Below are 43,947 nucleotides of genomic sequence, written 5' to 3' on the forward strand. Positions count from 1 at the left end.
AGGAGGCACAGGGACACGCCACCGCCGACCTCCGCGCCCTCATCGGCAAGCGCGTGCGCGCCCGCAGAACCGCGGTGCTCTGCAGCCACCGGCCGGTGATCCCCGAGATCCTGCGCGAAATCGCCCTCGCCACCGCGACTCCGTTCGGCCCTTATCTCGACGAAGCGTCGGCGTTGCCCACTGGCGGCTTCGCCGTGGTGCATCTCTCGGCCGAGCACCCCGGCTCCGGCATCGTCGCGGTAGAGACTCACTCGCCGCTGGCATAGGGCCCGCCCCCAGCACGCCGAGGCACCCGCGTTCACCGAGCGTTCACCGAGCGGATGGTGAGAGGACACGACGTCTCCGTACTCTCGCTCGCGGGCTGCACCAGGCCCGTTCTGTTTTCCACGCTTTCCTACCCGAAAGGGATACTTGTGAGATTCTCGCGTCTCGGCCAGGCGGCCGTCGTCGCCGCCGTCGCAGCGATCACGCTGACCTCCTGCGCTGCCAACGAGGCACCGGCCGCAGGCGGCAGCTCCGGCTCCGCTACCACCTCCACGCTCTCGGGCACCATCACCGGCATCGGCTCCTCCGCTCAGGGCACCGCGCAGACCACCTGGGCCGCCGCGTTCCAGACCGTGAACCCGGACGTCACCATCAACTACGACCCCCAGGGCTCGGGAGCTGGTCGCACCAGCTTCATCGACGGCGCCGCGGACTATGCCGGCTCCGACTCCGCTCTCAAGAACGAGGAGCTCGCGGGCACCTTCGCCGCCTGCACCCCGGACAGCAAGCCGATCGACCTGCCGGTGTACATCTCGCCGATTGCGGTCATCTTCAACGTGGAGGGCGTCGACGAACTCAAGCTTGACGCGGCCACCATCGCCGGCATCTTCAAGGGCACCATCACCACGTGGGATGCCCCGGAGATCAAGGCCCTGAACCCCGACGCCACCCTCCCCAGCGCGAACATCACTTCGGTGCACCGCTCGGACGACTCGGGGACGACGCAGAACTTCACTGACTACCTCGCGGCCACCGCGAGCGGTGTCTGGGATGCTCCTGCCGCGCAGACCTTCCCCTACCAGAGCGGTGACGGCGCCAAGGGCACTTCGGGTGTCGTCGACGCGGTCAAGAACGGCACCAACACGATCGGTTATGCCGACGAATCCGGCGCCAAGGGCATGGACATGGCCCAGCTCAAGGTCGGCGACGCGTTCTCGACCATTTCGGCCGACGGAGCGGCGGCTGTCGTCGCTGCCTCGCCGATCGCCGAGGGCCGCGAGGCGAACGACCTCGCGATCAAGATCGACCGCACCGGCACTGAGGCGGGCGCCTGGCCCCTGGTTCTGGTCAGCTACCTGATCGTTTGCCAGGAGTACTCGGACGCGAAGAAGGGCGAGGTCATCAAGCAGTTTGCCTCGTACATCGCGAGCGAGAAGGGCCAGGAGGCCGCCGCCGCTCAGGCCGGCTCCGCGCCGCTGAGTTCTGATCTCTCCGCCACCGTCGCTACCGCGATCGAGTCGATCAAGTAGTCCCACCGGCAGGGCCCGTCTCGCAGCACCGTCTGCGGGACGGGCCCTGCATGTACAGGGGCTCGACTCCCCCGAAGTGCCTTCGAGCCCTAGCATCTCCCCTGTGCGCACCGCCGATTCCGGGTGCACCGCCGAACCGCCTCGTCTGAAGAGAGTCCCCTGGAATGGCAACTGAGACCGTCGTCCGCCCGAAGGCGAAGGTGCGTGTCGGAGATCGGGTCTTCTCGATCTCGACCGTCGCCGCCGGCTCCCTCATCCTCCTCGTCCTCGCTGCCGTCGCGATCTTCCTCATCGCGCAATCGATCCCCGCGTTCACCGCACCGGCCGGCAGCCTCCCCGGCGACGCCACGAGCTTCTGGGCCTACGTCGGCCCCCTGGTATTCGGCACGATCTGGTCGGCGGTCATCGCTCTGGTGATCGCCCTACCGCTCTCGATCGCGATCGCCCTCTTCATCTCGCACTACGCGCCGCGCCGCATCGCCATCGCGCTGGGCTACGTCGTCGACCTGCTGGCCGCTGTGCCCTCGGTTGTCTTCGGCCTCTGGGGCGCGACCGTGCTCGCGCCGATGGTGCAGCCGTTCTACCTCTTCCTCAACGTGAACATCGGCTGGTTCCCGCTCTTCGGTGGCCAGGCCTCGGGCACGGGAAAGACGATCCTTACCGCTTCCGTCGTACTGGCGGTGATGGTCATCCCGATCATCACGGCGGTCTGCCGCGAGATCTTCCTCCAGGCTCCGCGCCTGCACGAGGAGGCTGCTCTGGCGCTCGGCGCCACCCGCTGGGAGATGATCCGCATGGCCGTCCTCCCCTTCGGCGCCCCCGGAATCGTTTCGGCCGCGATGCTCGGCCTTGGCCGCGCCCTGGGCGAGACGCTCGCCGTCGCGATGGTGCTTTCGCCCGCGACGGTCGTCTCCTTCCTCCTGCTTACCTCGCAGAATTCGAACACCATCGCCGCGAACATCGCCCTGCAATTCCCCGAGGCCAGCGGTGTTGGAGTGAACGTGCTCGTCGCCTCGGGCCTGATCCTCTTCGTCATCACCCTCGTCGTGAACTCGGTCGCACGGTTCATCGTCAACCGCCGCAAGGCCTTCTCGGGAGCCAACTGATGTCCGCCGCCACGTCGACCATGCCCCTTTCGCTCGAAACCGGGAAACTGCCCAAGGGCGCCCCCTGGATGCTGCTCGTCGGCAGTTGGGTCGTTTTCGCCGCGGTCTTCCTGGTGCTCCAAGCCGCTGGCATGATGAACGACTTCAGCCTCGTCGGCGCGATCTTCTGGGGCACCATCCTGTTCGACATCGCGATCTACGTCGTCTCACGCCTGGTGGAGGGCGGCCGCAAGGCGGTCGACCGCCTGGTGACCTCACTGGTCGCCACGGCGTTCATCATCGCGCTACTGCCGCTGATCTCGCTGCTCTACACGGTCGTCTCCAACGGCTTCGCCCGCTTCGATCCGCTGTTCTTCTCCGCCTCGATGCGCAACGTCATCGATGCCGGTGGCGGCGCCCTGCACGCGATCATCGGCACGCTCGAAATCACCGCGATGGCTGCGCTGATCTCGGTGCCGATCGGACTGCTCACGTCGATCTACCTGGTCGAGTACGGCCGCGGCCACCTTGCCCGCGCGATCACGTTCTTCGTCGACGTGATGACGGGCATCCCCTCGATTGTCGCCGGCCTTTTCGCCTACGCACTCTTCTCCCTGATCCTTGGACCGGGCGTGCGGATGGGCTTCGCCGGTTCGATCGCTCTGGCCGTGCTCATGATCCCCGTGGTCGTCCGCTCGTCGGAGGAAATGCTCAAGCTGGTGCCGAACGAGCTGCGCGAAGCGTCCTATGCACTGGGCGTGCCGAAGTGGCTGACGATCGTCAAGATCGTGCTGCCGACCTCGGTCGCCGGCATCACCACGGGCATCACCCTGGCGATCGCCCGCGTCATAGGCGAGACCGCTCCGCTGCTTATCGTTGCGGGCTTCACCGCCTCAATGAACTACGACCTGTTCAGCGAGCGAATGATGACGCTGCCGGTATTCGTCTACACGCAGTACGCGAACCAGGGCCCCGACGCGGAGGCGTTCCTCAACAGAGCGTGGACCGGCGCTCTGGTGCTCATCCTCATCGTCATGGCGCTGAACCTCGCTGCCCGATTGATCGCGAAGATCTTCGCCCCCAAGCTCGGCCGCTGACCCCCACCCCTCGGCTCTGGCCGAAATCCCCGAAGGAAGCAATGTCTAAGCGCATCGAGGTCAACGACCTCAACGTCTACTACAGCCAATTTCTCGCGGTGGAGGGCGTCTCGCTCGCTATCGAGCCGCGCACCGTCACGGCATTTATCGGCCCCTCCGGCTGCGGCAAGTCGACCTTCCTCCGCACCCTCAACCGCATGCACGAGGTCATTCCCGGGGCACACGTCGAGGGCGAGGTGCTGATCGACGGCAACAACCTCTACGCACCGGGCGTCGACCCGGTCCAGGTTCGTCGTCAGGTGGGCATGGTGTTCCAGCGCCCCAACCCGTTCCCGACGATGTCCATCCGCGACAATGTGCTCGCCGGGGTCAAGCTCAACAACCGCCGCATCTCGAAGTCGGACGCTGACGCCCTCGTCGAGCGCTCACTCCAGGGCGCGAACCTCTGGAACGAGGTGAAGGACCGCCTCGACAAGCCCGGCTCGGGTCTCTCTGGTGGTCAGCAGCAGCGCCTGTGCATCGCCCGCGCGATCGCGGTCTCGCCGGACGTCCTGCTGATGGATGAGCCCTGCTCTGCCCTCGATCCGATCTCGACGCTCGCGATCGAAGACCTCATCGAGGAGCTGAAAAACGATTACACGATCGTCATCGTGACCCACAACATGCAACAGGCCTCGCGCGTCTCGGACCGCACCGCGTTCTTCAACATCGCGGGCACCGGCAAGCCGGGCAAGCTCATCGAGTACGACGACACGGCGACGATGTTCTCGCGCCCGTCCGTCCAGGCGACCGAAGACTACGTATCGGGCCGCTTCGGCTGATCCCGGCCAGAAAACGACGAGAGCCGTACCCCCTCGGGAGTGCGGCTCTCGTCGTTGCGAGCCGGATCATGCCGTGTCGATGGCCAGAATCGGTTCGGTCGTCGGAGTGGCCGAGCCACCCGCCGCCTCAACGGTCACGGCGACCACCGAGCCCTCGGCCATCGTGCCCTCGAGCGGAGCCACGGTGCTGCCCTCTCCGCCGTCGAAGGTGCCTGCCGCCACCGGGCCCGAGGAGCCGATGTACCAGAGCTCGTAAGTTTTGTCCTCGGGCAGCGGTGCCAGGTCGTCCACGACGAGAGCGGAACGACCGAGCGAACTCGACCAGATCAGCGTCGCCGTTTCGCCGGTGGCGACCGTGCCCGTCGTTTCCCGCGCATCGGGCGCGCTGCGGATTCGATCGAGCGCCGTCTGCTGCTGCGTGTGACCGGCCACCGGCGAGAGCAGCGGCGGGAGCGTCACTCCGCCGACAACGATTACCGCGGCGGCAGCCGCCGCAGACAAGTACACAGCGGGGCGGGTGAACCAGCGGCTCTGCGCCCGGTTGGCGGCGCTGCTGCGGCCGTCGGGGCGCGTCGCCTGGTTCGGTGTGGGCGCGACAGGGCGCAGACGGGGCGCGGCGGACGCCCCCTCCTCGTCGTCGTGCTCCTTACCAGGCAACTGCGGCGTGGTCGCGATGACAGCCATCAGGTCGATCTTGAGTCCGGGTGAGGGTTCGACAGCGGGTGCATCGGCGATGAGCGCCTCCACCACCTCGGAGAACGCATCGGCCTCGCCGCGCGCCTCCGGGTGCGTGGATAGGAACTGCCGATAGCGTTCCTGCTCCTCGGGCGTCAGGATGCCCAGTGCGTGACCCGCTGCGAGATCGCGCGGATCGTCTCTCCCGTCAGGGAGTCGCATGTCATTCATAGGGCCACCCCCATCTCTTCTCGAAGTCGGATCATTCCGTCGCGCAAACGCGTCTTGACGGTTCCCACGGGGCACTGCAGGATCCCCGCGATCTCGCTATGCGAATAACCGCCGTAGTAAGCCAGCTGCAGCGCCTGTCGCTGCAAGTGAGTCAAGCGGCCCATGGCGACCGCGACCTTCTCGTGTTCGAGGGACACCTCCGCCTGTTCGGAGACCTGGTCGTAGTCGCGACCGAGATCTCGTATTCCGATGCGCATGTCCCTGTCACGGCCCGCCTGGGCCGCGCGAACCCTGTCGATAGCCCTGCGGTGTGCCATCGTGAGGATCCAGGTCGTCGCGCTTCCTTTATTCGGAGCGAAACGCCCGGCGGTTTGCCAGATCTCGAGGAAGACCTCCTGGGTCACCTCCTCAGACTGCGATCGGTCGACGAGTACGCGGGTGATCAGGCCCAACGTGCGCGCCGCCATCTGGTCGTACAACTCGGAGAAAGCGGTGTGCTCACCAGCCGCGATGCGCTCGAGCAGCGCCGCGGGATCCGTTGTGGTGTCGTCCGTCATGAACCCTGCCTCGCCCGCGCCCGGGCAGAACGATGTCGCGTCATCCAGAAGGCTGTCACGGCGAGGCCCGCTACGACGACCGACACCTCGAGAGGGTGCGTGACGAATCGGATGTCGAGGTCCACTGGACCGATATCGACAAGCGCCGACGCTCGGAGCCTAGGGGCGAGCCAGAGCGAGACGACGGCAACGCCGGCCGCCGTGAGCCCCGCGTAGCTGCGCGGGCGCACGAGCACCCAGACGCCGGCCGCGACGTCGAGTGCGGCCAGCGTCCGCATGACCGCGCCCTGGGACACAGACACTCCGGCTGCGAACTGCGCGCCCTCGGCCGAATCGACGCCACCCGCGGCGAGAAGGTATAGCGCGGCAATAAGGAGCAGGCCTGCCCCCGCCCAGACGCGTGCTCCGATCCGGAACGCTCTGCTGTTCTTCATCCCGGTATCGCCTGTCTGTAGGGACTCTGGTGAGGATCGACTCCTCCTTGGCCCCTCGCCTCGCGCACCGGGCCACGATGCGAGCAGAGAAGGGGCCGAACCGCAGGAACGCCTCTCGGCGCGAGGCCGCTCGAAGCGGCTATAAGTGGAGCCCGGGGTTACTGCGATCCGACCTCGATCAGTCTAACAAACGCCTTGCACCTGCTCGCGAGTGGCGTTTGTTACTCGTGGACTGGAGAGATTTTTACTCGAGGGAGTCGCTGCGCCAGAGCCGCGCGCAGCTCACCAGCTCCGCTGCCGTCGTCGAGAGCCGCAGGGCTCGCGTGGTCAACTCGCTCGCGCGCCCGGCGTTCGTGAGCTCAACGTCGTCGGCAACCGAGGCGGCTCCGGAGGCACTCACCCGGCAGAACGCGGCTGCCCGATCGAGCGCGACCGCGAAGTCGCCGTCGAAGACACCGCGAAGGATCCGGTCGGCCAGCTCGATGATTTCGGCCGGACCCGTCGGGGTGCTCGCACCGGCGACGACCGGGTCGATCGTCGCCGACAACTCGACTCCGCGCTGATAGAGGAAGCTCGTGCTGTCCGGGTCTTGGCGGATGATGAGCCGCAGCAAATAGAGGCGCCACAGCGCACCCGGGAGGCTCGCTGCGTTCGAGCGCGCCCACAGCTCTGCGAGCGCATCAATGCCGTTGTGATCGGTGTACTCGACCAACCGGTCGATGATCACGGGGTCAGGGTCGCTGCGGACGCGGCTGAGTAGGGCGATCGCCGTTTCGTGAGCGACACGGCTGATCTGGGCCGGATCCTCTCCTCCCTGGAACGCCTCGAAGACGTGGGAGGGGAACTTGGTCGGCTTGTGGAAGCCGTCGGTCATGGGGCCGCCTTCCGCGGTCGTGCACACGCTCGCTCTCGCGCTCGCATGTCAGTCGGTTCGAGGAGGGTAACGCGTGCTCCTGCGCCACTATGCCCTGTGGCCCTCCGCTGTGGCGCTACCCTAGACCCCGCGGGCCTCTAGCTCAGTTGGCAGAGCAGCGGACTTTTAATCCGCGGGTCGTCGGTTCGAGCCCGACGGGGCCCACGATCACACTGGATAACGGGAACGACTAGGCCTCCACCCGCACAAATCCCGCGAGATCGGACGGAGGAGCGCCGTGGAGCGACCGGGATGGTCCAACAAGCAATTGCGTCGGCTAGGTGAACACATCCGCGACGGAACTCAGCCTTCCAAAGACCTGCCCGCATATGACGAGGTCATGCTCTGGTTCAACGACCTGGCGACATTCGTGCAGCGAGAGACACGCGCCTTGAATTGGGAGCCGCTGCTCGGAACCCTTCGCCCCAACATCACCTCGCGTCCGAAGACGATCGACACGCTGAGACAGAAGTTGCAGCGAGATCACAACACCCCTCTCCCTTCGGTCCAGGACGTTGCTGGCGTCCGGTTCGAGGCGGAAATGTCCCTGGACGAGCAGGACGCGGTGGTCCACGCGATCGCGGCTCGTTTCGAGGTTCCACCTGAGAAGATCAAGGATCTCCGCGGAGACGGCGATGCGCACAGCGGCTACCGCGCCGTTCACCTCTGGCTGAACCTGAGCGGTCTCGGTCGAGTCGAGGTCCAGGTGCGAACTCATCTGCAGGGGATGTGGGCCAACGTCTACGAGGCGTTCGCGGACATCGCCGGGCGCGAAATCCGCTACGGGGTGATCCCCAGCGATCCCGTTCTGGCCCGCGATGTCGAGCGAATGCAGAAGATCTCGACTACGGGAATCGCGGAGATGGAGAAGAGGCGCAACGGGTTGTTCAAGGTCGACCTACGCCTCGACGACCTCGAGCAGCGGCGTCTCCCCGTAAACGACCTGGAGAGCCAACATCTCCGGGCCCTTCGGCCGTCCGTAGATGAGGCGCGAGCGCGCATCGCGGAAGACGAGGCGGAGATCCGCAGGGATTTTGCGGATCTTGAAGCTACCCTGAGGCAACCACTGAGCACACGAGCGGAGTAAAAATCGCATGTCAGGATTTCTGATCGAGTACAACCGGCGATCATCGGACTGGCGGCTCACCGAGTACACGGGTGAAGATGGCCCTCGCGATGCGATGATCAACCGTCTGCGTCTCGAGCGCGAGCGGACCGATGGGGACTGGGAAATCGCCGCCCTTGCGAGCGACTCGCTCGACAGCCTGCAGGAGACCCACAGCCGCTACTTCAGAGGTAAAGAGTTGGCGAGCGCCTAGCAGCCACGACCACGACCACGACGAAGGGGACCAGCTTCTGCTGGTTCCCTTCGTCGGTCCTAGCCGTCAAGAGTCGGGCGGCGCCTCTCACGCGTGTTGGCCTCTCTAACCGGGCGGGAGTACCTAGAACGGACCTGCACTCCACCCGGGCAAAACCACTGATCCTTGGATGATCCCGCGCCTCCCGGCCGACTCACGAGTGCGCTTCGCGTCGGGCGCATACGGGTACGCGGTCCGCACGGCCTTGCATGGGAGGCGGCGGCAGCCCGTCGATGACGCAGGACGTCTACGTGGGGCGCAAGGCGACCGGCTCGAAAGCAGCCGACGCGCTCGATCGAACCATCGAGTAGACCCCGCATCTACCCCGCAGAATGCCCGCCATCGGGAGCAATTGGGCGCGATGTCGCGGCATGAGCCTGTCCCGAGATCGTGCGGCCTCGAGACCGGCAGGCACCACGCGGAACCTCACTCCGACCACTCCGCTGTCGTCGGTTCGAGCCCGACGGAGCCCACCGCTCCCACCGAACCCCGACGCTCGGCTACTCGGCGAGCTGTGCGGCTCGCTCGAAGGCGCGGAGGAGATGGTCGCGTTTGCCCGCCTGGTTCATGGAGCGCTGACTCGGGTGCCATGAGTTGATGACCGTCGGCCCATGAGAGATGGAGGGCGCAATGTGCTTCGCCCATCCCTCGGTCGGTTGAGCGCCAGAGGTGACCACGACGCGAAGATCAGGCAACAACGGCAGAAGGCGTTGTAGCTCCAGCGCGCCCTGCTGAATTTCCGAAGCATTCGGCGCCCGAACCGAGCCCAAGTACCAGGGGACGATGTTCCACAGCAACGTGTGCTCATGAAGCCCCGCCTCAGTGCGGAGCGTCCACGCCGTGGCAGCGGTCGCATCATTGTTGTCGACCGAGACAAAGCCGGAACCGGCTCCGTCGTCCGCCCTCGGACTGGGGGATTCGAGCAGAACAAGCGCGCGGGCATGGATGCCCGCCTCAGCGGAATCAAAGTTGGGCACCGCGACGTCTGGATCCTTTCGGGCACGCCGGGCAAGCAGCCCTTCTCGCCAAGCGCGTAGCGGCACGCTGGACTGCTGGCGATCAAGCATCGACCTTCGCTCGGCACGCGTCTTGGAATCAGCAAGGCCGCGGGGCGCACTCAGGAATATGGCTAGACGCTACTCCCCATCTGTGGACCCCAAGTCACGGCATATCGACCGTTAATAAGATGTGCAAGGACGTCGCGCACAGCCTGAAACGGCGCAAGTGCGACGGACCCCGCCGACAACCGAGTCTCAGCAGATCGGCAGAGCGACACTACCCCGCCATCATTCGTGGCAGAGCGACCACACCGCGTCGGGATAGTCGCGAGGCCTCTCACCGACGAGGAGGCGCCAGCGGCCGCCGTGGTGATCGACGAGGCGACCGGTGACTACCTCGGAGAGCCAGTCGGAGTCGATCCGGTACCAGCGGACGAGGCGGACGGTGGTGGCAGAGTGCGGGGGGCGACTCGACATCGGGGGTTCCTTCGCGACGGCGGGAGGGAGCGCGGGGGCAAGGGCGGCATTCGGCTGGCGAACGGGCGCCGGCCCGAGCCGGCGTGACACCGGTTGTCGGCGGGCCTGGGGTGGGCGGTATCCGGATAACCGGATGCTGGAACTCTAGACGGCGCGGCCGCCGCTGTCTGTCCCGGGAACCGACACGTGAAAATGACGACACTCAGGAAAGCGCCTTTGGCCTCCCCGCCCACGTGCCTCAATGGAGGGGCGCGGGCGGGGCCGAGCGCGTGACACCGGTGACGGCGACCACGAAGCTCAACGACGAACGCCGGGTGGCTCTTTGAATTAACCGAAACGGCCTGAAATTCTCTTGAGATTGATCAAAATCCTCCGTGAGTATGGAAAGTTAACTCTTGCTACTCAAGAACGATTTTCGACACAGACTGAAAATTAGCACAGATGTGGGGTTCATTATGAGCGTCAGTGTGAAAGCTCGTGTATTCGGAGGAGTTCTCGGCTGCTGCCTCTTATCAGCCGAGTTCCTTCCCGTGTCTTCGGCGAGGGCCGACGATTCTTCTTGCGACTATTCGATGTCGACGCTCGAGTACTCATGCTCGGGCAGCGAGGCGGTGAGACAGCCAAAGGATGTCATAGGAGCGAGGATCTACAGCAAGAAGGGTTTCCAGGGTCGCGAATTGACGATCTGGGTACCAGGATTCTGCCCGAAAGACAATCGCGTGGACTGGCTTCTGGCCCTCGGCGATGAATTGCGCGCACAGGTGAGTTCTGTTCAATCCTGGTCGGACTGCTGGGTGTGGCTCTATCGAAAAGATGGGTCGCGCGAAGGGCCGTACCGCTCCGACGTCCCCGATGTAGGGAGCAACATAGATGAACAGGCCATTGTGGTGGGGCTGAGTTGATGATGAAGTGTCTTTTCCGTGCAACCCTTGCTGTCACCCTGGCTATCCCGGTGATGGTGACAGGCGCCACATCCGCGAGCGCCGACGATCGACCAACCGTCACTCAGCTCCTTGAACTCTGTAACAAGGGAACCCCGGACTCTTGCGTCTTCCATCCGCGCCGGGTGGAGATCTTCGACAGCCCTCCGCAATTGGCGGGTTCGAGCACCAACTGCTCCCCCTATAACGCCACGCGGGTAATTCGCTACGACGCACTCAGCGGGACGACGAACACATGGGGCGTCGAAGTGAATGCGAGAACGAAGCTCGGCGAAGCATTCGAGGTCGGGGTCTCGGCTACTGTCCAGCATCAGTGGCTCTGGACTGACACCAGGGGGGACGAGATCCGTCAGGACATCGGCCCCCGCGGAGCCGTGAACATCTGGGCCGCTAAGCAATCGACTCGGGTGGCGGGCACCTGGGAGATTCACTTTGGCTCGCGTTATTTCGGGCACTACATCTGGTACGTCGACGGCTCCGTTACCGGGCAAGTCGTCGGGCAGGGCTGGGAATTCCGGACCGAGCAAGTGCCGGCCGACTGCTGAATCCGGATCGCACGGTCTTGAGGAGGCGCGGACTCAGAACCGCTGACCGGCTGTGGTGCACCACTGTGCCACGACTCCTTAAGAAGAGGACCACCTGCCGAAATAAGACTGCGTGCCCGGAGGGGGGCGCGGCCCTAAATTGATGCTCAGCCGTGTCGCGCCCCGCCAGGAGAAACTTCAATCGTGGCTGTTGCTGCCGTTGCCGCGTCCGGTCGAGGACTGCAAGCGGTCGATGTGTTCGGAGGCCTGCGCCTTGGTGAGGTCGGCGGGGAGCGTCTCGCCCGCCTCGCGGGCAAGGGTGTCGAGGTAACTGCGCTGCGGGCCGGTCATCGGCTCGTCTCCGGTCACCCAGTCGGAGGGATCCTTGCTGGCACTGGTGTCACTACCGTCATCAGCACGGGCGCCGAGAACATCGCCCTCGGTCTTGACATCGGGATCGGTGGTGTTGTCATCGCTCATGCTCCGACGCTACGCCCGACCACCGACACTGACGAGGGCTTGCGGAGCAGTCTCCTGCAGCCCGCTTCAGGAGCCGAGCAGCGCGTGCGCGATGGTGAAGATCACCAGGCCAGCCAGCGAGCCGACGACGGTGCCGTTGATCCGGATGAACTGGAGATCCTTGCCGACCTGCAACTCGAGCTTCTCGGAGGTCTCTCGCGGGTCCCAGCGGTGAATAGTGTCGCCGATGATGCTGGCGATGTCCGTGCGGTACCGGTCGACGAGGTTGGCTGCGACCGATCCGATCCAGGAGTCGACGGTCGCCGCAAGGCCCGCGTCGGTCGAGAGGCGGCGGCCGAGATCGACCACGATCGACTCGATGCTGCCGCGCAGCGGACTCTCCGGGTCATCCATCGCGACCAGGAGTGAGGCCTTGGTCGCCTCCCAGGCGTCGCCCGCGAGTTCGCGCACGCGCGGGCTGTCGAAGGCGCGGTTCTTGATCTCCTCGACGCGGGCGATCAGGTCGGGATCGGTGCCGAGATCCTGCGCAAGAGTGGCGAGGTAGCCATCGATCGCGACCCGGAACGGGTGCCCCTGGTCGTCGCGCACAGCCGCGACGAAGACGAGCGCCTCGTGGTACAGCCGCTCGTCGACCGCTCGACTGACCGCTGAAGGCAGCCAGCTCGGCAACCGTCCGCTGACCATTCGCGTGAAGCTCTGCGGGTTCGCGGCGAGCCAGGTCTCGGCCTGCTCGACCAGTGTGTCGACGAGGCGGCGGTGATGTCCGGCCTCGACCACGCTGCCCACCAGCGAACCCAGCGGCGGACCCCACTGCGGATCGAGGAGGTGGCGCCGCGCCAGCGCCTCGATCACGCGCTGCACATCCGAATCGTCAAGCAGTGCGATCGCCGAGCGCACGGCCGCCGCACTCTCGCCGCCCACCCGGTGTGCGTTCTCAGGTTCGGCGAGCCAGAGGCCGGCGCGACGGGCGATCCCGAAGGAGTCGAGCTTCTCGCGGACGATGGCGCCGCGGAGGAAGTTCTCCTCGACAAACTGCGAGAGACTAGCCCCGATCTCGTCCTTCTTGGTCGGGATGATCGCTGTGTGCGGGATCGGCAAGCCCAGCGGCCGCCGAAACAGCGCCGTCACCGCGAACCAGTCGGCGAGCGCGCCGACCATGCCACCCTCGCTCGCAGCGCGCACCCACTGAAGCCCGGGGTAGCGCTCCTGCAGCGCGAACGAGATCGCGAACACGATCGCCATCACAACGAGCAGGCCCGTCGCGAGCCGCTTCATCCGGACGAGGGCAACGCGCTTTGCCTCATCGTCTCGCCCGACTGCCACCAGGGTCGTCATGACGCGGTGGGGAACCCCTCGTGACGGATACCCCACGCGACAGTCCATTCCTCACCCGGCTCCAGCCAGCGCAAACCCTGCCCGCTGGTAAGAGCGCCGGCCGGAGCGGTCATCGGCTCGACCGCGATCGCGGTCTTCATCTCGTCGCCGTCGGGAAAGATCCGGGTGATGAAGACCTGGATGAAGTTGTACGAGGCGTCGGCCCAGAGAAGCACGCTGCGGCCGTCGGCGGCGCGGAGTCCGTGCACGCTCTCGCCGTCGACCATCCGCACGTCGGCCCAAGCGTCGTCGAGTTCGAGGTCACCGATGCGGCGGCCACCGCGTAGGTCCCAGTCAGTGCCGTCGACCGGGCTCTGACCGGTGGGATTGAGGCGCTCGTCGACCTCGATGTGCACGGCAGCGTCCACGGTGATTTCGAGTTCATCGGTGGGGATGTCGCCGATGGCCAGGAAGGGATGCGTGCCGACCGCGACCGGAGCCTCGTCCGCTCCGACATTGACGACGCGGTGTACGACCCTCAGTCCGTCGGCCTGCAGCTCATAGCGGACCGAGGTCTCGAGGTGGAACGGATAGCCCGTCTGCGGCACGACCGGCGCCGCGAGTTCGACGAAGGAGGGGCCATGGTCGACCAGGCGGTAGGGGGTGCTGACCAGCAACCCGTGTATGGCGTTGTGGTATTTCGGCTCGGTGATGGCGAGCTGGAGCGTCTCGCCGCGGTGCTGCCAGCGGCCATCCTTCACCCGGTTGGGCCAGGGGATGAGCACGATTCCCGAGCCGAACGGCGGGACGGTGCTCTCGGGGTAGGAGGCGGTGATCTCGACTCCATCGACCGAGAGGTGACGCAGGCCTGCTGCCACCTCCGTCACGACGGCGTGGAGGTTGCGTCCGTCTGCGCTGAGGTCGAGCGAGAACTGGCGCCCGGTGGCGGGGGCGGGGGTGAAGTCGGCCATCCCTCAATCCTAGGGAGTGGCCCGCTCACCCAGCGTGCCGCAGCGGGTGACGGCGAGGCCCGACTCCTCCAGGCGGGTGACGAACTCGTCGTCGGCTGCGGCCCCGGTGAGGAGTCGGTCGAACTCGTCGGCGCTGGCGATCCGGCCGAGATCGACGACGCCGAGCTTGCGCGAGTCGGCGACGACGATTCGGTGCGCCGCCGCGTGCAGCATTCGGCGCTTGAGGGTCGCCTCGGGAAGGTTCACGTTCGTCACACCCGCCTCGGGGTGCACGCCGGTGCAGCCGATGAAGGCCACGTCGGCGCGCAGTCGCTCCAGCATCTCGGAGGCGAGCGGCTCGACGAGCGAGTGCTGTAGCGGGCGGAGGGTGCCGCCGGTGACCACCACGGTGAAGCGCGGAATCGCCGGTTCGAGGGCCAGGGCCGTCGACAGGCCGTTCGTGATGACGGTGACGCCGGTCAGCTCCGCCCTCGCGACAAGGGCGTGCGCGATGGCGAGCGGCGTCGTGCCGACATCAAGGATGACGCTCTGGCCGGACGAGACGGAGGCGGCGGCTTCCCGCCCGATCGCGGCCTTCTCGTCGGAGGCGGCGCTCAAGCCTTCCTCGAGCGAGCGCTCGCCGGGACGCTGCACAACGGGAATCGCGCCGCCGCGCACGCGCTGCACGGCTCCTTCGCTGGCGAGGACGGCGAGGTCGGAGCGGACCGTCACCACGGAGACGCCGAGCCGGTCAGCGAGTTCCGTCACGGCGACGAAGCCTGAGCGCTCGGCGAGCAGGCGGATGCGTAGGCGCCGCTCGGGCGCCGAGTTCGCCTCCTGGTCGCTGTCCGCCCTCATTCGGCTATGGTCGTGCGTCGAACAGAACTTGTCAAAGAGAAACCCGGGTTTTCTTTTCGAAGGGAGAGTCTTAGTCTTGCTCCTGCCATGAACGAAGCGATCCCCCTCTCCGCCGGCGTCATCAAGCGCCCGCACATGCTGGCCGACGGCCGCGAACTCGTCTACTACGACGACGCCGACACGACGCTCCCCGCCGAACGCTCAGCAGATGCTCGCGACCTCGATCCCCGCCCCGCGACCGCGCGCATGCGCCTAGACGTTCTCAGCGGCGACTGGGTATCGATCGCGGCCTCCCGGCAGAACCGCGTGGTCTTGCCGCCCGCTGAACTCGACCCGCTGGCTCCGGCCTCGCCGACCAACCCGTCCGAGGTGCCCAGCCGCTACGACGTCGCCGTCTTCGAGAATCGCTCCCCCTCCTTCGGACCGCTGCTCGACGACGCGGACGCGCCCGGCTCCCTGGACGATCTGCGAACCCTCGGCCTCGGCCGCACACTGACCAGCGTCGGTCGCTGCGAGGTCGTCTGCTTCAGCCCCGAACACGAGGGGTCCTTCGCGACACTGAGCGCTTCTCGCGCGCGGACGGTGGTCGAGGCCTGGGCCGACCGGGTCGGCGTCCTCTCGACGCTGCCGGGCGTCCAGCAGATCTTTCCGTTTGAGAACCGCGGTGAGGCGATCGGAGTCACGCTGCACCACCCGCACGGGCAGATCTACTCCTACCCCTACGTCACGCCGCGCACCACGCAACTCCTCGCGTCGCTCGACTCCTACGGGCCTTCCCTGTTCGCCGACGTGCTCGCCTTCGAGCAGGCCGGCGAGCGCGTCCTGATTCGCGGCGAGCATTTCACCGCCTTCGTGCCCTTCGCCGCACGCTGGCCCATCGAAGTGCACCTGCTGCCGCACCGCCAGGTGTCCGACCTCGCGGCGACCACACCGGAAGAGCGCGACGAGCTGGCCCGCCTCTACCAGCGGCTGCTGCGCGGCATCGACGCACTCTACGAGACTCCGACGCCCTACATCGCCGCCTGGCACCAGGCTCCGGTGCACGAGCGCCGCGATGAGGTGCGGATGATGCTCCAGATCACCTCCCCACGCCGAGCGGAGACGAAGCTCAAGTACCTCGCGGGCAGCGAAGCGGCGATGGGAGCGTGGATCGGCGACATCGCCCCCGAGACGAGCGCCACCGCCCTGCGCGCCGCAATCGAGCGGGCCGACGTCGAGCTCCTCGGTGGTGCCACCACGAGCGCCACGAGCGCCGCCGTCAGCGCCGAGGACATCCGATGACCGCCTCCGCCTCCCTCACCGCTGTCGCCCGCGGCGCAGCCGACGACTTCCAGCGCACCTACGGCCACCCCTCGGCCGGAGTCTGGGCTGGCCCCGGCCGGGTGAACCTGATCGGCGAGCACACCGACTACAACGACGGCTTCGTCTTCCCGTTCGCGATCGACCGTGCCACGGCGATAGCGGTTGCTCCCCACGAGGATCGGACGATCCGGATCGGGAGCGCCTTTTCCCCCGATGTCGTCGAGGTCTCCCTCGACCGACTCGACCCGGACGCCGTGTCCGGCTGGTCGGCGTATCCGCTCGGCGTCGTTTGGGCGCTCACCCAGTACGGCGTCTCTCTCGCCGAGCACGAGGGCTTCGATGCGTTCGTCGACTCGGATGTGCCCGTGGGCGCCGGGCTCTCGAGTTCGGCCGCACTCATGTGCGCGATGGCTGTCGCTCTCAACGAGCTTTGGGACCTCGGCCTCGACCGGGCAACGCTAGCCCGGGTAGGGCGGCGGGCCGAGAACGTCGCCGTCGGCGCTCCGACCGGGATCATGGACGAGTCTGCGTCCCTGTTCGGCAAGCGAGACGCCGCGGTCTTCCTCGACTGTCGCAGCCTCGACACCGAGGTGATCCCGCTGGGCTTCGAGGAGGCGGGACTCGTCTTGCTGGTCATCGACACTCGCGTCGAGCACGCGCACGCGACGGGCGGATATGCCGAACGTCGTGCGTCCTGCGAACTCGGCGCGTCGACGCTCGGAGTCGACTCGCTGCGGGAACTCTCGGTCGACGATCTGCCGCGCGCGCAGGAACATCTCGATGACGTCACCTATCGGCGCGTTAAGCACGTCGTAACCGAGGACGCCCGCGTCCTCGAGACTGTACGCACCCTCCGCGAGCACGGCCCGCGCGCGATCGGCAGACTGCTCGACGCCGGGCACGTCTCGCTCCGCGACGACTTCGAGATCTCGATACCCGAGCTCGACACCGCGGTCGAGGCGTCCCGCGGCGCGGGCGCGATCGGCGCACGGATGACCGGGGGCGGCTTCGGCGGCTCCGCGATTGCACTGACGCCGGTCGACAAGGAGGGAGATGTCCGGGCGGCGGTCCTCGCCGCCTTCGCAGAGAAGGGCTTCGCGACTCCCGAGCTGTTCCTCGTGACGGCGGCCGACGGCGCGGGTCGCGTGCTCTGACGTGTCCGCCCCCAAGGACTTCCACGCGAGCACGACCGCCTGGGCCTTCCCGCCCGAGGCGCGCGATCATGCCGCCGAGCCGCCCCCCAGCTCCGCGGTATCGACGGGTCCTCGTCGAGCGAGCGCACCCGCAGACGGATGCTGTGGCGCGCACGCTCGGCGAGGACGCGGTCGACGGCAGGGCGGCTCCGAGCACTCCTGCCGCGCAGGCGAGCGCCCGGGGCCTACTCAGTGCTCGAAGGTCGAAGCGTCGATCACGAAGCGATAGCGCACATCCGAGGCGAGCACGCGCTCGTACGCCTCAGTGATCTGCGACGCCGACACGACCTCGACCTCGCTCGCGATGCCCTTCTCGGCGCAGAAGTCGAGCATCTCCTGGGTCTCGCGGATGCCACCGATGCCGGAGCCCGCGAACGAACGACGAGCACCAAACAGCGTGAAGACGTGCAGCGGCAGCGGCTCGGCCGGGGCGCCGACGTTGACCATCGTTCCGTTGCGGCGGAGAAGACCGAGGTAGGCGTCGAGGTCGAGCGGAGCGCTCACCGTGTTGATGATGAGATCGAAGGTGTTCGCCAACTCGGTGAACGTCGCCTCGTCCTTCGTCGCGAAGTAGTGGTCGGCACCGAGGCGGAGGCCGTCCTCCTTCTTACTCAGCGTCTGCGACAGGACGGTGACCTCAGCCCCCATCGCGTGCGCGAACTTCACGGCCATGTGGCCGAGTCCACCGAGACCGACGACGGCGACGCGCGTGCCGGGGCCCGCCTTCCAGTGCGACAGCGGCGAGTAGGTGGTGATGCCCGCGCAGAGCAAGGGCGCAGCGGCTTCGTAGGGGATCGATTCGGGGACGCGCAGCACGAAGTCCTCGACAACGACGACGTGGGTGGAGTACCCGCCCTGGGTGATGCTGCCGTCGCGATCGACCGAGGCGTAGGTGCCGGTGTTGCCCTGCAGGCAGTACTGCTCCTCACCGGCGAGGCAGTTCTCGCACTCGCGACAGGAGTTGACCATGCAGCCGACGCCGACGCGGTCGCCGATGGAGTGCTTGGTCACCTCGGTGCCGACCTCGGTGACGACGCCGACGATCTCGTGCCCAACAGTGAGCGGGTACTGCACCGGTCCCCACTCGCCGCGCACCGTGTGGATATCGGAGTGGCAGATGCCGGCATACGCGATCTCGATCAGGATGTCGTGCGGTCCGACGTCCCGACGCTCGATCGTGGTCGGAACGAGCGGCTCGGTCGCGGAGGGGGCGGCGTAGGCGGTGACGGTGCGCATGGATTCTCCTCGTGGGTCGCGCTCCCTCGACGTGCCCCACGACTGGGGGATGCGAGAGCGCCGAACAACGCTACCGGGCAACCGCCTGAATGTTGCCCGCCAGCATGCGAAGCAGAGCGAGAATCAGCGCAGAGCGCGCTCGGCCGCGGTGACGACGTTATGGATCAGCATGGCGCGAGTCATGGGACCGACACCGCCGGGAACCGGCGACAGCCAGCCCGCGACCTCGGCCACTTCTGGAGCGACGTCGCCGGTGAGTTTCGCGCGCCCGGTCTCGGGGTTCTCGACCCGGGTGATCCCCACGTCGAGGACCGCCGCACCGGGCTTCACCCAGTCGGCGGCAATCAGTCCCGGCACGCCGACCGCGGCGACGACGATGTCGGCACGGCGCACCTCAGCAGCGAGGTCGACGGTGCGGGAGTGGGTGAGGGTCACGGTGGCGTCGAGGCCCTTCCGGGTCAGCAGCAGGCCGAGCGGACGACCGACCGTGAGGCCACGCCCGACGACGACCACGTGCTTGCCCGCTGTCGGGATGCTGTGGCGCCGGAGCATCTCGACGATGCCGTTCGGCGTGCACGGCAGCGGGCTCTCGAGCTCGCCCTCGACGCCGAGAACGAGGCGGCCGAGATTCGTCGGATGCAGGCCGTCGGCGTCCTTATCGGGGTCCATCAGCTCCAGCATCGCGTTCTCGTCGATGCCCGTGGGCAGCGGCAGCTGAATGATGTAGCCCGTCACCGACTCCGACTGGTTCAACCCGAGGATGGCCGCGCGAATATCGTCCGCCGTCGCCGTTGCTGGCAGGTCGACGCGGATCGATTCAATGCCGACCTCGGCGCAGTCGCGGTGCTTGCCTGCGACGTACGAGCGCGAGGCCGGATCGTCGCCGACGAGGAGGGTGCCGAGTCCGGGCACGACGCCCTGCTCACGCAGTGCGGCGACGCGCTCGGCGATCTCCGCCTTCACCGCTGCCGCAGTGGCGACTCCGTCGAGTACCTGTGCCGTCACGTCGGGCTCCTTGGTCTAGGCGCGGCGGAGGGAGGGCGTGCCCCGCCTGCGCCGCACGGGTGGTGCAGGGGATCGACTACAGCCCGGGGTACAGCGGGAAGTCGTCGGTGAGGCGAGCAACGCGAGTGCGTAGCGCCTCCAGATCGGCTGAGGGCTTGAGCGCCTCGGCGATAACGTCGGCGACCTCGGTGAACTCGGCGTCGCCGAAGCCGCGGGTCGCGAGCGCGGGCGTCCCGATCCGCAGGCCCGATGTGACCATTGGCGGGCGAGGGTCGAACGGCACCGCGTTGCGGTTTACCGTGATGCCCACCTCGTGGAGGCGGTCCTCGGCCTGCTGGCCGTCGAGCGGCGAGTTCCGCAGATCGGCCAGCACCAAGTGCACGTCGGTGCCGCCGGTGAGCACGTCGATGCCCTCGGCCTTCGTGTCGGCTGCGGTCAGGCGCTCCGCGAGAATCTGCGCGCCCCGGATGGTCCGCGCCTGGCGGTCGGCGAACTCGGCCCCGCCAGCGAGTTTGAACGCGGTCGCCTTGGCGGCGATGACATGCATCAGCGGTCCGCCCTGTTGCCCGGGGAACACGGCCGAGTTGAGCTTCTTCGCGTACTCCTGCTTAGCCAGGATGAGGCCCGAGCGCGGGCCGGCGAGCGTCTTGTGCACCGTCGAGGTGACGACGTCGGCGTGCGGCACCGGTGACGGGTGCAGCCCGGCGGCGACGAGGCCGGCGAAGTGCGCCATGTCGACCCAGAGTGTGGCGCCCACCTCGTCCGCGATGGCACGGAACGCCGCGAAGTCGAGGTGGCGTGGGTAGGCGGACCAGCCGGCGATGAGCACCTGCGGGCGGACCTCGAGAGCTTTCTCGCGGACGGCGTCCATGTCGATCCGGAAGGTCTGCGGGTCGACGCCATAGGAAGTGGCGTTGTAGAGCTTGCCCGAGAAATTCAGCTTCATGCCGTGCGTGAGGTGCCCGCCGTGCGCCAGCTCGAGGCCCAGAATCGTGTCGCCGGGCTGGATCAGCGCGGCGAGCGCCGCGGCGTTGGCGGTCGCACCCGAGTGCGGCTGCACGTTCGCGAACTCTGCCCCGAAGAGCGCCTTCGCCCGGTCGATCGCGAGCTGCTCGGCGACATCGACGAACTCGCAGCCGCCGTAGTAGCGGCGTCCCGGGTACCCCTCGGCGTACTTGTTGGTCAAGACGGAGCCCTGCGACTCGAGGACGGCACGCGGCACGAAGTTCTCGCTCGCGATCATCTCGAGGTACCCGCGCTGGCGGTCGAGTTCCTGCTGGAGGACGGCGGCGATCTCGGGGTCGACGACCGAGACGGGCTCATCGAACGACGCGGCGAGACCGGTGCTCGGGGCAGAGGAAGAGGACACGGACGCTCCTTGACTGGGAAACGGAAAGGGCCCGAGAGGTCGCCGGGAAGCGACCCGGCTCGTGTGGGCGACCCGAACTACGGTATCCGTTCCAGCCCAGGCGTGCGGCGAGAAAAGTGTCCGGAGGAGTGCTCCAGAGGAGGTGCTGCTCCCTGATGGTCACCCATCCGAACGCCAGTCGCAGCGCGTTCACTCTAGCAACGAGGGGCGCGTGGCGCGGTAAGTCGATCGTGCTGACGCGGGAGGAGGTCTGTGCAACGATCGCTCGAAGCTGTCTCCTCGCGGGACGCCGGAGGGAGCGACATGGCCGTGGCGATCGGTGATCAGGAACCCGCCTCCGTGACCGCTGCGGGCGATGCCGAGCTGGTGTCGCTGATCCGCCAGGGCCGCTCGGACGCGACAGCCGAACTCTGGCGCCGTCATGCGCTGGCCGGGCGTGCGGTCGCCCGCGCCTTCACCAGTGGCGCCGATCCGGATGACCTCGTCTCGGAAGCGTTCCTCCGGGTGCTCGGCGCCGTCGCCCGCGGGGGCGGTCCCGAGGGCGCCTTCCGCCCCTACTTCTTCACGGCGATCCGCAACGTCGCCTCCTCCTGGGCGCACCTCCGCCGCCGCGAGCAGCCCCTCGATGAGGGCAACGGCGAGCTGGTGGCCGACGGCCCCGATCCCGAGGAGCAAGCCCTCGCCGCGCTCGAGCGAGACCTCGGCGCGCGAGCGTTCCGGGCCCTGCCTGCGCGGTGGCAGGAGGTCCTCTGGTACACGGCGGTGGAGGGCCTCTCTCCCACCGAGGCAGCCCCGCTGCTGGGGCTGCGAGCTAACGCAGTGGCCGCCCTGAGCGTGCGCGCCCGCGAGGGATTGCGGGTCGCCTGGATCCGGGAGCATGTGAGCGATGCGGCAGCCAGCGGCGAGTGCAGATGGGTGCTGGAGCAAGCCGGAACGCACGCTCGGGGCAGGCTGGCCGCCCGTGATCGGTTACGCGTGCGCACACACCTCGCCGAGTGCGCCTCGTGCGCCGCGGCGCTGGCCGAGGCCGAAAGCGCTGGGCGCAGGCTCGCCACCGTGCTGCTTCCGCTGGTTGCGGGCGTGGCCGGTGCTGCCGCATGGGCAGGCCGGAGTGCAGAGCCTGCGTCGGTCGCCGTCGCGTCCGCGGGGCGTGCTGGGGCGCACGCACTGACGGGGCACGCGCCAGCAGGTACGGGACCAATCGCGGTCGGGGTAGCGGCGGCGGCGGGCCTAGTGCTCGTCGGGGTGATCGGCGTCGCGGCGCTCCTACCGGCCGCTCCTCCGGCGTCACTGGCCGTCTCCGAGGAAATACCCGCGACGGATGCCGAGGTGCCGCAGCCACCAGCAGGGGATGCTGGGAACCCGCAGTCGTCCGCGGCGGACGATGCAGGTGCGGCTCCGGCGACGACGGACAGCGGCGCCCGTGGCGCGGACGCGCCTGCCCCAGACATGGCGGCGGCCTCAGGGGTGAGCAGTTCCGGGAGAAGCGGCTCTGGAAGCGAGGCCAGCGCCAACGACGGCCGAGGAACGGCTCCATCGGCGGGATCCGGCGTTGCACCGCAGCCACCGGAGCAGCAGGATTCGAGAGGACACAGCGCAGCGACACCGATCGCCTCCGCCCCGGTACCGACGTCGGATTCGGTGCCGACCACCACCCGGACGATGACGCCTGCGCGCGCCGAGGCGCCTGGAACTGGACCGACTGCGCCGGTCTCGTCGACGTCCACCCCGCCTCCGGCGGCACCGATTCCGGGGTCACCCACTCCGCGACCTGCACCGAGCTTGCCCCCAGCGCCGACGCCGGGCCCGGGGACTCCGCCTTCCGGGCCCCCGTCCGTACCGACGGTTCCGGCTCCGGTTCCCGCCCCGGCACCGGTTCCGGCTCCTGCACCAGCTCCGGCACCAGCACCAGTTCCGGCTCCGGCTCCGGCTCCGGCTCCGGCTCCAGCACCAGTTCCGGCTCCGGCACCAGCACCAGCTCCGGCTCCGGCACCAGCACCAGTTCCGGCACCAGCTCCGGCACCAGCACCAGCTCCGGCTCCGGCACCAGCACCAGCACCAGCACCAGTTCCGGCTCCGGCTCCGGCTCCCGCTCCGGTTCCCGCACCAGCACCCGCACCCGCCGACACCGCCGGCCCATCCTCCAGCCCGAACCAATCGGCACCACCTGAGTCCGACCCGCCCGAGTCGAGCCCCGCGACCGATGACGCTCCGCCGACACCCGCGCCACTTCCCGCCCCCTCGATCCCCTTCCCCACTATCGAGCTTCCCGACATCGGGGGCGCATCGCACCCCGGCCGCCCCTTCCTCGTCCTCAGCACTCCCTTCCCCGTCGGCGAGATCGGTCCCACCGTCGCGATCCCGATCGCGCTCGGCTGAGTGATGAGGGCCGCTTCCCGCCACCGTTATCCTGAGCGGATGCAGCCCGAGACCGCCGTGTCCGCCTCCGACCGGCCCGCACGCGCGGGCGCCGATGCTGCACGGGCCGGCAGGCGAGGGGACAGCAACCACTGGACGCTGACGTTCGCCTGCCGCGATCTTCCCGGGATCGTGCACGCGGTCTCCGGTGCGGTCGTCCAGGCCCGCGGCAACATCACCGAGAGCCAGCAGTTCTCGAGCGCCGACACCGGGCGCTTCTTCATGCGCCTGCAGGTCGAATCGCCGATCACCCGCGAGGAATTTGCCGCCGCACTGCTACCCATCACCGAGCACTACGAGATGACCTGGCGCCTCGATGTCGTCGACCGGCCGCTCCGGACGCTGGTTCTCGCCTCCACCGCCGCGCACTGCGTGAACGACCTGCTGTTCCGCCAGCGCGCTGGTCAACTTGCGGTGGAGGTGCCGCTCATCCTGTCCAACCACGGGAGCCTGCGTGATCTCGCCGAGTTCTACGGCGTCCCGTTCGAGTCGCACCCCGTCGTCTCGCCCGAGTCGAAGCGGGCGTTCGAGGAGCGCGTGGTCGAGGTCGTCGAGGAGCACGACATCGAGCTCGTGGTCCTCGCCCGCTACATGCAGATACTCTCGCCCGAACTCTGCGCACGGCTCGCCGGCCGGGCGATCAACATTCACCACTCCTTCCTGCCGGGGTTCAAGGGCGCCAACCCCTACAAGCAGGCGCATGCGCGGGGCGTGAAACTCATTGGCGCGACGGCCCACTTTGTGACCAGCGATCTCGACGAGGGTCCGATCATCGAGCAGAACGTCGTCCGCGTCGACCACTCGCACTCGGTTGCGCAGCTCGTCGCGATCGGACAGGACGAGGAAAGTCGCACTCTCACCCAGGCGGTGAAATGGTTCGTCGAGGATCGGGTGCTACTCGATGGCGCCCGCACCATTATCTTCCGCTGATCAACGCCGGTTAGCATGGTCGGCGTGAATCGAGGACGAGCGGATGCGGTCACGACAGACATCGCAGTCGGACCCAACGCGATCCTGCACTTCCTCCTGGAGCTTGCAGCTCTCGTGACATTCGCCGTCTGGGGCTTCGCCGCCTGGGACGCCCCGTGGAGCATCGTCGCCGGCATTGGCGCCCCGATCCTGGCCGCCCTGATCTGGGCGCTCTTCCTCTCGCCTCGCGCGGTCCTCGCGATCGACGTCTACGGCCGGGCGCTGATCGAGCTGCTCCTGATGGGAGCCGCCGCGCTCGCCTGGTTCGATCTGGGGCAGCCGATTGTCGCGGTAGTCTTCGGCGTCCTCGCCGTCGTCTCGGGCGTCATCGCAGGGCGCCGCTCGCTCTGAGCCAACAGCGCGCACGGTGCCTCCGACAGGCGGATCGCCGGCGCCCACTCCTGCCCGGCAACGGTGGACGGCCGCCCCGCTGCTCCCCGAGGAGCGAGCAGGACGGCCGTCAGAGGGGGTCGCGGAGGGCTACTTCGCAGCGCGCGCCTCTCGCTGGGCCAGGGCGCGACGTCGGACGCCGGCGATCACAGCACCCGAGCCGAGCAGAGCCAGGGCAAGGGCTCCCAGGAGGCCGCCGTCAAAGCCGGTGAAGGGCAGTCTGCCCGAACCATGACCGGGCGAGCCCGGCCCCGGGATCGGCGCACCAGGACTTGCGGGCGGGCCGGCAGTGGGCGTCGCGGTCGGTTCGGGCGAACCCGTCGGTTCCGGAGTCGCGGTCGGCGTCGGCATGACTGCCTCGGTGACGTCGACATTCACCAGAGTCGCGAGACCTGAGTCCGTGTAGGCGACACGGCCGAGGTACCGTCCCGGACCGGCGAGGTTCGACCACGAGACCGTGTAGTCGGTCGGCAGGCCCTGGACCGCAGCGATCACCGACGGAGCGGTGCTCAGGGAGCCCAGTTCCTCCTTCGGGTCGATCACGAAGCTGCGCAGGTCGAAAATCGACGTCGCGGAGCCCTCGGGCACCGAGTAGACGTCAGCGGTCACTGTGTAGGTTCCGGCCTCGGGATCGGCGATGTCGACACGCTCGTCAGCAGCTCCGGTCGCTGACGTGAATATTGTGGTGCTGCCCTTGCGCGCGACGGTGAGGTCGAGGTCGGCTGCGTCGTCCAGCGAGTCGAGGTCGAAGCGCGCGAACGGTACTCCCTCGGGGACCTCGACCGTGGCCTCGAGAGATTCGCCGACCGGCAGGACGGCCGAGTGAGCATCCTGCGCCGTCTCGCCCTCGGCGAGGACTCCCTCGGTGAGACCACTCGAGGAGAGCGGCAGCGGAGCGTCGATGCCCGGAATCACCGTGACTGCGGCGTTTCCCGTCGAACCCGAACCGGAAACCTCGTACGGAGCATCCAGGAGGACGGGACGCACCGCGATCGGGCTGCGGACGTCATGCTCCGCGCTCGACCAGGTGAGGTAGCCCGCGGTGAACTCAGTGAGCGGAGCATCACCCGTGGTGAAGGAGACCGTGTATTCGGCGGTCTGCCCCGCTCTCGTGAAGTTGAGGGTGGACGGCGACACGACGGTGTCGATCCCAGCCATCCCGTCAACCGATGCGGTGTAGCTGCCTGGGCCGGTCGATGTGACCGTGCGGGTGACGGTCTGCGTTCCGGCGAGCGCACCGATGGCAATGGAAGCCTGGTTGAGGTCGGACGGATCAATCGCGGTGATCGGGTCAATGGACGGGCTCGATGGGAAGACGTATCCCGCCCCCTTCAGGAAGGCGATCCAGTCGCTTGTGCCGCTCTCGTACACCAGTCCGGGGTTGAGGAAGGCGGCCGGATCGACGTGCCCCGCGCCCTGCGCAAAGACGTTCTTCGATGCATCCCCCGACTGATCCACGCTGTCGTAGGCGGATGTCATCATGGTCGACTTCACGACCGCCGGCGAGGCCTTCGGAGCGGCGCCGAGAATCAGGGCGGCGAGACCCGCGACGTGCGGCGACGACATCGACGTGCCCGACTCGAACGCAAAGGCGGGTTCGTCGCCCTCGGCACTGAAGCTGTCGGCCAGGATCGCGACACCAGGCGCCGTGAGGTCGGGCTTGAGCACATCGGCGCCGTCTGCCTCCGCCGGACCGCGAGAGGAGAAGCCGGCGACCTGGGGAACGGGGATCACTTTGCCGGTCGAATTACCTTCGGAGAGCGTCACCGTGGCGCCGGGAGTCCCGGCGTAGCGAGTGATCGCGTCATACGCGGGCGAGTCGATCTGGATGCTCGGCACCGAGTGGTCATCGACGTGCAGGGCGTTCGGAGTCGGGTTGAGCAGCAGCATCCCCTTGCCGCCGGCCCGCTCGACCTCGGCCGACTTCGAGACGCGAGCCGTGACGCCCGCGGTGCAGGCAACGATCGTGCCCTTCACCTTCGCGGGGTCGAGAGTACCGGCCTCGCAGACGGCGGGGTTCTCGGTTCCCGAGCGGACCACGTCGGCGCTGTTCACGAGAGGACCCGTGACGTCGTCGTGGACAGAGATCGAACCGCCGACGAACGCCTGGCCGTCGCCGAGAGTTGCGGTGGCCGTATAGCTCGGGATCGAGGACGCCGCAACGGTCGTGTACCACGGGGATGCGTGGTCGAGTGTGGAGGCGTCCGCGCCGGAATTGCCAGCGGAGGCAGCGACGAAGACCCCCGCGGCGGCGGCATTGAGAAACGCCTCATCAATAGCGGTCAGGGTTGAAGTGGCCGAGCCGCCGCCGATCGAGAAATTGATGACGTCGACTCCGTCCGAAACCGCCGCGTCGATGGCAGCGAGAATTCCCGCTCCGGAACAGAAGTCATCGTTGTCGGTGCCGGGCTCGTCCCCGTTCCAGCAGACCTTGTACGCGGCGACCTTGGCGGCCGGCGCAACACCTGAGATCGTGCCGTAGTCGTAGCCGTCAACGCTCGCTTCGACGCCGGCGTTACCGGCGGCCGTGCTCGCGGTGTGCGAGCCGTGGCCGTCCGCATCACGAGGCGAACGGTACTCAGGATTGTCCGTCGAGCCGACCTCCTCGCCGCCGAGGAACCAGCGCGCGCCGATCAGCTTCTGGTTGCACTCGTCGCCGTCCCACTGCTCAGACGTGGGCAGGCCCGGCGAGCAAGAACCCACGAAGGAGGTGCCGTCCGATTTGCGGAAGGTGACATCCGTGCCGTCGGTGTACGGCGCCGCTCCCGGCGAGGTGGCCAGCGGAGCGCCGGCGAAGGAGGGGTTCTCGGGCGCGATGCCGGAGTCGATCACACCGACGACGATGCCTGACCCGGCCGCGTCGATGCCGCCCAGCTTCTGCCAGACACCGTCCTCGCCCTCAAGGCCGAGGAAGTCGGTCGAGCGCTGCTGTCCGGTGTCGGGGACAGGTATGCCCGCCGCGGAGGCGAGCGGGGACGTCGTCGCTGCCCGATCCACCGTCACGTTCTCGACCTTGCGGACCTGCGCGACGTCCTTTCGACCCGCGAGTTCGCCGGCCTGATCACCCGAGAGCGCCGCCGAAAAGCCGTTGAGAGCAACGGTGTAGTGGTAGTCGACCGCCGCATCGACCGCGGCGGCAACGTCCTCCTGACGCTGCTCCAGGTGCGACGCGTAGTCGTCGACCGCAGCGGAATCGGCCTCTAGCTGCGCGCCGGCCGTGGGGGCGGTGCGGGCGAATCGGGCGTCGCCGCCCTGGTAGGTGGCCGCGGACGGCTCGACCAGGGTGACGACGTAGTCGCCGTCGTCGAAGTTCTGCCCCGTGGTGAGCCCGCCGATGATCGACGCGCTGCCCGCGAGCGGAGCGGCGCTCGCACCGGCGGCGGCGAGGGCTGTCGCGGCGGCGACGCCGAGGACGACGAGGCCTGCGAGGATGCGCTTCTCAGCGCGGTGGACGGATGGACGGTGGGTCGAGTGGATCGGCAATCGGTGTCCTTAATCACGTTCGCTGGGAACCGGATCGGTTCTCGCACAGAGACGACCCTACGAACTCGATTGCTCAGCGTTATTACGAACCGGTAACGAAGTGACCAGTTCAGTGACAAAACGCGTTGGCGGCCGCGGCGGCCGAGTGCTAATCTCGACGTAGTTGAGTCGACTCAGCTCAACCCTCGGAACTCTTCGTTGCACGACTGAATGGAGTGATCTCAATGGCTATCACCTACGACCCCACCCGCGAACTCGACCGTGTCGCCTCCGCTCTGCTCGGAGCGGGCCAAGGCCCGCGTCGCATGCCGATCGACCTCTACCGCGACGGCGACCACTACGTCCTCACCGCCGACCTGCCCGGGATTGATCCGGGCTCGGTCGATGTCGATGTCGACGGGCAGCTGCTGACCATCCGGGCCCAGCGCACCGTCGCGGGCGGCGACGACGTCACCTGGATCACGCGCGAGCGGCAGTCGGCGACCTTCGTCCGCCAGCTCAGCCTCGGACAGGGCGTCGACACCGAGCGCATCTCGGCCTCCTACGACAATGGTGTGCTCTCGGTGACGATCCCTGTCAGCGAGAGGGCCCGCCCGCGAAGGATCGAGGTCGTCTCGAGCGGCCGCCCCGAGCAGGTCCAGCTGAGCGAGTCGTCCGCCGAATAGACCCGGCGGGGGTCTCGAGGCCGCCATTCGCCTCGAGGCCCCCGCCAACGTCACGTTTTACGCTGGTCGGATGCTCGCTCACACCACGGACGCCGCTGTGGGCGTCCTGCTTCCCCGCGATCTGCCCGCCCCCGAGGTGCTGCCCTACGCTCGCCGCGCCGAAGAATTCGGCTTCGACGAACTGTGGCTCGTTGAAGACCTCGGCTTCCGCGGCGGCATCGCCCAAGCCGGAGCCCTCCTCGCCGCCACCGAGCGGATTATCGTGGGGATCGGCATCCTTCCCGCCGCTGCGCGAACGTCGGCTTTCACAGCCATGGAACTCGGCACCCTCGCCGATCTCTTCCCCGCCCACATCCACGCCGGGATTGGCCGCGGCATGCCGCACTGGATGCGCCGCCTCGGCATCTGGCCGCAAAGCCCGCTCACCCTGCTCGAGGAGCAGTTCGTCGCGATCCGCGCGCTCCTCCTGGGCGAGCGGATCAACCGCTCCGGCCGCTACGTGCGCATCGACGATCTCGTGCTCGAATCGCCACCCCGCGTCGTCCCGCCGCTGCTCGCCGGCGTCCGCGGCCCCACGTCGTTGGAACTGGCGGGCCGGGTCGCCGATGGTGCGGTCCTCGCCGAGCCGGTGACTCCGGAGTACCTGACCCAGGCACGAGAACGGATGGGCACGCCCGGCAGGGTAGTCGCCTACAATCTCGCCGCGGTCGACGACGATCCGGCCCAAGCGCGGGACGCCGTCCGCCCTGCACTCGAATGGATCGGCGAGCCGGAGTGGGCGCCGCACATCGCGCCCCTGCCCTTCGCCGAGGAGGTGGCCCGGCTCCGCGCCTCGAGCGCGGACCGAGCAGCGTTCGCGCGTGACCTCCACGACGAGTGGGTCGACCGGCTCGCCGTCGTCGGCACTCCCGCCTCCGCCCGTGCGCGCATCGCCGGACTGCATTCTGCCGGTGCCGCGAGCGCTGTGCTGATACCGGTCGGATCGGATCCGTTCACGGCATTGGAGCAGCTCGCCCGCGTGCTCTGAGCGTTGACCCTGACTCGACGTCCAGACTCGGGCTCGGCTTCGGGAACGGCTTCGGCCCGCAGGGTGCGAGAAATCTGCGGGCCGAAGCGGATACTGCCAGAGGTCAGGCCGACATGCGGGTTTGGAGGTTCTCGTCGAGGGTCGCGAGAAATTCCTCCGTCGTCTGCCAGCCCTGGTCGGGGCCGACGAGCAGGGCGAGATCCTTCGTCATCTTGCCGGACTCGACCGTCTTGATGACCACGTCCTCCAGCGTCAGCGAGAAGTCGATGAGCGCCTGGTTGCCGTCGAGCTTCCCGCGGTGCGCGAGGCCGCGCGTCCAGGCGTAAATCGAGGCAATCGGGTTTGTCGACGTGGGCTTGCCCGCCTGGTGCTGGCGATAGTGGCGCGTAACGGTGCCATGTGCCGCCTCCGCCTCGACGACACTGCCGTCGGGCGTGGAAAGCACGGAGGTCATCAGGCCGAGCGAGCCAAAGCCCTGTGCGACGGTGTCGGACTGCACGTCGCCGTCGTAGTTCTTGCACGCCCAGACGTAGCCGCCCTCCCACTTCATGGCGGAGGCGACCATGTCGTCGATGAGGCGGTGCTCATAGGTGAGTCCCGCGGCGTCGAAGCGCTCCTTGAACTCCGTTTCGAAGATCTCCTCAAAGATGTCCTTGAAACGGCCGTCATAGGCCTTAAGAATCGTGTTCTTGGTCGAGAGGTAGACCGGGTAATTGCGCGAGAGGCCGTAGTTGAGTGACGAGCGCGCGAAATCGCGGATGGACGCGTCCTGGTTGTACTGCACCTGCGCGATGCCGTCGTCGGGTGCCTTGTACACCTCGAACTTCATCGGCTCGGAGCCATCATCAGGCGTGAACTCGACCGTCAGAGTGCCCTTGCCCTTGAAGACGAAGTCGGTGGCGCGGTACTGGTCGCCGAAGGCGTGGCGACCGATGATGATCGGCTTGTTCCAGCCGGGAACAAGCCGCGGGATGTTCGAAATGATGATCGGCTCGCGGAAAATCACGCCACCGAGGATGTTGCGGATCGTGCCATTGGGCGACTTCCACATCTTCTTCAGGCCGAACTCTTCGACCCGCGCCTCGTCTGGCGTGATCGTCGCGCACTTGACGCCGACCCCGTGCTTTTGGATGGCGTGCGCGGCGTCGATAGTGACCTGGTCGTCGGTCTGGTCGCGGTATTCGATGCCGAGGTCGTAGTACTCGAGGTTCACGTCGAGATACGGGTGGATGAGGGTGTCCTTGATCTTCTGCCAGATGATGCGCGTCATCTCGTCGCCGTCGAGTTCGACGACCGTTCCCTCAACCTTGATCTTGGACATTGCTCTCCCATTGGTGTCGATGACCCCGCACCTGTGCGGGACGGGCGGCTGTGCACCGCTTCCGGATGGCCTCCGGCCAGCCTACCTGAGCACCGAAGTGTCTCGATGTCGAGAGACTTCACCCTCCCCACCCCAGGAGCGGACCTTCGTCACCCGCCAGGACGATGCCCACCCGTGCACCGGGCCGGTAGATTGACGCCATGAGTGACCTCCGCTTGGAAGAGCTGTCCGCGTCGAACATCTCGGCCGTCAATGGGCTCAGCCTCAAACCGGGTCAGGAGCAGTTCATTGCGCCGGTCTCGTACTCCGCGGCCGCAGCGGTCATCGATCCTGGAGCCTCCTGGCAGCGTGCCGTGATGGACGGCGACGAATTGGTCGGATTCATCCACGCGCACTTCGATCCTGAGGCGGCGGAGGAGTTCCGCAGCTGCATCTGGCGCATCAACATCGACGCCGCCAAGCAGGGTCGCGGAGTCGGCACGTTCGCCGTGCGCGCCACCGCCGACGAAGCTCGCGCCCGCGGTTTCGCCACCCTCACCGTGATCTGGGAGTCAGGCGAGGACGGCCCCGAGCAGTTCTTCCGCTGGATCGGCTTCGAGGTCGTCGCAGAAACGCAATACGGCGAAAACGTCGGGGCGCTGACGCTCTGAGCGCGGTCCGTAGCGAGACGGAGTCGCCCGATTTCGCCACCGCAGTCCTCGACGTGGTCGCCGCGATTCCGCCGGGACACGTCATGGCGTACGGCGACATCGCGGCGGTGCTCGGGACTCGGGCCGCGCGCGCGGTGGGAACCGTACTGGCGCGCTACGGCTCGGACGTCGCCTGGTGGCGCGTGGTGCGTTCGAGTGGCGCGCCGGCGCTCGGGCACGAATCCAGCGCCCGTGCAGAGTACCTACGCGAAGGCACACCGCTGGTCGTCACTCCGACCGGCTACCGCGTCGACGTGCGCGCTGCCCGCTGGCGCCCCTGACTCGCGCCTCCGTGTGCGATCTGCAGGAGCGCGTGCGATCTGCAGGAGCGCGTGCGATCTGCAGGAGCGCGTGCGATCTGCAGGGAATCGCAGGTCTCGGTCGCCTCGTGCCGCGGAAAAACCGCCTCTGCCGACGATTCCCCTGCACATCGCACGCGCTCCTGCACATCGCACAGGTCCCTGCACATCGCACCCCTCCGGCAGCGGCCTCAGACGAGGGAGTCGCGCCAAGCGGCGTGCAGAGTGGCGAAGCGGCCCTCGCCGGCGATGAGCGCCTCCGGAGTGCCGTCCTCGACAATGCGGCCGTGCTCCATCACCAGCACGCGGTCCGCGATAGCGACCGTGGACAGGCGATGCGCGATGATCACCGCGGTGCGATCAGCCAACAGCGTCTGCAATCCCTGCTGCACCAGCCGCTCGCTAGGGATGTCGAGCGATGAGGTCGCCTCGTCCAGGATGAGTACCGCCGGGTCGGCGAGGAAAGCGCGAGCGAACGAGATGAGCTGCCGCTGGCCCGCTGAGACGCGGCCGCCGCGCTTGTTCACGTCGGTGTCGTATCCATCCGGCAGCGCCTGGATGAACTCGTGCGCGCCGACAGCATGCGCCGCGCGCACGATCTCATCGTAAGAGGCGGTGGGCCGGCCGATCGCGATGTTGTCGGCGACGGACCCGGAGAAGAGGTACGCCTCCTGGGTCACCATCACGATCGCACGCCGAAGGTCCTTTGGATGCAGCCTCCGCAGGTCGACACCATCGAGGGTCACCACTCCGTCGCTCGGGTCGTAGAAGCGCGAGATGAGCTTGGCAAGGGTAGTCTTGCCCGCGCCCGTCGAACCGACGAGAGCGATGATCTGTCCGGCAGGGATGTCAAGGTCGAACTGCGGGAGCACCTCCCGGTCGCTGGTATAGGCGAAGCGAACACTCTCGAAGCCGAGCCGGCCGTGGGCCTGGCGGAGGTCGATCGGGCGGGTCGGGTCGGGAACACTCGGCTCCTCGGCCAGCACGCCCGACACCTTCTCGAGCGCGGCGGCGGCCGACTGGTAGGAGTTGTAGAACATCGCCATCTCCTGCACCGGGTCGAAGAAGCGCCGGGTATAGAGCAGGATCGCCAGCAGCGCGCCAATCTCGAGGCCGCCGTCGAGCACCCGCACACCGCCAATGAAGAGCACCACCGCGACGGTCACATTGCCGATCAGCACGAGGCCGGGGTCGAAGGCGCCGAAGACCCCGAAAACGCGCTTGTAGGCGAGACGGTACTGCTCGATGACATCGCCGAACACCGCCTCATTGCGCTTTTGTGTGCGGAACGTTTGCACCGCGCGGATGCCGGTCATCGACTCCACGAACTGCACGATCAGCCTGGACGAGGCGACGCGCGTGCCGCGAAACAGCGCCTGCGAGCGCTTCTGAAACCAGCGGGTGAGCAACGCGAGCGGCACGAGGGCGCAGGCGAGCACCAAGCCGCTCACTCCGTCGAGCGACACGAGCGCGATTGCGACGAAACCCATGTAGAGCGCGCCCTGAACAAGCTGATTGATCCCGGAGTCGAGGAGTTCCCTGATGGAATCGAGGTCGCTGGTCTGGCGCGAGATGATCCGGCCGGACGTGTATTTCTCGTGGAACTCCAGGCTGAGTTTCTGGGTGTGCAGGAAGACGCGCTTGCGCAGATCGATCAGGATCGACTGGCTCACCCGCGCCGAGAGCACGGTGTACCAGGCGACCAGCACCGCGCCGACCACGCCGGTGAGCACGTAGGCCACCACGGTGAAGGCGAGCGGAGCGGCGTCGCCGTCGAGGACCGCAGGGAGAGCGTTGTCGATCCCGGCCGCGATGAGGGCGGGACCGGCGACCTGTGCGGCCGTCGAGACGATGACCACGATCGCGGTGAGCACGAGGCGCAGTCGCAGGGGCCGCAGCAGGGAGCCCAGGAGCCGCAGCGAGCGCCGCCGCAGCTCGGACGACTCCGCACGGCTGAGGTCGTCGCGCTCCTCGGTCGAACCGAGCATGCTCACGATCTCGTCTCCTGGTGGGTCGTGGTCGCGAGACGCGAGCCGACGCGCTCGCTCCCGACAGGACGAGTCAGTTCGTCCTCCTCGAGGCTCGAGATGATGAAGCGGTAGTGCTGGTTACTGCCCAGCAGCTCGCTGTGGGTGCCCACCGCGGTGACGCGCCCCTCCTCGAGCAGCGCGACGCGATCGGCGAGCGCCACCGTCGAGGGGCGGTGAGCGACGATGATCGCAGTCGTGTCGCCGAGGACGCGGCGCAATCCCGCCTCGACCCGCGCCTCCGTGTCGACGTCGAGCGCCGAGAGCGGATCGTCGAGCACCAGCACCGACGGCCGTGCGGCGACGGCGCGGGCGAGCGCGAGCCGCTGTCGCTGTCCGCCGGAGAGGCTCATCCCCTCCTCCCCCACCGTCGTGTCGAGACCGTCGGGGAGCCCGTGCACGAAGTCGGCCTGCGCGATGTCGAGAGCTTCGAGCAGCTCCTCCTCGCTCGCACCGGGGTTACCCAGGAGGACGTTCTCGCGGACCGACGTCGAGAAGAGCGTCGCGTCCTCGAAGGCCATGCCGATGTGCGTGCGCAACTCGTCGCGGCGAAGGCGGCGCACGTCCACACCGTCGAGTTCGATCGCCCCGCCCGTCACGTCGTACAGGCGCGGGAGCAGCGCGGTGAGCGTGGTCTTGCCGGAGCCGGTGATGCCGACCAGTGCCATCGTCTCGCCCGGCTCGACCTCGAGGTCGATGCCGTTCAGCAGGTCCGGGTACCGTTCCGGCGCGTCCTGGTAGCGGAAGTGCACGTCGCGGAACCGCACCCGGCCGCGCGGCTCAGCAATGGTCTCGGGCTCCTCCGGATCGGTGATGGTGTTGCGGCTGTCCATCACCTCGAAGTAGCGATCCACCGCAGTCCGCGCGTCGAAGGTCATCGAGAGGAGGAATCCGATCGACTCGACGGGCCAGCGCAGAACCGTCGCGGTGGCGAAGAAGGCGAAGAGTTCGCCCACGCTGAGCTGCCCGTCGGCGGCGAGCCAGACTCCGCCCAGAAGGCAGAGCGCGAAGGCAATGTCGGGCACCAGGAGCAGCACGAGCCAGATTCCCGCGATGGCCTTCGCCTTGTCGAGCTCGGTGCCGCGCAGCTTTTCGGCCTGACCGGCGAAGTTCTCCAGCGCGTGCTGGTGGCGGCCAAACGCCTTCAGCACGCGGATGCCGTGCACCGACTGCTCGACAGTGGTTGCGAGGTCGCCTGCCTGGTCTTGGCTCCGCCGAGCGATGCTGGAGTAGCGCTTCTCAAACGCGAAGCCATAGATCCAGACAGGGATCGAGCAGACGACGAAGAGGACACCGAGGATCGGGTTCCAGTAGACCAGGACACCGAAGCCGACGACGATCGTCAGCGCGTTCACCACCAGCAGCACGAAGCCGAAGGCGATCCAGCGCCGGATCAGGCTGAGATCGCTCATCGCTCGCGAGAGTAGCTGTCCGCTCTGCCAGCGATCGTGGAAGGACACGGGAAGGTCCTGGAGCTGGCGGTAGAGCGCCGAGCGCATGCGGGCCTCGATGCGGGTGCTGGGGGTGAGGACCATCCGCCGCCGCAGCGCGATGGCGCCGGCCTCGAGAATCCCGAGCCCCAGGATGAGAGCGACCGGGGCGATCAGCGGACCGAGATCACCCGAGCCAGCCGCCGTCGCTCCGTCGCCGAGCGGCCCGTCGACGAGCTGCTGTAGGACGAGCGGAATCGCGAGCGAGACCAGGCTCGCCACCAGGGCGACCCCGATGCCGCCGATCAGGCGCGGAAAGGCGTCGTCGACGAACGGGACCAGACGCAAAAGGGTCCGCAGCGTGCTCAGGCGAGACGGCGTGGGAGCGCCGGAGGATGCAGGGGCGGGTAAAGACACGGTGCTGTGCTTTCGCGACGAGGTGGGGATCTCCGCCGGAGCAGGAGAGGGGGATGCTGCTCAGTCCGGGAAGGCACGGCAGCCTTGAAGGCTATACCCGGGCCACCGGCCTCGTCCACCGCACGACGCGGACGACCCACCGTGACCGGCGTCAGCGCACGCGCACCGAGAGGCAGGTGACGCAGCCCTCCAGCTTCTCGAACTCCGAGATATCGACCGTCAGCACGTGGTAGCCCAGGCTCCGCAGTAGCTCAGCGCTCCGGGGTGCGGAAGCGGCCATCAGCAGGGTGTCGGGGTCGAGAACGACGACGTGGGCGCCGGACTCCTCAGGCATCGGCACGAAGGAGGGGAACAGTCGCGGCTCGTCCACCGCTGGCTCCCAGCCGATGACGGTGCCGTCGGGAAGCGCGGTGACCGCGCTTTTGAGGTGCAGAACCCTCGTGATCGGGACCGCTACCACGGTGAGACCGAGCGGGCGCAGGAGAGAGCGCAGCTGCGCGACTCCGTCCGCGTTGGTGCGTCCGCCGCGACCGACATAGACCGTCGACCCAACCTTCAGCACGTCGCCCCCGTCGAGCGTGCCCGGCTCCTCGATGCGGTGCACGGTGAGATCGAGAGCGCGGACCGCCTCCTCCGCACCGGCTGCCTCGCCGCGTCGCGACGTGGCGCCGGAGCGGGCAAGCACGGCGTGGGTGCCGAAGACGATGACGGCGTCCTCGAGGAACACGGAGTCGGCCATCTCGGGAGCCGGAGCGGCCTCCACACTCTCCCAGCCGGCGCGCTCGAGGAGGTCGACGTACGCCTCCCACTGCTGCTGCGCCCGCTCCTGGTCGACGGGGACGCGCTCGAGGTGCGTGAGCTCGCCGGCAGAGAGGTCGGCGGCGGGCGCCCGGACGAGGGCGATGCGACGGGGCGGGGCTTCGGCCGGACGCTCCGGCGTGGCGAAACGCTCCCAGATCCGGCGACCGACGGTGGTCGCCGAGACGGTGAACGCGAGCAGGAAGACGAGATTGAGTCCGCCGAAAGTGGCGACGATGGTTGGGGCGCTGGCGGCTTGTCCGCTGGCGCTGGCCTGCGCGAGCGTGCCGAAAACGGCTCCGATTATTCCCGCGACAAGTCCCGCGATGGCCGCCGTCCAGGTGCGACCGAGCGCGCCTGCAACGGCGAGCACGAACACGACGACGAGCGCGAGCGCGCTCGAGAGCAGGAAGTAGGCATTGACCTGTGGGATCGATGTGGGCTGTAACTGACTGCCGATGAAGAAGGCGAGCACATTCGCCCCGTGCGCGATGACCGCGGTGACAACGGCGGCGAGGAGGGCGACGAGAACGTGGCGACCGGTCCCCCGGGTACTGCCCCTCGGCGGAGCGGCGTTGGTCGTCACGGGCGTGGAGTCGGGCGTGGAGTCGGGCGTCGAATTGGAAGGCACTCGGCGACCCTACGCGCCCCGGCCTTTGTCGGGGCTGTCCGACTCCTCGCAGCGCTCTGAGAACCCGCGCGGCCTCGAGCCGGTCCCGCCCCGTCGAGAACCCAAAAGTTGTCGCACTCGGCGTCGAGTGCGACAACTTTTGGACATTCGCGGAAGGGTACGCGCGCTCGCGAGGGCACCCCGCTCAGTGGAAGAAGTGCCGCTGGCCCGTCGTGTACATCGTGATGCCCGCGCGGGTCGCCGCGTCAACGACCTCCGAGTCGCGCACCGAGCCGCCGGGCTGCACGACGGCCCGCACTCCAGCGGCCACAAGCACCTCGAGGCCATCCGCGAAGGGGAAGAACGCGTCGGAGGCGGCGACGGAGCCGGTCCCGCGGTCGCCTGCACGGGTGACAGCGAGATGGCAGGAGTCGACGCGGTTGACCTGGCCCATCCCGACGCCGACCGAGGCGCCGCCTTTGGCGAGCAGGATCGCGTTCGACTTGACCGCGCGGCACGCTTTCCACGCGAATTCGAGGTCGAGCATCGTGTCGGCGTCGGCCGGATCGCCCGCGACGAGCTGCCAGTCAGAGCTGACCTCGCCGGGCCCGCCGACGAAGCGGTCCGGCTCCTGCACAAGAATGCCGCCCGAAATCTGCTTGAACTCGCGCGCAACCGGGGCGTAGAAATCGGGCAGCTGCAGCAGGCGCAGGTTCTTCTTGGTCTTCAGCACCTCGAGCGCTTCGGGCGCGAACCCGGGCGCAACCAGCACCTCGGTAAAAATCTCCTTGACCGTCTCAGCCATCGCGAGGGTGACGGGCCGGTTCGCGGCGATAACTCCTCCGAACGCCGACACCGGGTCACACTCGTGCGCGCGGCGGTGGGCGGAGGCGATCGGGTCGATGGCCTTGGCGCTCGTGATCGCAATGCCACAGGGGTTCGCGTGCTTGATGATCGCGACCGCGGGGAGCACGAAATCGTAGGCGGCGCGAACGGCCGCGTCGGCATCGACGAAATTGTTGTACGACATTTCCTTGCCGTGCAGCTGGGTCGCCTGGGCGATGCCGGCGCCGTCGGGCGAGACGTAGAGCGCCGCCTTCTGGTGAGAGTTCTCTCCGTAGCGCAGAACCTGCTGGAGAGTGCCGCGGATCTCGACGGACCCCTCGACGCCCTCGGTTGCCTCCTGCCCGGCGAACCACGACGCGACAGCGGAGTCGTAGGAGGCGGTGTGCGCGAAGGCGCGCGCCGCCAAGGTGCGCCGCGCGGCGCGAGTCGTGCCGCCGGCGGAGAGGGCGGTGACGACGCCGGAGTAGTCGGCCGGGTCGACGACGATGGCGACGTTCGCGTGGTTCTTGGCGGAGGCACGGACGAGGGCCGGGCCTCCAATGTCGATGTTCTCGACGACGGTGGCCGCATCGGCGCCAGCGGTCACGGTCTCGCGGAACGGGTACAGGTTCACGACGACCAGCTCGAACGCCCCGATGTCGAGCTGCTCAAGCTGCTCGCGATGCGAGGCGAGGCGCAGGTCGGCGAGGATGCCCGCGTGCACGGCCGGGTGCAGCGTCTTCACCCGCCCGTCAAGTGACTCCGGGAACCCGGTGACGGCCGAGACATCGGTGACGTCGTGGCCGGCGCCGCGGAGCGTCGCGGCGGTCGACCCGGTCGAGACGAGTTCGACGCCGGCCGCGGCGAGTGCCGCTCCAAGCTCGAGCAACCCCTTCTTGTCGCTGACCGAGATCAACGCCCGACGGACGGGGACCACATCGCGGTCGTCGTAGCTACTGGGATCGTGTGCGGTGATGCTCATGCGCGAGCGAACTCCTCGAGGTCGACGGTTCCGTGGGCGATGTCGAGCACCGTCTGCACCAGTAGGCGGCGCTCGATGGTCTTAATGCGCTCGTGCAGCGCCGCCTCGCTCTCGCCGGGGAGCACGGTGAGGCTCTCCTGAGCGATGATCGGGCCGGTATCAACACCGGCGTCAATGACGTGCACGGTGACGCCCGTCTCGGTCGCACCCGCTGCGAGGGCATCGCGGACGGCGTGCGCACCGGGGAAAAGCGGGAGGAGCGCGGGGTGCGTGTTGATCATTCGCGGGCTGAGCGCGTCGACCACCACGGGCGGCAGGATCCGCATGAAGCCGGCGCAGACCACCAGGTCGGGCTGCCACTCGCGAATCCGAGTGAGCAGTGCTGCTCCCCACTCGTCGCGCGAGGCGAAGTCGCGCGGCGCCACGGTGAAAGTCGGAACGCCACGCTCGTCGGCGTGACGGAAGCCCGCGGCGTCGGTGTCACTGCCGACTGCGACGATGCGCGCCGGGAGATCGTCGTCACAGGTTCCGTCCAGCAGGGCGCGGAGGTTCGATCCGCCGCCGGAGACAAGCACGACCAACTTGAGCACCGCGCAAGTCTAGTTGTATCGCCCAGGATGCCGCTTGGGGTGTCACGACTCGCTGTTGTCGGTGACAAGGGGACGACGATCTCCCGGTGGAGAGTGGAGCTGCTGCGGCGTCGACTCTGACGGGGAGGTTGTCCCACGCTCACGCCGCTGGTACGCCTCAGCCCTTCGCGTCGGTGGCCTTGCGGCATGGAGCGACAAAGTGCGCCAGCCTGCTTGTCGAGCGTAGTAATGTGCGTCTCGTTCGGGTCGACCCCGTACCCCGTATCGCGCGATTTCGGTGGGTGCCTTCCGCTTACGTGCACCGTCGCCTCGGTTGCCTCGAAGGTCTGTAAGGCGGTAGTTGCCCAGCAATCGTCGCGTCCGCGGTGAGTCTGTGCGTGATCGCTCTGCGCATTACGGTGCGTGTGCGAGTGTGTTGAAGGCAGTCGAAGGAGTAGGTATATGGCGAACATGTCGACACAACCCCGATCCAGGCTTGCGCGGCTGTCCTCGGCAGCCATGCTCTTGGTCGCGCTGTGTATAAGTTTCGTGGCTGTGAATACTGATGCCGCGTACAGCGCCGATGATGCCAGACCCACGGTCGGGTTGGTGAACGAGGATCTGGCCTCCGAGTTCAATGGTGATGAGTACACGTTTGGCACGTCGTTCGTCGACCGGATCTCGAAGGATTCCGAGTACAACTGGATCGTGCTTTCCCGCTCGGTCGCTGAGAAGGCGTACTCCGATGGCTCTGTCGATGCGATCCTGTACATCCCTCAGTCGTTCACTCGCGACATCCTGACGCTCCAGGACACCACCCCCACGAAAGCGACAGTCGACTACAAGCTCGCACCGCAAGCGGACGAGCGAGCGGATCAGCTACTGGAGAGCAGGATCGTCGCAATAGTGAGTGGGTTCAACGAGAGCGTCATCAAGATGTACTACGCCTCCCTAGCGGATAATCTCGCCGAGGCCGACGGGCAAATGCACGGGACCCTCAGCAACCAGCAAGCACTCATTGCGGCTCTGACCGCAGATGTGCAGAAACCGTTCTCGGGCACGATTCCCAACATCGAGAACTTTGTGTCCAGCGCAAAAGGTCTTAAAGACGTGAACGCTGCAACCGTAGAAGCTCAGAATACATTCACGAAATCGGTCGCGGACTCGCTCACCTCGAGCAGCGAAGCCCTCTCCGGGCAGCTGCAGAAGATTGATGAGTACGCGCGCAGGCAGCAAGAGATCGCACAGATCAACGCGACCAACAGCAATAAGGGCATCGCGGATCAGGCCGCGTCTGATCGGGGCTTCTACGGTTCCCAGTTCGACGCGCTCAGAACCAGCACGCTGTGCAGGCTGGCAGGGCTCGACGCCTCAAATCTCCCCGCGCCCTGCACACGCCCGGACGGTACCACTCCGCCACACCTGGACGGCAGGATCGCCGAACTCCAGCACGCGATCGCGCAGTGCACGGCAGATCACACCCTCGCGATAGACAACCTCTCTGCCGACCTCGACACGAGAGTCCAGAACCTCAAAGCCGTCGAAACACGCCTCGGCGGCTCAGCCGATCCTGTCGACCCGGCGGATGCCGCCAACCCAACGCGCCCGTCGGCTCCGGCCGGTGTGGTTGATCCGGCGATTGTCGCGAGCCTGCAGGCGGAGATCCTCGCGCTCGAGACCACCCGTGACTCGCTCCGCACCGGCCTCCCTGCCCCGGCCTTCGATTCCGCCCTGACGAATGTGAACACCTGGTACAACGACACGATCGCGAGCCTCAAGGAGGCTTCTCTTACAGAGAACTCCGTCACCAGTCTCGAGGTACGCGACTGGAGCAGCCACACCCCAGACAGCTCCGGGCTCTACGTCGATAGCAGCGATGAACTCCGCACCGGCATCACTGGGCTCGCCAGCCAGACCGAACAGACCGGCAGCCAGATCACGAGCAGCGCAGGAACCGTGCCCGATAACACCAGCCAGTTCGACGCACTCCTGAAGAACGCCACGACGACGTTCGACGGCGTCGAGAACGTCTTCACAGGACTCAACAAATTCGTCGCCACAGGCAACACCGGCCTCAAAGAGACCCAGGCCTACTACGCGAACTTCGCGAGCGTCCTTGCGAACACGAGAACACCGGGCGTGGACACGAGCAGCATCTACGACTTCTTCGCCGCGCCCATCGACGCGAAGAACATCACACCAGACCACACAGCAGCCGCCAGCATGACCAACCCGGTCAGCTGGTTCGACCCGCAATGGGCGGCCGTGTTCGGCGGTGGACTGCTCGCCGGAATCCTCGCAACCGTACTCAGCGGCGCATTCCGCAAAAGAAAGGAAGTCTGAAAGGGGACAACGCGGGACTTTCCAGGCTTGGCTGACCAGGTTGTCCAGTGCTCGACTGCCATCGAGCATGCCCACGGTCGGATGACCTGCCTCGTCCGGACCCGGTCAAGATCCTTGATCAGGCGATGTGCGAGCGCAAAGGTACACTCCTAGGGTGTCCATGATCGCGCAAGTTATCACCCGCCTGGATCCCTTGCCCGAGTCGGTCAGGGTGGAACTCGCCTCCAATCTGGTGACATGGCTTGCTGATCAGCAACTCATCACACCGTCCTTACTTCCGTTAGCCAAGCGCGAAAGCTACGGTCTATCGGACTGGCAACCCGGCCCGCGATGGTCGGACGTAGTCAAAGAATCCGACTACGACCTCCAGGGGCGGCTAAACAATGGGGTGGACGTCATCTCGGAAAAGGAAATACAGTCAGCCCACGGGAATTCTACAAATCCTTCCTGTCAACGTTGCGACCGCGAGTTTCCGTTGTATGAGCGATTCGAGCTCGTTGAGAAGATCTGGCTTGCCGGCGGCGAGCCGCTGATTGCCTGCGAGGGATGCGGATGGGTCGCCCTCTTGGGCGATTGGCCTACCAAGTTCCGGATGGGACTCGTGGGCGCTCCCACCGTGATCTTCAACAACTGGTCACAGCTGCGCCCTAGCTTCGTCAACGAACTGAAGCAGCACATGGGCGGTGGACGATGCCGCTACTTTGAAATGCGAATTTAACCGCTCCGGCGAAAACTTTGCTTCCACGTTTCTGATTTCAAGATAAGCCGCTCACTATTGCGGGGGCTGCTAAGGGTTTCGATGACTCGTTCTTTATGCCGCGAGTGCGGCGGTTTTCATGGTCTCATACCTGGTCGGGGTGAGGCGACCCAGTCCGCATTGGCGGCGTCTGAGGTGCTGGACGCCTTCGATCTAGGTGATGATCGCCAGGCGTAGTTCCTGGCGGTTGACCCAACGTTGTCGGTCGAGGACGTTCTGCAGCAGAGCGAAGAATGACTCGATCGCGGCATTATCCGCGCATTTCCGGAGCGCCCTCAGCTCAAGAGCGCCCCCGTCCGAAACCCTAGGCCGCCCAGGCACCCGGTGTATTGCTCGCGTTCACTCCAGAAAACGAAAACAGTCGCCGTGATCGGCCCGTTCCCTGTGATCCGCCTTGCCAACGACGCGTTGAATGCCTGCCAGAGGCGGTCCAATTGGACCTCCACGGCACAGACGCAGGATGAAGAACGATCCGCTTTACAAGGAGCGCCGGACCCTGAGGCTTATTCACGCGGCTTGTTTGAGGAAGTGGAGTGCGATGACTGCGGAGATTGTTTGGGTGAAGGTGGGGAAGGGTCGTCGGTAGTCGGTGTGGA

General features: G+C 67.2%; 41 protein-coding genes, 1 tRNA gene, 1 pseudogene and 1 riboswitch (1 of these 44 running past the window's edge). Of the genes and pseudogenes, 22 read left to right on the forward strand and 21 right to left on the reverse strand.

The window, feature by feature from the left end:
* From B0H03_RS06995 to pstB, 5 genes are all read left to right on the forward strand, one after another.
* Positions 1-266, forward strand: partial view of an NUDIX hydrolase gene (locus tag B0H03_RS06995; protein ID WP_104265101.1) — the 3' end only. The gene continues 670 nt to the left of window position 1, outside the view; 266 of the gene's 936 nt are visible here — the last part of the coding sequence; its start codon lies off the left edge, out of view; it ends in the stop codon at positions 264-266.
* Between the two features lie 147 nt (positions 267-413).
* Complete coding sequence (gene pstS / locus B0H03_RS07000; protein WP_241560430.1) at positions 414-1,514, forward strand: phosphate ABC transporter substrate-binding protein PstS; 1,101 nt, start codon at positions 414-416, stop codon at positions 1,512-1,514.
* 164 nt (positions 1,515-1,678) lie between these two features.
* Positions 1,679-2,620 carry a phosphate ABC transporter permease subunit PstC gene (pstC, locus tag B0H03_RS07005; RefSeq protein WP_104265103.1) on the forward strand — a complete coding sequence of 314 codons (942 nt, stop codon included), beginning with the start codon at positions 1,679-1,681 and terminating at the stop codon, positions 2,618-2,620.
* On the forward strand, positions 2,620-3,696 hold the full coding sequence (gene pstA / locus B0H03_RS07010) for a phosphate ABC transporter permease PstA (protein WP_104265104.1): 1,077 nt from the start codon (positions 2,620-2,622) through the stop codon (positions 3,694-3,696). The genes pstC and pstA overlap by 1 nt, the downstream gene beginning before the upstream one ends.
* A gap of 41 nt (positions 3,697-3,737) precedes the next feature.
* The gene (gene pstB, locus B0H03_RS07015; RefSeq protein WP_104265105.1) at positions 3,738-4,517 is read left to right on the forward strand and encodes a phosphate ABC transporter ATP-binding protein PstB; all 780 of its coding nucleotides are present in this window, start codon (positions 3,738-3,740) and stop codon (positions 4,515-4,517) included.
* Between the two features lie 66 nt (positions 4,518-4,583).
* Here pstB and B0H03_RS07020 read toward each other — a convergent pair whose 3' ends face one another.
* The 4 genes from B0H03_RS07020 to B0H03_RS07035 all read right to left on the reverse strand — a co-directional run bounded on the left by B0H03_RS07020 (position 4,584) and on the right by B0H03_RS07035 (position 7,288).
* Positions 4,584-5,423: an anti-sigma factor gene (locus tag B0H03_RS07020; protein ID WP_104265106.1), complete on the reverse strand. Its 840-nt coding sequence runs from the start codon at positions 5,421-5,423 to the stop codon at positions 4,584-4,586.
* Complete coding sequence (gene sigK, locus B0H03_RS07025; protein WP_104265107.1) at positions 5,420-5,980, reverse strand: ECF RNA polymerase sigma factor SigK; 561 nt, start codon at positions 5,978-5,980, stop codon at positions 5,420-5,422. Before sigK ends, B0H03_RS07020 begins: the two co-directional genes overlap by 4 nt.
* Positions 5,977-6,414 (reverse strand): hypothetical protein, encoded by a 438-nt coding sequence (locus B0H03_RS07030; RefSeq protein ID WP_104354335.1) that lies wholly within the window; start codon positions 6,412-6,414, stop codon positions 5,977-5,979. The genes sigK and B0H03_RS07030 overlap by 4 nt, the downstream gene beginning before the upstream one ends.
* A 244-nt stretch (positions 6,415-6,658) precedes the next feature.
* Positions 6,659-7,288 carry a DNA-directed RNA polymerase subunit beta gene (locus B0H03_RS07035; protein ID WP_104354336.1) on the reverse strand — a complete coding sequence of 210 codons (630 nt, stop codon included), beginning with the start codon at positions 7,286-7,288 and terminating at the stop codon, positions 6,659-6,661.
* Positions 7,289-7,419: 131 nt separating this feature from the next.
* Between B0H03_RS07035 and B0H03_RS07040 the strand changes: the two genes are divergently transcribed.
* From B0H03_RS07040 to B0H03_RS07050, 3 genes are all read left to right on the forward strand, one after another.
* Positions 7,420-7,492, forward strand: a tRNA-Lys gene (locus tag B0H03_RS07040).
* 73 nt (positions 7,493-7,565) lie between these two features.
* On the forward strand, positions 7,566-8,414 hold the full coding sequence (locus tag B0H03_RS07045) for a nucleotidyltransferase family protein (RefSeq protein WP_127843963.1): 849 nt from the start codon (positions 7,566-7,568) through the stop codon (positions 8,412-8,414).
* Positions 8,415-8,421: 7 nt separating this feature from the next.
* Entirely contained in the window at positions 8,422-8,646 is a 225-nt protein-coding gene (locus tag B0H03_RS07050; protein WP_104265111.1) for a hypothetical protein, read from the forward strand.
* 539 nt (positions 8,647-9,185) lie between these two features.
* On the opposite strand, the gene B0H03_RS07055 is transcribed toward B0H03_RS07050, so the two are convergent.
* Both B0H03_RS07055 and B0H03_RS07060 read right to left on the reverse strand, forming a co-directional pair.
* On the reverse strand, positions 9,186-9,752 hold the full coding sequence (locus B0H03_RS07055; protein WP_104354338.1) for a uracil-DNA glycosylase family protein: 567 nt from the start codon (positions 9,750-9,752) through the stop codon (positions 9,186-9,188).
* Between the two features lie 219 nt (positions 9,753-9,971).
* Positions 9,972-10,160 carry a hypothetical protein gene (locus B0H03_RS07060; RefSeq protein WP_104354339.1) on the reverse strand — a complete coding sequence of 63 codons (189 nt, stop codon included), beginning with the start codon at positions 10,158-10,160 and terminating at the stop codon, positions 9,972-9,974.
* A 455-nt stretch (positions 10,161-10,615) separates the two neighbouring features.
* Here B0H03_RS07060 and B0H03_RS16165 point away from each other — a divergent pair, with 455 nt between their 5' ends.
* A complete protein-coding gene (locus tag B0H03_RS16165) occupies positions 10,616-11,062 on the forward strand; it encodes a hypothetical protein (RefSeq protein ID WP_127843964.1) in 447 nt (148 codons plus the stop codon).
* A gap of 2 nt (positions 11,063-11,064) precedes the next feature.
* Positions 11,065-11,646 (forward strand): hypothetical protein, encoded by a 582-nt coding sequence (locus B0H03_RS07065; protein ID WP_127843965.1) that lies wholly within the window; start codon positions 11,065-11,067, stop codon positions 11,644-11,646.
* Between the two features lie 177 nt (positions 11,647-11,823).
* On the opposite strand, the gene B0H03_RS07070 is transcribed toward B0H03_RS07065, so the two are convergent.
* The 4 genes from B0H03_RS07070 to B0H03_RS07085 all read right to left on the reverse strand — a co-directional run bounded on the left by B0H03_RS07070 (position 11,824) and on the right by B0H03_RS07085 (position 15,227).
* Positions 11,824-12,105 carry a DUF3072 domain-containing protein gene (locus tag B0H03_RS07070; protein ID WP_104265115.1) on the reverse strand — a complete coding sequence of 94 codons (282 nt, stop codon included), beginning with the start codon at positions 12,103-12,105 and terminating at the stop codon, positions 11,824-11,826.
* A 66-nt stretch (positions 12,106-12,171) separates the two neighbouring features.
* Positions 12,172-13,440 carry a DUF445 domain-containing protein gene (locus B0H03_RS07075; RefSeq protein WP_104354007.1) on the reverse strand — a complete coding sequence of 423 codons (1,269 nt, stop codon included), beginning with the start codon at positions 13,438-13,440 and terminating at the stop codon, positions 12,172-12,174.
* Positions 13,437-14,390, reverse strand: a complete 954-nt coding sequence (locus B0H03_RS07080) for an aldose 1-epimerase family protein (protein WP_104265117.1) — start codon at positions 14,388-14,390, stop codon at positions 13,437-13,439. The genes B0H03_RS07075 and B0H03_RS07080 overlap by 4 nt, the downstream gene beginning before the upstream one ends.
* 9 nt (positions 14,391-14,399) lie before the next feature.
* Positions 14,400-15,227: a DeoR/GlpR family DNA-binding transcription regulator gene (locus B0H03_RS07085; protein WP_104265118.1), complete on the reverse strand. Its 828-nt coding sequence runs from the start codon at positions 15,225-15,227 to the stop codon at positions 14,400-14,402.
* 87 nt (positions 15,228-15,314) lie between these two features.
* Here B0H03_RS07085 and galT point away from each other — a divergent pair, with 87 nt between their 5' ends.
* Entirely contained in the window at positions 15,315-16,508 is a 1,194-nt protein-coding gene (gene galT, locus B0H03_RS07090) for a galactose-1-phosphate uridylyltransferase (RefSeq protein ID WP_104265119.1), read from the forward strand.
* Positions 16,505-17,683: a galactokinase gene (gene galK, locus B0H03_RS07095; protein ID WP_104265120.1), complete on the forward strand. Its 1,179-nt coding sequence runs from the start codon at positions 16,505-16,507 to the stop codon at positions 17,681-17,683. The genes galT and galK overlap by 4 nt, the downstream gene beginning before the upstream one ends.
* Before the next feature lie 228 nt (positions 17,684-17,911).
* On the opposite strand, the gene B0H03_RS07100 is transcribed toward galK, so the two are convergent.
* The 3 genes from B0H03_RS07100 to glyA all read right to left on the reverse strand — a co-directional run bounded on the left by B0H03_RS07100 (position 17,912) and on the right by glyA (position 21,332).
* Positions 17,912-18,958: an NAD(P)-dependent alcohol dehydrogenase gene (locus B0H03_RS07100; protein ID WP_104265121.1), complete on the reverse strand. Its 1,047-nt coding sequence runs from the start codon at positions 18,956-18,958 to the stop codon at positions 17,912-17,914.
* A 123-nt stretch (positions 18,959-19,081) separates the two neighbouring features.
* Positions 19,082-19,963 (reverse strand): bifunctional methylenetetrahydrofolate dehydrogenase/methenyltetrahydrofolate cyclohydrolase, encoded by an 882-nt coding sequence (locus B0H03_RS07105; RefSeq protein ID WP_104265122.1) that lies wholly within the window; start codon positions 19,961-19,963, stop codon positions 19,082-19,084.
* Between the two features lie 76 nt (positions 19,964-20,039).
* Positions 20,040-21,332, reverse strand: a complete 1,293-nt coding sequence (gene glyA / locus B0H03_RS07110) for a serine hydroxymethyltransferase (protein ID WP_104265123.1) — start codon at positions 21,330-21,332, stop codon at positions 20,040-20,042.
* Positions 21,333-21,419: 87 nt separating this feature from the next.
* Positions 21,420-21,524, reverse strand: a riboswitch (ZMP/ZTP riboswitch).
* 111 nt (positions 21,525-21,635) lie between these two features.
* Here glyA and B0H03_RS17245 point away from each other — a divergent pair.
* From B0H03_RS17245 to B0H03_RS07125, 3 genes are read left to right on the forward strand one after another with little or no spacing between them, the layout of a single operon-like run.
* The gene (locus tag B0H03_RS17245) at positions 21,636-23,711 is read left to right on the forward strand and encodes a sigma-70 family RNA polymerase sigma factor (RefSeq protein ID WP_104354340.1); all 2,076 of its coding nucleotides are present in this window, start codon (positions 21,636-21,638) and stop codon (positions 23,709-23,711) included.
* 39 nt (positions 23,712-23,750) lie between these two features.
* Positions 23,751-24,680 carry a formyltetrahydrofolate deformylase gene (purU, locus tag B0H03_RS07120; RefSeq protein ID WP_104265125.1) on the forward strand — a complete coding sequence of 310 codons (930 nt, stop codon included), beginning with the start codon at positions 23,751-23,753 and terminating at the stop codon, positions 24,678-24,680.
* 24 nt (positions 24,681-24,704) lie between these two features.
* Entirely contained in the window at positions 24,705-25,070 is a 366-nt protein-coding gene (locus tag B0H03_RS07125; protein ID WP_241560431.1) for a YrdB family protein, read from the forward strand.
* A gap of 129 nt (positions 25,071-25,199) precedes the next feature.
* Here B0H03_RS07125 and B0H03_RS07130 read toward each other — a convergent pair whose 3' ends face one another.
* Positions 25,200-28,592, reverse strand: a complete 3,393-nt coding sequence (locus B0H03_RS07130; RefSeq protein ID WP_104265127.1) for a S8 family serine peptidase — start codon at positions 28,590-28,592, stop codon at positions 25,200-25,202.
* A gap of 224 nt (positions 28,593-28,816) precedes the next feature.
* Here B0H03_RS07130 and B0H03_RS07135 point away from each other — a divergent pair, with 224 nt between their 5' ends.
* Complete coding sequence (locus tag B0H03_RS07135) at positions 28,817-29,257, forward strand: Hsp20/alpha crystallin family protein (protein WP_104265128.1); 441 nt, start codon at positions 28,817-28,819, stop codon at positions 29,255-29,257.
* Between the two features lie 70 nt (positions 29,258-29,327).
* Positions 29,328-30,284: an LLM class flavin-dependent oxidoreductase gene (locus tag B0H03_RS07140; RefSeq protein WP_104265129.1), complete on the forward strand. Its 957-nt coding sequence runs from the start codon at positions 29,328-29,330 to the stop codon at positions 30,282-30,284.
* Positions 30,285-30,387: 103 nt separating this feature from the next.
* On the opposite strand, the gene B0H03_RS07145 is transcribed toward B0H03_RS07140, so the two are convergent.
* Positions 30,388-31,605, reverse strand: coding sequence for an NADP-dependent isocitrate dehydrogenase (locus B0H03_RS07145; RefSeq protein WP_104265130.1), 1,218 nt, complete (start codon positions 31,603-31,605; stop codon positions 30,388-30,390).
* A 200-nt stretch (positions 31,606-31,805) separates the two neighbouring features.
* On the opposite strand from B0H03_RS07145, the gene B0H03_RS07150 reads away from it, so the two are divergent.
* Both B0H03_RS07150 and B0H03_RS07155 read left to right on the forward strand, forming a co-directional pair.
* Complete coding sequence (locus tag B0H03_RS07150; RefSeq protein ID WP_104265131.1) at positions 31,806-32,255, forward strand: GNAT family N-acetyltransferase; 450 nt, start codon at positions 31,806-31,808, stop codon at positions 32,253-32,255.
* On the forward strand, positions 32,252-32,575 hold the full coding sequence (locus B0H03_RS07155; protein WP_104265132.1) for an MGMT family protein: 324 nt from the start codon (positions 32,252-32,254) through the stop codon (positions 32,573-32,575). The genes B0H03_RS07150 and B0H03_RS07155 overlap by 4 nt, the downstream gene beginning before the upstream one ends.
* 209 nt (positions 32,576-32,784) lie before the next feature.
* Here the strand turns inward: B0H03_RS07155 and B0H03_RS07160 are convergent, their stop codons facing one another.
* The 5 genes from B0H03_RS07160 to purN form a co-directional block, all read right to left on the reverse strand.
* Positions 32,785-34,581, reverse strand: a complete 1,797-nt coding sequence (locus tag B0H03_RS07160) for an ABC transporter ATP-binding protein (protein WP_181075056.1) — start codon at positions 34,579-34,581, stop codon at positions 32,785-32,787.
* A 2-nt stretch (positions 34,582-34,583) separates the two neighbouring features.
* On the reverse strand, positions 34,584-36,467 hold the full coding sequence (locus B0H03_RS07165; RefSeq protein WP_104265134.1) for an ABC transporter ATP-binding protein: 1,884 nt from the start codon (positions 36,465-36,467) through the stop codon (positions 34,584-34,586).
* 151 nt (positions 36,468-36,618) lie between these two features.
* On the reverse strand, positions 36,619-37,896 hold the full coding sequence (ddaH, locus tag B0H03_RS17250) for a dimethylargininase (RefSeq protein WP_272914876.1): 1,278 nt from the start codon (positions 37,894-37,896) through the stop codon (positions 36,619-36,621).
* 184 nt (positions 37,897-38,080) lie between these two features.
* Positions 38,081-39,682: a bifunctional phosphoribosylaminoimidazolecarboxamide formyltransferase/IMP cyclohydrolase gene (gene purH / locus B0H03_RS07175; protein WP_104265136.1), complete on the reverse strand. Its 1,602-nt coding sequence runs from the start codon at positions 39,680-39,682 to the stop codon at positions 38,081-38,083.
* Positions 39,679-40,272: a phosphoribosylglycinamide formyltransferase gene (gene purN, locus B0H03_RS07180; RefSeq protein WP_104265137.1), complete on the reverse strand. Its 594-nt coding sequence runs from the start codon at positions 40,270-40,272 to the stop codon at positions 39,679-39,681. Before purN ends, purH begins: the two co-directional genes overlap by 4 nt.
* Positions 40,273-40,713: 441 nt before the next feature.
* On the opposite strand from purN, the gene esaA reads away from it, so the two are divergent.
* Together esaA and B0H03_RS07190 are read left to right on the forward strand one after the other, a co-directional pair.
* Positions 40,714-42,594: a type VII secretion protein EsaA gene (esaA, locus tag B0H03_RS07185; RefSeq protein WP_104354341.1), complete on the forward strand. Its 1,881-nt coding sequence runs from the start codon at positions 40,714-40,716 to the stop codon at positions 42,592-42,594.
* A gap of 154 nt (positions 42,595-42,748) precedes the next feature.
* Positions 42,749-43,312 carry a hypothetical protein gene (locus B0H03_RS07190; protein ID WP_104354342.1) on the forward strand — a complete coding sequence of 188 codons (564 nt, stop codon included), beginning with the start codon at positions 42,749-42,751 and terminating at the stop codon, positions 43,310-43,312.
* 93 nt (positions 43,313-43,405) lie between these two features.
* Here B0H03_RS07190 and B0H03_RS07195 read toward each other — a convergent pair.
* Positions 43,406-43,612, reverse strand: a pseudogene (locus B0H03_RS07195) (IS3 family transposase); the annotation flags it as partial.
* Positions 43,613-43,717: 105 nt separating this feature from the next.
* Here B0H03_RS07195 and B0H03_RS16885 point away from each other — a divergent pair.
* A partial coding sequence (locus tag B0H03_RS16885; RefSeq protein ID WP_207774248.1) for a hypothetical protein occupies positions 43,718-43,947 on the forward strand: 230 nt, incomplete at its 3' end.

The organism is Rathayibacter iranicus NCPPB 2253 = VKM Ac-1602, assembly GCF_003149025.1.
Classification (GTDB): Bacteria; Actinomycetota; Actinomycetes; order Actinomycetales; family Microbacteriaceae; genus Rathayibacter; species Rathayibacter iranicus.

Bases quoted from the DNA above. Each gene is read 5' to 3' on its own strand.
- B0H03_RS07145 (WP_104265130.1), bottom strand. From the start codon at position 31,605: ATGTCCAAGATCAAGGTTGAGGGAACGGTCGTCGAACTCGACGGCGAC.
- sigK (WP_104265107.1), bottom strand. From the start codon at position 5,980: ATGACGGACGACACCACAACGGATCCCGCGGCGCTGCTCGAGCGCATC.
- B0H03_RS07100 (WP_104265121.1), bottom strand. From the start codon at position 18,958: ATGCGCACCGTCACCGCCTACGCCGCCCCCTCCGCGACCGAGCCGCTC.
- B0H03_RS07075 (WP_104354007.1), bottom strand. From the start codon at position 13,440: ATGACGACCCTGGTGGCAGTCGGGCGAGACGATGAGGCAAAGCGCGTT.
- B0H03_RS07085 (WP_104265118.1), bottom strand. From the start codon at position 15,227: ATGAGGGCGGACAGCGACCAGGAGGCGAACTCGGCGCCCGAGCGGCGC.
- B0H03_RS07065 (WP_127843965.1), top strand. From the start codon at position 11,065: ATGAAGTGTCTTTTCCGTGCAACCCTTGCTGTCACCCTGGCTATCCCG.
- B0H03_RS17245 (WP_104354340.1), top strand. From the start codon at position 21,636: ATGGCCGTGGCGATCGGTGATCAGGAACCCGCCTCCGTGACCGCTGCG.
- B0H03_RS07135 (WP_104265128.1), top strand. From the start codon at position 28,817: ATGGCTATCACCTACGACCCCACCCGCGAACTCGACCGTGTCGCCTCC.
- B0H03_RS07080 (WP_104265117.1), bottom strand. From the start codon at position 14,390: ATGGCCGACTTCACCCCCGCCCCCGCCACCGGGCGCCAGTTCTCGCTC.
- B0H03_RS07140 (WP_104265129.1), top strand. From the start codon at position 29,328: ATGCTCGCTCACACCACGGACGCCGCTGTGGGCGTCCTGCTTCCCCGC.
- B0H03_RS07055 (WP_104354338.1), bottom strand. From the start codon at position 9,752: ATGCTTGATCGCCAGCAGTCCAGCGTGCCGCTACGCGCTTGGCGAGAA.
- B0H03_RS16165 (WP_127843964.1), top strand. From the start codon at position 10,616: ATGAGCGTCAGTGTGAAAGCTCGTGTATTCGGAGGAGTTCTCGGCTGC.
- galK (WP_104265120.1), top strand. From the start codon at position 16,505: ATGACCGCCTCCGCCTCCCTCACCGCTGTCGCCCGCGGCGCAGCCGAC.
- B0H03_RS07070 (WP_104265115.1), bottom strand. From the start codon at position 12,105: ATGAGCGATGACAACACCACCGATCCCGATGTCAAGACCGAGGGCGAT.
- B0H03_RS07020 (WP_104265106.1), bottom strand. From the start codon at position 5,423: ATGAATGACATGCGACTCCCTGACGGGAGAGACGATCCGCGCGATCTC.
- purH (WP_104265136.1), bottom strand. From the start codon at position 39,682: ATGAGCATCACCGCACACGATCCCAGTAGCTACGACGACCGCGATGTG.
- galT (WP_104265119.1), top strand. From the start codon at position 15,315: ATGAACGAAGCGATCCCCCTCTCCGCCGGCGTCATCAAGCGCCCGCAC.
- B0H03_RS07160 (WP_181075056.1), bottom strand. From the start codon at position 34,581: ATGCTCGGTTCGACCGAGGAGCGCGACGACCTCAGCCGTGCGGAGTCG.
- B0H03_RS07035 (WP_104354336.1), bottom strand. From the start codon at position 7,288: ATGACCGACGGCTTCCACAAGCCGACCAAGTTCCCCTCCCACGTCTTC.
- pstB (WP_104265105.1), top strand. From the start codon at position 3,738: ATGTCTAAGCGCATCGAGGTCAACGACCTCAACGTCTACTACAGCCAA.
- pstA (WP_104265104.1), top strand. From the start codon at position 2,620: ATGTCCGCCGCCACGTCGACCATGCCCCTTTCGCTCGAAACCGGGAAA.
- B0H03_RS07050 (WP_104265111.1), top strand. From the start codon at position 8,422: ATGTCAGGATTTCTGATCGAGTACAACCGGCGATCATCGGACTGGCGG.
- purU (WP_104265125.1), top strand. From the start codon at position 23,751: ATGCAGCCCGAGACCGCCGTGTCCGCCTCCGACCGGCCCGCACGCGCG.
- pstC (WP_104265103.1), top strand. From the start codon at position 1,679: ATGGCAACTGAGACCGTCGTCCGCCCGAAGGCGAAGGTGCGTGTCGGA.
- B0H03_RS07150 (WP_104265131.1), top strand. From the start codon at position 31,806: ATGAGTGACCTCCGCTTGGAAGAGCTGTCCGCGTCGAACATCTCGGCC.
- esaA (WP_104354341.1), top strand. From the start codon at position 40,714: ATGGCGAACATGTCGACACAACCCCGATCCAGGCTTGCGCGGCTGTCC.
- B0H03_RS07030 (WP_104354335.1), bottom strand. From the start codon at position 6,414: ATGAAGAACAGCAGAGCGTTCCGGATCGGAGCACGCGTCTGGGCGGGG.
- B0H03_RS07060 (WP_104354339.1), bottom strand. From the start codon at position 10,160: ATGTCGAGTCGCCCCCCGCACTCTGCCACCACCGTCCGCCTCGTCCGC.